This window comes from Arthrobacter globiformis (assembly GCF_030815865.1).
Lineage (GTDB): Bacteria > Actinomycetota > Actinomycetes > Actinomycetales > Micrococcaceae > Arthrobacter > Arthrobacter globiformis_B.
The window spans coordinates 1-55759 of the sequence record NZ_JAUSXI010000001.1; the positions used below are offsets into that span (position 1 = coordinate 1).

At 67.3% G+C, this 55759-nt stretch carries 53 protein-coding genes and 3 pseudogenes (1 of these 56 cut by a window edge); 31 read left to right on the plus strand and 25 right to left on the minus strand.

What is annotated here, in order from left to right; translation table 11 throughout:
- Positions 1 to 466: 466 nt before the first annotated feature.
- The 3 genes from rpsN to rpmB are packed head-to-tail and all read right to left on the minus strand — an operon-like array spanning position 467 to position 1180.
- Positions 467 to 772: a 30S ribosomal protein S14 gene (rpsN, locus tag QFZ33_RS00005; protein ID WP_003798555.1), complete on the minus strand. Its 306-nt coding sequence runs from the start codon at positions 770 to 772 to the stop codon at positions 467 to 469.
- 4 nt (positions 773 to 776) lie between these two features.
- Positions 777 to 944 (minus strand): 50S ribosomal protein L33, encoded by a 168-nt coding sequence (gene rpmG / locus QFZ33_RS00010; protein WP_003798558.1) that lies wholly within the window; start codon positions 942 to 944, stop codon positions 777 to 779.
- The gene (rpmB, locus tag QFZ33_RS00015) at positions 944 to 1180 is read right to left on the minus strand and encodes a 50S ribosomal protein L28 (RefSeq protein WP_050687447.1); all 237 of its coding nucleotides are present in this window, start codon (positions 1178 to 1180) and stop codon (positions 944 to 946) included. The genes rpmG and rpmB overlap by 1 nt, the downstream gene beginning before the upstream one ends.
- Before the next feature lie 477 nt (positions 1181 to 1657).
- Between rpmB and QFZ33_RS00020 the strand changes: the two genes are divergently transcribed.
- The 3 genes from QFZ33_RS00020 to QFZ33_RS00030 are packed head-to-tail and all read left to right on the plus strand — an operon-like array spanning position 1658 to position 4504.
- The gene (locus QFZ33_RS00020; protein ID WP_307023697.1) at positions 1658 to 3124 is read left to right on the plus strand and encodes a ferredoxin reductase family protein; all 1467 of its coding nucleotides are present in this window, start codon (positions 1658 to 1660) and stop codon (positions 3122 to 3124) included.
- Positions 3121 to 3675 carry an FMN-binding protein gene (locus QFZ33_RS00025; protein WP_307023699.1) on the plus strand — a complete coding sequence of 185 codons (555 nt, stop codon included), beginning with the start codon at positions 3121 to 3123 and terminating at the stop codon, positions 3673 to 3675. The genes QFZ33_RS00020 and QFZ33_RS00025 overlap by 4 nt, the downstream gene beginning before the upstream one ends.
- Entirely contained in the window at positions 3659 to 4504 is an 846-nt protein-coding gene (locus QFZ33_RS00030) for an FAD:protein FMN transferase (RefSeq protein WP_307023701.1), read from the plus strand. Before QFZ33_RS00025 ends, QFZ33_RS00030 begins: the two co-directional genes overlap by 17 nt.
- 49 nt (positions 4505 to 4553) lie before the next feature.
- Here the strand turns inward: QFZ33_RS00030 and QFZ33_RS00035 are convergent, their stop codons facing one another.
- The gene (locus tag QFZ33_RS00035; RefSeq protein ID WP_307023703.1) at positions 4554 to 5315 is read right to left on the minus strand and encodes an SGNH/GDSL hydrolase family protein; all 762 of its coding nucleotides are present in this window, start codon (positions 5313 to 5315) and stop codon (positions 4554 to 4556) included.
- 88 nt (positions 5316 to 5403) lie between these two features.
- A complete protein-coding gene (locus QFZ33_RS00040) occupies positions 5404 to 5886 on the minus strand; it encodes a MarR family winged helix-turn-helix transcriptional regulator (RefSeq protein WP_214851356.1) in 483 nt (160 codons plus the stop codon).
- Positions 5887 to 5984: 98 nt separating this feature from the next.
- Between QFZ33_RS00040 and QFZ33_RS00045 the strand changes: the two genes are divergently transcribed.
- Entirely contained in the window at positions 5985 to 6269 is a 285-nt protein-coding gene (locus tag QFZ33_RS00045; protein ID WP_307023706.1) for a YciI family protein, read from the plus strand.
- Here QFZ33_RS00045 and QFZ33_RS00050 read toward each other — a convergent pair.
- The 6 genes from QFZ33_RS00050 to QFZ33_RS00075 form a co-directional block, all read right to left on the minus strand.
- A complete protein-coding gene (locus QFZ33_RS00050; RefSeq protein WP_307023709.1) occupies positions 6266 to 7111 on the minus strand; it encodes an SGNH/GDSL hydrolase family protein in 846 nt (281 codons plus the stop codon). The genes QFZ33_RS00045 and QFZ33_RS00050 overlap by 4 nt on opposite strands.
- A 226-nt stretch (positions 7112 to 7337) precedes the next feature.
- Entirely contained in the window at positions 7338 to 8342 is a 1005-nt protein-coding gene (locus QFZ33_RS00055; protein WP_307031586.1) for a siderophore-interacting protein, read from the minus strand.
- Positions 8343 to 8407: 65 nt separating this feature from the next.
- Positions 8408 to 9235, minus strand: a complete 828-nt coding sequence (locus tag QFZ33_RS00060) for an ABC transporter ATP-binding protein (protein WP_307023711.1) — start codon at positions 9233 to 9235, stop codon at positions 8408 to 8410.
- On the minus strand, positions 9235 to 10260 hold the full coding sequence (locus QFZ33_RS00065) for a FecCD family ABC transporter permease (protein ID WP_373427322.1): 1026 nt from the start codon (positions 10258 to 10260) through the stop codon (positions 9235 to 9237). Before QFZ33_RS00065 ends, QFZ33_RS00060 begins: the two co-directional genes overlap by 1 nt.
- 104 nt (positions 10261 to 10364) lie before the next feature.
- Positions 10365 to 11474: a FecCD family ABC transporter permease gene (locus QFZ33_RS00070; protein ID WP_307023713.1), complete on the minus strand. Its 1110-nt coding sequence runs from the start codon at positions 11472 to 11474 to the stop codon at positions 10365 to 10367.
- A gap of 24 nt (positions 11475 to 11498) precedes the next feature.
- Positions 11499 to 12572 (minus strand): iron-siderophore ABC transporter substrate-binding protein, encoded by a 1074-nt coding sequence (locus QFZ33_RS00075; protein ID WP_307031590.1) that lies wholly within the window; start codon positions 12570 to 12572, stop codon positions 11499 to 11501.
- Positions 12573 to 12826: 254 nt separating this feature from the next.
- Between QFZ33_RS00075 and QFZ33_RS00080 the strand changes: the two genes are divergently transcribed.
- Genes QFZ33_RS00080 through QFZ33_RS00090 form a run of 3 tightly spaced genes read left to right on the plus strand, consistent with a single transcriptional unit; the run spans position 12827 to position 15346 of the window.
- Positions 12827 to 13576, plus strand: a complete 750-nt coding sequence (locus tag QFZ33_RS00080) for an MFS transporter (RefSeq protein ID WP_307023715.1) — start codon at positions 12827 to 12829, stop codon at positions 13574 to 13576.
- Positions 13521 to 14789: an MFS transporter gene (locus tag QFZ33_RS00085; protein WP_307023717.1), complete on the plus strand. Its 1269-nt coding sequence runs from the start codon at positions 13521 to 13523 to the stop codon at positions 14787 to 14789. The genes QFZ33_RS00080 and QFZ33_RS00085 overlap by 56 nt, the downstream gene beginning before the upstream one ends.
- The gene (locus tag QFZ33_RS00090) at positions 14786 to 15346 is read left to right on the plus strand and encodes a TetR/AcrR family transcriptional regulator (RefSeq protein WP_307023719.1); all 561 of its coding nucleotides are present in this window, start codon (positions 14786 to 14788) and stop codon (positions 15344 to 15346) included. The genes QFZ33_RS00085 and QFZ33_RS00090 overlap by 4 nt, the downstream gene beginning before the upstream one ends.
- Before the next feature lie 75 nt (positions 15347 to 15421).
- Here the strand turns inward: QFZ33_RS00090 and QFZ33_RS00095 are convergent, their stop codons facing one another.
- The 4 genes and pseudogenes from QFZ33_RS00095 to QFZ33_RS00110 form a co-directional block, all read right to left on the minus strand.
- Positions 15422 to 16171, minus strand: a complete 750-nt coding sequence (locus QFZ33_RS00095; protein ID WP_307023721.1) for a hypothetical protein — start codon at positions 16169 to 16171, stop codon at positions 15422 to 15424.
- 179 nt (positions 16172 to 16350) lie between these two features.
- Positions 16351 to 19803, minus strand: a complete 3453-nt coding sequence (locus tag QFZ33_RS00100; protein WP_307023723.1) for an ATP-binding protein — start codon at positions 19801 to 19803, stop codon at positions 16351 to 16353.
- Positions 19800 to 20688, minus strand: a pseudogene (locus tag QFZ33_RS00105) (DUF4194 domain-containing protein). Before QFZ33_RS00105 ends, QFZ33_RS00100 begins: the two are co-directional and overlap by 4 nt.
- Before the next feature lie 2 nt (positions 20689 to 20690).
- Positions 20691 to 22139, minus strand: a complete 1449-nt coding sequence (locus QFZ33_RS00110; protein ID WP_307023725.1) for a DUF3375 family protein — start codon at positions 22137 to 22139, stop codon at positions 20691 to 20693.
- 321 nt (positions 22140 to 22460) lie between these two features.
- Between QFZ33_RS00110 and QFZ33_RS00115 the strand changes: the two genes are divergently transcribed.
- The 3 genes from QFZ33_RS00115 to QFZ33_RS00125 all read left to right on the plus strand — a co-directional run bounded on the left by QFZ33_RS00115 (position 22461) and on the right by QFZ33_RS00125 (position 26106).
- The gene (locus QFZ33_RS00115; protein WP_307023727.1) at positions 22461 to 22763 is read left to right on the plus strand and encodes a hypothetical protein; all 303 of its coding nucleotides are present in this window, start codon (positions 22461 to 22463) and stop codon (positions 22761 to 22763) included.
- Between the two features lie 178 nt (positions 22764 to 22941).
- The gene (locus tag QFZ33_RS00120; RefSeq protein ID WP_307031592.1) at positions 22942 to 24915 is read left to right on the plus strand and encodes an acyl-CoA dehydrogenase family protein; all 1974 of its coding nucleotides are present in this window, start codon (positions 22942 to 22944) and stop codon (positions 24913 to 24915) included.
- 234 nt (positions 24916 to 25149) lie between these two features.
- Positions 25150 to 26106 (plus strand): TIGR04086 family membrane protein, encoded by a 957-nt coding sequence (locus QFZ33_RS00125; protein ID WP_307023729.1) that lies wholly within the window; start codon positions 25150 to 25152, stop codon positions 26104 to 26106.
- A gap of 44 nt (positions 26107 to 26150) precedes the next feature.
- On the opposite strand, the gene QFZ33_RS00130 is transcribed toward QFZ33_RS00125, so the two are convergent.
- Positions 26151 to 26555 carry a YchJ family protein gene (locus QFZ33_RS00130; RefSeq protein WP_307023730.1) on the minus strand — a complete coding sequence of 135 codons (405 nt, stop codon included), beginning with the start codon at positions 26553 to 26555 and terminating at the stop codon, positions 26151 to 26153.
- Positions 26556 to 26773: 218 nt separating this feature from the next.
- Here QFZ33_RS00130 and QFZ33_RS00135 point away from each other — a divergent pair, with 218 nt between their 5' ends.
- The 4 genes from QFZ33_RS00135 (at position 26774) to QFZ33_RS00150 (ending at position 30797) form a co-directional block, all read left to right on the plus strand.
- The gene (locus tag QFZ33_RS00135) at positions 26774 to 27547 is read left to right on the plus strand and encodes a hypothetical protein (protein ID WP_307023731.1); all 774 of its coding nucleotides are present in this window, start codon (positions 26774 to 26776) and stop codon (positions 27545 to 27547) included.
- A gap of 132 nt (positions 27548 to 27679) precedes the next feature.
- Positions 27680 to 28684, plus strand: a complete 1005-nt coding sequence (locus QFZ33_RS00140; RefSeq protein ID WP_307023733.1) for an aldo/keto reductase family protein — start codon at positions 27680 to 27682, stop codon at positions 28682 to 28684.
- An 8-nt stretch (positions 28685 to 28692) separates the two neighbouring features.
- Positions 28693 to 29544, plus strand: a complete 852-nt coding sequence (locus QFZ33_RS00145; RefSeq protein WP_307023735.1) for an SDR family oxidoreductase — start codon at positions 28693 to 28695, stop codon at positions 29542 to 29544.
- 128 nt (positions 29545 to 29672) lie between these two features.
- Positions 29673 to 30797: a sulfite oxidase gene (locus QFZ33_RS00150; protein ID WP_307023737.1), complete on the plus strand. Its 1125-nt coding sequence runs from the start codon at positions 29673 to 29675 to the stop codon at positions 30795 to 30797.
- Positions 30798 to 30853: 56 nt separating this feature from the next.
- Here QFZ33_RS00150 and QFZ33_RS00155 read toward each other — a convergent pair.
- The 4 genes and pseudogenes from QFZ33_RS00155 to QFZ33_RS00170 all read right to left on the minus strand — a co-directional run.
- Positions 30854 to 31236 (minus strand): annotated as a pseudogene (locus tag QFZ33_RS00155) (RpiB/LacA/LacB family sugar-phosphate isomerase); the annotation flags it as partial.
- A 35-nt stretch (positions 31237 to 31271) separates the two neighbouring features.
- Positions 31272 to 32517, minus strand: a pseudogene (locus tag QFZ33_RS00160) (dihydroxyacetone kinase subunit DhaK); the annotation flags it as partial.
- A 71-nt stretch (positions 32518 to 32588) separates the two neighbouring features.
- Entirely contained in the window at positions 32589 to 33362 is a 774-nt protein-coding gene (locus QFZ33_RS00165) for an SDR family NAD(P)-dependent oxidoreductase (RefSeq protein ID WP_307023739.1), read from the minus strand.
- Positions 33363 to 33394: 32 nt separating this feature from the next.
- On the minus strand, positions 33395 to 34219 hold the full coding sequence (locus QFZ33_RS00170; RefSeq protein ID WP_307023741.1) for a sugar phosphate isomerase/epimerase family protein: 825 nt from the start codon (positions 34217 to 34219) through the stop codon (positions 33395 to 33397).
- 190 nt (positions 34220 to 34409) lie between these two features.
- Here QFZ33_RS00170 and QFZ33_RS00175 point away from each other — a divergent pair, with 190 nt between their 5' ends.
- From QFZ33_RS00175 to QFZ33_RS00205, 7 genes are all read left to right on the plus strand, one after another.
- Positions 34410 to 35747, plus strand: a complete 1338-nt coding sequence (locus QFZ33_RS00175) for an MFS transporter (protein WP_307023742.1) — start codon at positions 34410 to 34412, stop codon at positions 35745 to 35747.
- Positions 35748 to 35812: 65 nt separating this feature from the next.
- Complete coding sequence (locus QFZ33_RS00180; RefSeq protein WP_307023743.1) at positions 35813 to 36679, plus strand: transketolase; 867 nt, start codon at positions 35813 to 35815, stop codon at positions 36677 to 36679.
- Positions 36676 to 37698: a transketolase family protein gene (locus tag QFZ33_RS00185; protein ID WP_307023745.1), complete on the plus strand. Its 1023-nt coding sequence runs from the start codon at positions 36676 to 36678 to the stop codon at positions 37696 to 37698. Before QFZ33_RS00180 ends, QFZ33_RS00185 begins: the two co-directional genes overlap by 4 nt.
- A 128-nt stretch (positions 37699 to 37826) precedes the next feature.
- The gene (locus QFZ33_RS00190; RefSeq protein ID WP_307023747.1) at positions 37827 to 38483 is read left to right on the plus strand and encodes a GntR family transcriptional regulator; all 657 of its coding nucleotides are present in this window, start codon (positions 37827 to 37829) and stop codon (positions 38481 to 38483) included.
- A 242-nt stretch (positions 38484 to 38725) separates the two neighbouring features.
- Positions 38726 to 39619 (plus strand): glycosyltransferase family 2 protein, encoded by an 894-nt coding sequence (locus tag QFZ33_RS00195; protein ID WP_307023749.1) that lies wholly within the window; start codon positions 38726 to 38728, stop codon positions 39617 to 39619.
- Between the two features lie 4 nt (positions 39620 to 39623).
- Positions 39624 to 39818: a DUF2795 domain-containing protein gene (locus QFZ33_RS00200; RefSeq protein ID WP_307023750.1), complete on the plus strand. Its 195-nt coding sequence runs from the start codon at positions 39624 to 39626 to the stop codon at positions 39816 to 39818.
- Positions 39819 to 39852: 34 nt separating this feature from the next.
- Positions 39853 to 40251 carry an RNA-binding S4 domain-containing protein gene (locus tag QFZ33_RS00205; RefSeq protein ID WP_307023752.1) on the plus strand — a complete coding sequence of 133 codons (399 nt, stop codon included), beginning with the start codon at positions 39853 to 39855 and terminating at the stop codon, positions 40249 to 40251.
- 23 nt (positions 40252 to 40274) lie between these two features.
- Here QFZ33_RS00205 and QFZ33_RS00210 read toward each other — a convergent pair whose 3' ends face one another.
- From QFZ33_RS00210 to QFZ33_RS00220, 3 genes are read right to left on the minus strand one after another with little or no spacing between them, the layout of a single operon-like run.
- Entirely contained in the window at positions 40275 to 40925 is a 651-nt protein-coding gene (locus tag QFZ33_RS00210; protein WP_214857806.1) for a dihydrofolate reductase family protein, read from the minus strand.
- A complete protein-coding gene (locus QFZ33_RS00215) occupies positions 40922 to 42718 on the minus strand; it encodes a DUF4389 domain-containing protein (RefSeq protein ID WP_307023754.1) in 1797 nt (598 codons plus the stop codon). Before QFZ33_RS00215 ends, QFZ33_RS00210 begins: the two co-directional genes overlap by 4 nt.
- Entirely contained in the window at positions 42715 to 43266 is a 552-nt protein-coding gene (locus tag QFZ33_RS00220; RefSeq protein ID WP_307023756.1) for a hypothetical protein, read from the minus strand. Before QFZ33_RS00220 ends, QFZ33_RS00215 begins: the two co-directional genes overlap by 4 nt.
- Before the next feature lie 242 nt (positions 43267 to 43508).
- Here QFZ33_RS00220 and QFZ33_RS00225 point away from each other — a divergent pair, with 242 nt between their 5' ends.
- The 3 genes from QFZ33_RS00225 (at position 43509) to QFZ33_RS00235 (ending at position 46721) form a co-directional block, all read left to right on the plus strand.
- Entirely contained in the window at positions 43509 to 45029 is a 1521-nt protein-coding gene (locus QFZ33_RS00225) for an amidohydrolase (RefSeq protein WP_307023758.1), read from the plus strand.
- A gap of 107 nt (positions 45030 to 45136) precedes the next feature.
- A complete protein-coding gene (locus QFZ33_RS00230) occupies positions 45137 to 45754 on the plus strand; it encodes a uracil-DNA glycosylase (RefSeq protein WP_307023760.1) in 618 nt (205 codons plus the stop codon).
- A gap of 28 nt (positions 45755 to 45782) precedes the next feature.
- The gene (locus QFZ33_RS00235) at positions 45783 to 46721 is read left to right on the plus strand and encodes a hypothetical protein (RefSeq protein WP_307023762.1); all 939 of its coding nucleotides are present in this window, start codon (positions 45783 to 45785) and stop codon (positions 46719 to 46721) included.
- Positions 46722 to 46782: 61 nt separating this feature from the next.
- Here QFZ33_RS00235 and QFZ33_RS00240 read toward each other — a convergent pair whose 3' ends face one another.
- Together QFZ33_RS00240 and QFZ33_RS00245 are read right to left on the minus strand one after the other, a co-directional pair.
- A complete protein-coding gene (locus tag QFZ33_RS00240; protein ID WP_307023763.1) occupies positions 46783 to 48078 on the minus strand; it encodes a type II toxin-antitoxin system HipA family toxin in 1296 nt (431 codons plus the stop codon).
- Positions 48075 to 48413 carry a type II toxin-antitoxin system Y4mF family antitoxin gene (locus QFZ33_RS00245; RefSeq protein WP_307023765.1) on the minus strand — a complete coding sequence of 113 codons (339 nt, stop codon included), beginning with the start codon at positions 48411 to 48413 and terminating at the stop codon, positions 48075 to 48077. Before QFZ33_RS00245 ends, QFZ33_RS00240 begins: the two co-directional genes overlap by 4 nt.
- A 205-nt stretch (positions 48414 to 48618) precedes the next feature.
- Between QFZ33_RS00245 and QFZ33_RS00250 the strand changes: the two genes are divergently transcribed.
- The 7 genes from QFZ33_RS00250 to QFZ33_RS00280 all read left to right on the plus strand — a co-directional run.
- Positions 48619 to 49335, plus strand: a complete 717-nt coding sequence (locus QFZ33_RS00250; protein ID WP_307023767.1) for a FadR/GntR family transcriptional regulator — start codon at positions 48619 to 48621, stop codon at positions 49333 to 49335.
- A gap of 64 nt (positions 49336 to 49399) precedes the next feature.
- Positions 49400 to 50461, plus strand: a complete 1062-nt coding sequence (locus QFZ33_RS00255) for an asparaginase (RefSeq protein WP_307023769.1) — start codon at positions 49400 to 49402, stop codon at positions 50459 to 50461.
- 9 nt (positions 50462 to 50470) lie between these two features.
- Entirely contained in the window at positions 50471 to 51904 is a 1434-nt protein-coding gene (locus tag QFZ33_RS00260) for an aspartate ammonia-lyase (RefSeq protein ID WP_307023771.1), read from the plus strand.
- 118 nt (positions 51905 to 52022) lie between these two features.
- Positions 52023 to 53564 carry an amino acid permease gene (locus QFZ33_RS00265; RefSeq protein WP_307023773.1) on the plus strand — a complete coding sequence of 514 codons (1542 nt, stop codon included), beginning with the start codon at positions 52023 to 52025 and terminating at the stop codon, positions 53562 to 53564.
- A 200-nt stretch (positions 53565 to 53764) separates the two neighbouring features.
- On the plus strand, positions 53765 to 54013 hold the full coding sequence (locus tag QFZ33_RS00270) for an SCO4226 family nickel-binding protein (protein ID WP_307023776.1): 249 nt from the start codon (positions 53765 to 53767) through the stop codon (positions 54011 to 54013).
- 234 nt (positions 54014 to 54247) lie between these two features.
- The gene (locus QFZ33_RS00275; protein WP_307023778.1) at positions 54248 to 55618 is read left to right on the plus strand and encodes an MBL fold metallo-hydrolase; all 1371 of its coding nucleotides are present in this window, start codon (positions 54248 to 54250) and stop codon (positions 55616 to 55618) included.
- Positions 55619 to 55683: 65 nt separating this feature from the next.
- Positions 55684 to 55759 carry the start of a universal stress protein gene (locus QFZ33_RS00280; RefSeq protein WP_307023780.1) on the plus strand. Its footprint extends 437 nt past the window's final position, so 76 of the gene's 513 nt are visible here — the first part of the coding sequence; the start codon lies at positions 55684 to 55686; its stop codon lies beyond the right edge, outside the window.

Sequence of the window (55759 nt, forward strand, 5' to 3'; positions counted from 1 at the left end):
CGTTCAGGATCGCTCCGGAGCAACTTTTCAAACTTACCCGGTTTCACTCCCCGATGCAAATCCGTGTTTCAGGATCCTCATCGGCAGGAAAACCAGCCCCACCACACTCCAGCGACCTAAAGAGTCACCAAATCATGGTCTAAATTTCGGGGATTTGGCCGCCCGCGGTGACCAGCTCTTCGCTGTCTCCCTCGCGGCGACTTAGAAAACAATACACCCGCTGCCGCACGACCGCAAACTGTCCTCCCAAGAGCATGGGATCCCCGTGTTTCCGCGGGGAAAGGGTGCGCGCGGGCACTCCGGGGAGCCTCCGCCGTCGCCATCGGTTATGTGTGCTGCCGCACAGCTACATGTCCCCCTGGCGCAACTAGTGGCCGGTGCTAACAAAAACCTTTTAACGCAAAGGAGGGCCGGCAACCATGTGGTTGCCGGCCCTCCTCAAGCAGCTGGAATCAGCGGTACTGAATTACCAGGAAGACTTGGTGATGCCCGGGAGCTCACCGCGGTGAGCCATGTCGCGGAAGCGGACACGGGAGATGCCGAACTTCTGGAAGGTACCGCGCGGACGGCCGTCGATGATGTCGCGGTTACGCAGACGGATCGGGGAGGCGTTGCGGGGCAGCTTCTGCAGGCCGAGGCGTGCAGCTTCGCGTGCTTCGTCAGTCGCGTTCGGGTCAACCAGGGTCTTCTTCAGCTCGAGGCGCTTTGCAGCGTAACGCTCAACGATGACCTTGCGCTGCTCGTTGCGAGCAATCTTGGACTTCTTAGCCATGTGTTTAGCGCTCCTCTCGGAATTCGACGTGCTGGCGGATCTTGGGGTCGTACTTCTTCAGGACCAGGCGGTCCGGATCGTTACGACGGTTCTTACGGGTTACGTAGGTGTAACCCGTGCCCGCGGTCGACTTGAGCTTGATGATCGGACGTACGTCCTTGTCCTTTGCCACTAGAGCTTCACTCCTCGTGCCAGGATGGCGGCGACGACAACGTCGATGCCGCGTACGTCGATGGTCTTGATGCCCTTTGCAGAGACCTGCAGGGTGACATTACGGCGCAGGGACGGAACCCAGTAGCGCTTCTTCTGGATGTTCGGGTCGAACCGGCGCTTGTTGCGGCGGTGCGAGTGCGAAATGCTGTGTCCAAAGCCCGGCTCGGCTCCGGTCACCTGGCAGTGTGCTGCCATGACGACTCTCCTCTGAAAATGAATGAAACGGCTGGCAGAGTTCTGCTTCACCGTGCGGCAGGCGGCGTCCGCATCCAGCCTCACGCGTCCGCACGTTTCAACACCGGCGAACCGGGTTTACTGCGGCGGAATGCGATGAGCCACGAACACTGGCAATGGAAACCACTGCGAAATGCCGGGATGCTGGGCGAAATACAGGAATGCACGCAACTTGAGCCCCTAACTACCGGCCTCCAGGACTGTGAATACTGCCAACAGCCACCGCAAACCGGAGCAATTGCACACGCTCCGCGCCACCTAGCGCCAACCAAGTCTACGAGACACGCGAATTAAAGACCAATCCGGCGGGGAACGATGTATAACGCGGCCCGACACCGTCGCCAGGGCTTCCCTCCAAGACATATCCGGAAACCAAGACATATCCGGAAAGAAGGCTCCTCACAGCAAAGTCAAAGGCTCGGGGCGGAATCTTGAGCCATGAACACACAGCTCTTGCCCTCCCCCGGGACCGGCAGCCCGATGCGCCCCGGCCACGGGCCTGCTCCGGTTCAGGAGGCCGGCCGCTTCGCCGGCCAGCACCGGCGCAGGCTCCTTCGCGCCGATGCCCTGACGGTGACGGCCTGGTCCTCGTTGGCCGCTTCGGTTGCGCTCTGGCTTGCCGACGGCGGCCTGACGGCGGCGTCCTCGCCGGCCGGCGTGGTCACGGCACTGGGCATTGTTACCGGCCTTGCCGGAATGGACCTGGTGCTGCTCATGCTCATGCTGGCCGCCAGGATTCCGTTCATCGACGGCGCGGTGGGACATGACCGGGCACTGGAGTTTCACCGGAAGCTCGGGAAACCCTCGCTGTACCTGCTGCTGGCCCACGGGCTCCTCATCGCGGTGGGATATGGCATGGCAGAAGGGCTCGACCCGGTCAGCGAAGCTGTGGCGCTCTGGGTGCTGGTGCCCGACATGTGGCTCGCCTTCATCTCTTTGGCCCTCTTCATCGCGGTTGTTGTCACGTCCCTGGTGGCGGTCCGCCGGCGGTTCCCCTACGAATTCTGGTACGCCGTGCACCTGCTCACCTATGCTGCCGTGCTCACCTCGCTGCCGCACCAGTTCAGCGTGGGCGGGCTGTTCGCCGTCGGCACCTGGCAGCGCTGGTACTGGTTCGGCATCTGCATCGCCACCGGGGCCGGCTTGCTGTACTACCGGGTTATCCAGCCTGTACGGGCAACCTTCAGGCATCAGCTCACGGTTGAGCGCGTCACCTCCGTAGCTCCCGGGGTGGTCAACATCGAAATGAGCGGCCTGCAGCTCGGCTCGCTGGCCGGCAACGGCGGGCGGTTCTTCATCTGGCGCTTCCTCGCCCCGGGGCTGTGGTGGCATCCGCATCCGTTCAGTCTGTCTGCGGAGCCGGTGCGGACAGGACCTGATGGGCACGGGAGATTGCGGATCACGGTTCGTGATCTGGGCCGGGGCTCCGCCCAACTGCTAAGGCTGCGGCGCGGAACGAAGGTGGCCATCGAAGGGCCCTACGGACTCTTCAGCTCGGCAGCTCGCAGCAAGGACCGCGTGGTCATGGTCGGCGCCGGCATCGGTATCACGCCGCTGCGGGCCCTCCTGGAGACCACCCCCTTCGCCCCCGGACAGGCCACGGTCCTGCTTCGCGGGCATAGCAACCAGGAGCTCTACCTGGGCGATGAAATCCTCGAACTATGCCGGCAGCGCGGCGCCACCCTGTTCCATTTGACGGGCGGAAGGGACGCCGGCTCACCAGACAGCTGGCTTCCGGCCGCCGAGCATCGGGCAGGCTACGCCCTGGCGGACTACGTACCGGAAATCGCCCATGCCGACGTCTACGTATGCGGGCCCTCGCGGTGGGCAGGCCACGTCCTGACCGCGGCCCGCGCCGCCGGCGTCCATGAAGATCAGCTCCATCACGAAAGGTTCGACTGGTGAGAATCAGAGCAGCAGTTTCAGCCGCCTTGGCTTCGGCCGGCATCCTCCTGGTCGGCTGGCAATCAGGTGTCCATGTGGCCGATACACGCAGCGCGGTCGCGGCCGCAGCAACGGGAAATCAGGCTTCGGGGACGGGCACCACGGGCAGCAGCGGCGCGGCGTCGTCGGAATCCGCAGCGCCGTCGGGAACGACCGGCAATTCCGGCACGACTGGCAGTTCCGGGACGACGGACGCATCCGGCGCGTCCGGAGCCGCGGGTGCAGCGGCCAAGGCCGGCGGCACGTACGACGGCGCTCTGGTCCAGACGCGCTTCGGCACCGTGCAGGTCCAGATCACCGTGAAGTCCGGGCAGATCACCGACGTCACAGCCCTGAAACTCACCGACGCCGAGGGCCGGTCCGTGCAGATCAGCAACTATGCCGCCCCGATTCTTCGCAGCGAGGTGCTTCAGGCACAGTCCGGCGATGTCCAGACCGTGGGCGGCGCCACCGTGACCAGCGACGCCTACCTCAACTCCCTCCAGGCAGCCCTCGATGCAGCGAACCTCTGAGACCACGCACCGGCTCCAGGCCCGGACCTTCACCTGCATGGGAACTGTCATCAGCCTGACCGTCCCCACGGACGCTCACAAAGCATCCCAGGCGGTGGCGGATGAGTTGGACGCGGCGACCGCCGTCGTCGAACGCCTGTTCACGGAACTGGACAGCATCTTCAGCCTCTACCGCCCAGATTCGGAAGCGAGCCGGCTGGTGCGCGGCGAACTCGCTCTGCCGGAGGCATCGGCAGAAATGCGGGCGCGATATGAGGAGGCGGCCGAGTGGAGGCTCCTCACCGAAGGGGCATTCACGCCGGAACGTCCGGACGGGGCGCTGGATCTCTCCGGAATCGTCAAGGGCCACGCCATCCGGGAAGCCGGCATGTCGCTGATGGCGCTCGGCTTGGCCAACTGGTGCTTGAACGCCGGCGGGGACGTGCTGGTCAGCGGCTCCCCCAATCCCGGCATCGATGTGCCGTGGCGGGCGGGGATCGTTGACCCGGCGGACAGGAGGACCCTGCTCGCCGGATTCCCGCTGGGCGGGGCGGCGCTGGGTTCGCCTCCGCTGGGTGAAAAGACGGCCGACGGCGGGACCCGGGCGGCGCTGGCCACCTCCGGTTCCGCTGAGCGCGGGGATCACATCTGGAGCGTCACGGCCGGGGCCGCGGAATTCCGGCAGGTCTCCGTCGCCGTGGCGGACGTGGTCACGGCCGATGTGCTGGCAACCGCAATCGTGGCGGGCGGGGTCCCCATGCTCAACCGCGCCACCGCCATGTGGGACATCGAGGCGCTGGCCGTCCGTGCAAATGGCGAGCTGCTGGCAACGGGCGGGTTCCGGCGGTAGTTTCGGATCGACCCGGGATCGCCCCGGGCGGAGGGCCTTCCCGGGATGCCTAAAACCGGGTGAGCTGGGCGTACCTGGGCTGGAGGTTGTCACCAGAGGACTTACCCGTGACCCTCCTGACCACCCACGGTGCGGCGAATTCCCGGACCCAACGGGCGTTAGCCCTCAACGCCTCCGCCTTGCTGAGCTCCGGGACGGGGGTCATCGGCGGGACCTCGATGGAGTGCTCGTGTTCGAGGACCGTCAGGACACGCTTGGCCATGTTCGCGTGCCCGGCGGCGGACATGTGCATCCGGTCCTTGGCCCACATGCCCCAGTCGTAGTACTCGTTGAAGCGCCAGTAGTCCACCAGCAGGGCGCCGTGGTCCCCGGCGATGCCGCGCACGAGTTCGTTGTAGATGGCCGTGCGCCCCCGCATGGTGCCGAAAACCTTCGAGCCCCGCGCGTCGAAGCCCGTGAACAGCACCACGGTGGCACCCGTGGCCGCGAGCTTCCCGACGGCGTTTTCGTAGTCCGCGAGCAGGTCGTCTATGTCGATCTTGGGCCGGAGAATGTCGTTGGCACCGGCGTACAGGGTCACCAGTGTGGGATTGAGCGCGATGGCGGCGTCCACCTGCTCGGCCAGGATCTGCCGTAGCTTGCGGCCGCGGATGGCAAGGTTGGCGTACCCGAAGCCGGGGTCAGCCGAGGCCAGCTGCTCCGCCACCCGGTCAGCCCAGCCACGGAGCCCGTTGGGCCGCGCCGGGTCGTCGTCGCCGACGCCCTCCGTGAAGGAATCTCCGAGGGCAACGTAGCGGGCCGTGAAATCCATGGGTGCAAGTCTGCCACCCGTTGCCGGGAGCAACCAAGACGGGTCCGTGGGGCGCAGCTGCTGCCGGGCGACTGCCTGGGTGCTGCTACTACTGCCGCTCGCGGAGGATCCAATGATTGCTGTCCAGTCGGGCCACGATCTTTTCGCCGATGCGTGCGAGGTCCGCTACATCACGCTCAGTCAGGGCGTCGAGGAACAGCGAGCGCACGGATTCGACGTGGCCCGGCGCCAGTTCCACGATGGTGGCGATGCCCTGTTCGGTGAGGTGCGCCGTGGTGACGCGTGCGTCGCCGGGATGCGGCCGGCGTTCCACCCAGCCGCGGTTCTGGAGTTTGGTAACCACATGGGAGAGCCGGGAGAGGGAAGCGCTGGTCCGCGCCGCCAGCTCGCTCATCGGCAGGAAGCGCCCCTCGGCCTCGGAGAGCATCGCCAGCACGTTGTAGTCGAACAGCGACACCTTGCCGGCAGCATGCAGCTGGGTATCGAGTGACGCGGGCAGCATAGTGTTGATGCTCAGCAGGGCAAGCCATGCCCGGCGTTCATTGGCGTTGAGCCAGTGCGGTTCGGTCATTACTCCATCCTAGGAGAACTAACGCTTGACGGTTCAAGGCCGGTTCCGGCGGCGGCGAGTCGCCGGGCGGCGAAGGCTCTGACGGTAGGCTGGCCGTCATGTACGTAGTTTCCCTGACCTACAAGGTTGCCCAAGAGATCGTGGACCAGCATCTGGAGGCCCACGTGGACTGGCTGAAGGATGCTTTTGACGAAGGCGTCTTCATCGCCGCCGGCCGCAAGGTTCCGCGCACGGGTGGCGTGCTGCTCTCCAGGGCCGACCGGCCGACCCTCGACGGGTCCTTGGCCAAGGACCCGTTCAACGTGCACGGCGTCGCCGACTTCGATGTCATGGAATTCGCCGCAAACCGCACTGCGCCGGGGTTCGAGAACCTGCTGGACTAGCCTGCGCGTCCGCCACCGTCCGGCTCCATCAGCTTTTTCAGGCCGCCTTTGCGCGGGACCTTCACCGCCTGGGGCCAGCGGGGGCCAAGGTTGTCGCCCAGTGTGACGCCGCGGAGCTTTCGGCCAAACAGCGGTAGCACCCAGTCATTCATCCAGCGCCGCTGCCGCCTCTCCCAGTCGCGGAGTGTCATCCTGGCCGGCGGCTCCCATTCCGTGAGGCTGATCTTGTGCGGAACACCCAGGTGATCCAGAACCTGGGCCGCGAGGTACTTGTGGCCGGCCTTGGACATGTGCAGCCGGTCGATGTCCCACATCCTGCGGTCGTGAAAGGCCTCGAAACACCAATAGTCCACGAGTACAGCCCCGTACTTGGCGGCGAGCTCTCGGACCCGCCGGTTATATAGGGTGTTGCGCTTCTTCAGCGGTTCCAGCACCGCGGACACCTTGACGTCGAACCCCGTGAACAGGACTAGGGTGGCGCCGGTGGCCGCCAGCCGGGCCACCAGTTCCTCGTACTGGGCCAGGAGCTGGTCCATGTCCGTGCCGAAGTCCAAAATGTCGTTGCCGCCGGCATAGAGGGTGATGAGCGTGGGATCCATGGCCAGTGCCTGCTCCAGCTGCTCATCCACGATGTGGCGCAGCCGCTTGCTCCTGATGGCAAGGTTGGCGTAATGCCAGCCGGGTTCTGCCTTGGCCAGTTTCTCCGCCACGCGGTCAGCCCAGCCCCGCACCCCGTTCGGCAGCCTGGAACTCCGGTCACCCACGCCCTCGGTGAACGAGTCCCCCAAGGCAACGAAGACCCGCCGCCTGCCCCGGTCCGGAAGCAAAGGAGAGACACCCACCCCGACAAGGTACACACCAGGAGCAACACCTAGGGAAACACCAGATGAACGTCACCGTTCGCGCCCCGACCTTGCAACTGAGGAAGCGTCCGGGTTCAAGCGACGAAACCTGACGAAGCGTCCGGGGTTCAAGCGACGAAACCTGACGAAGCGTCCGGGTTCAAGCGACGAAACTCGAGGAAGCGTCTGGGAGGGAGGGAGGGCGGACCAGGCCCGACACCCAGGGTCAGAGTTCGGCTTTGCCCTGCCGCCAGTACCCCATGAACGCCACTTGCTTCCGGTCGATGCCGACGTCGCGGACGAGGTAGCGCCGCATGTCCTTGATGACCGCGGATTCCCCGGCGATCCACGCGTAGAACGGCAGGGCGCCTGCGGGCTTGTCGGGGTTCTTCGTTGCGCTGACTGCGGCGGCATCGAGTCGTGCCGGGGTTTCCCACAGGATCTCCTGGTCAACGTTCACGTCGTCGGGCTCCGGGCCGGCGGCGTCGGCGGACTTGATGCCCACCCAGCCCGGCACGGGGACAGCCGCGCGCACCGCCTCCTGCAGGAGCTCGCCGTGCGGCCGGGACCTGCCGATCGAGGCGCCGCGTGCCAGCCAGGTGATTTCGACGTCGGCCGCCGTCTCCAGATCGAGGAAGTCGCCGGCGTCCGGTACTTCCAGGAAGGCATGCCCGGTCATGTAGCCGGGCAGGCTTTCGAGAATGGCGCTGATCGCGGGGACAGCCGTCTCGTCGCCGGCCAGGAGCACCCGTCCGGCCAGGCCGGGCCGCCATTCGATGCCCGAGTACGTTTCGGCGGTGACGCAGTGCGCCGCACGGTTGTTCGGCCCGATCAGGGTGATGGCGTCGCCCGGCTCGGCCGTCAGCGCCCAGTTCGCCGCGGGACCGCCGTCGCCGGCGGCGTCGAAATGCATCACGAAGTCGACGTCGATCTCCGGGTAGACGGCGTCCAGCCGGGCCTGCCGGACCGTGTAGGTGCGCATGGCGCCGCGGGTGGCCGGATCCATGGCCAGCCACTCCTGGTACCAGCCGCTCTCCTCCATCCGGAACTTCGGCAGCGGAAGCCGGCTGTTGTCCGGCGCCAGCGAAGGAATCATGAGTTTGATACGCAGGTCCAGGCTGTCGCCGTGGACACCGAAGTCGCGCAGCGAATAGCCGCCGAACGTCACGCGCCGGAAATTCGGGCTCATCTCCTGCACGGCCGAGACGGTGACATCAAACGCCAGGGTCATCGGCTCGGTGGCGAAGCCGGGGCGGTCCGTGATGGACGTGCGGGCGGAACTGTTCTGTGCTGCGCTCACGAGGCCATCTCCAGGGTCGTGGTCTGAACTTTTGGGTCGGCGTGGTGCCTGCCGAGGGGGATGATCAGCGGGGTGCCGGACACCGGATCCGGCACCACCCGGGATTCCAGTCCGAAGACACTCCTGACCAGCTCCTCGGTAATCACGCTGGACGATGCGCCCTCGGCCACGATCCGCCCGGCCTTCAGGGCGATGACATGGTCGGCGTACCGCGCGGCGAGGTTGAGGTCATGCAGGACGATCGCCACCGTGGTGCCGCGCTGGCGGTTGAGGTCGGTGACCAGGTCCAGCACCTCAACCTGGTGGGCGAGGTCCAGGTAGGTGGTGGGCTCGTCGAGCAGCAGCACGTCCGTTTCCTGGGCGAGCGCCATGGCGATCCACACCCGCTGGCGCTGACCGCCGGAGAGTTCGTCGACGTTCCGCCCGGCGAGCCCCAGCGTCTCGGTGGCCTCCAGCGCACGCTGCACCGCGGCGTCGTCCTTCTCCGACCAGCTGCGGAAAATGCCCTGGTGCGGGTACCGCCCACGGCCCACCAGGTCACGGACGGTAATGCCGTCCGGCGCCGTCGGGTGCTGGGGCAGCAGTCCGAGGATACGGGCCAGCTCGCGCGCCGGGCGGGAGTGGATGTCCTTGCCGTCGAGGGTGACCGTGCCGCCGGCAGGCTTGAGGAGCCGGGACAGCCCTCGCAGCAGCGTGGATTTTCCGCAGGCGTTGGCGCCCACGATCATGGTCACCCTGCCCTCAGGGATTTCTGCGGTGAGGTTTTCCACGACCCGCCGCTGATCGTACTGCAGCGTGAGGTCCCGGGCTTGAAGAACGGCCATCAGGCATCCTTTCGGTTGGACGTGACCAGGAGCCACAGCAGGAATGGGGCGCCGAGGGCGCCGGTGACGACGCCGACCGGCAGGACGGTGCCGTCCAGCAGCAACGGGGCGACATTGGCGGCGAAGTAGTCCGCCGCCAGGACGATCAGGGCGCCCATCAGGGCCGCCGCCGGGAGACTGGAGCGGCCGGTGAAACGGCGGGCAATGGGGCCGGCAAGAAAGGCGACGAACGAAACGGGCCCGGCGGCCGCCGTCGCAACTGCGGCGAGCGCGACGGCGGTGAGCACCAGACCCAGCCGGGTCGCGGCCACGCGGATGCCGAGTCCCGCGGCGGCGTCGTCCCCCAGTTCGAGGATGCGCAGAGGGCCGTCCAGCAGGGAGGCGACCGGAACCAGGACCATCAGCGTCAGGGCCAGCACGCCCGCACGGTCCCAGCTGGCGGAGTTGAGCGAGCCGTTGATCCAGATCAGCGCTTCCGCAGCGGTGCGGACGTCGGCCCGGGTCATGAGGAAGCTGACCATGGCGTGCAGCGCGGCGGCGATGCCCACGCCGGCGAGGATGAGGCGGTTACCGGCGCCGTTCCCGCGGCTGCCGCCGCCGAGACCCAGGGAGCCGCTGCGGGAGATGCCGTAGATCAGCGCCGCCACGGCCATTGCACCGCCGAGGGCAGCACCGGACACCGCGGCACCGGAGGCCCCGAACACCACGATGGCCAGGACGGCGGCCGCGCTGGCGCCGTAGCTGATGCCGATCACGTCCGGGCTGGCCAGCGGGTTGCGGAGCATGGTCTGGAACAGCGCGCCCGAGAGTCCGAAGGCCAGGCCGATCAGCATGCCGATGACCGCCCGCGGCAGCTTGGCCTCCATCACGATGAAGCTGGCGCCGGGGATTTTCTCGCCGCCGGTGAAGTGGGCAGCGAGGATTTTGAAGAAGTCGGGGATGGTCACGGTGTAGCTGCCCAGCAGGATGCTTGCGGCCAACAGAAGCACGACGCCGGCGGCCAGTACCGTTGTCCTGTTCAGCAGGCTCCCGTTCAGCAGGCTCCGCCCCCGGTTGGAAGCGCGAACGGGGGTGGGGGGCCCAAGTGTCCGTTCGCGCTTCCCGGTGGCCGCGGTGGTCGGGTTCGGAGTCACAGGCCCGCCCCCTTGCCGCACCGGACCAGCCAGACGAAGACCGGTGCGCCGATCAAGGCGGTCATGATGCCGGCCGGGACCTCGCCGGGTAGCAGGATCACCCGGCCCACGACGTCGGACACGAGTAGCAGCGCGGGTGCGAGCACGGCGGAGAACGGCAAGATCCAGCGGTAGTCGGGGCCGGTCAGGGAGCGGACGGCGTTCGGGACAACGAGGCCCACGAACCCGATGGGGCCGGCCAGCGCCGTCGCCGCACCGCACAGCAGGACGATGCCCAGCGCGGTGACGGCGCGGGCCAGTCCGACGTTCTGGCCCAGGCCGCGGGCGACGTCGTCGCCCAGCGCCAGGCTGTTAAGGACCCGTCCCGTCAGAAGCACGATCAGTGCCCCAGCGATGAGGAACGGCACCCCGGGCAGCACCATGGACCAGTCGCGCCCGGCAATGCCGCCCACCTGCCAGAAGCGGAAACGGTCCAGGGTGTCCTGGCTGGAGACCAGGATGACGTTCATCAGTGAGAACAGCCCCGCGCTCAGGGCGGCGCCCGCCAGGGCGAGCTTGACCGGTGTCGCGCCGTCCCGGCCCATGGAGGCAATGAGGTAAACGACGACGGCGGCAGCAGCAGCCCCGATGAACGCGAACCAGATGTAACCGGTCAGCGAGGAGATGCCGAAGATATAGATCCCGGTGACCACGGCCAGGGCGGCACCGGCGTTGACGCCGATGATGCCCGGGTCTGCCAGCGGGTTGCGCGCCACGCCCTGCATGGCCGCGCCCGCCAGGCCGAGCGCCGCACCGGCGAGCAGGCCCAGGACCGTCCGCGGGATCCGGGCATGCACCACCGCGTGGTCGCCGTCCGCCGGGTTGAACTGGGTCAGGGCCTGCCATACGGTTTCGAAGGCCAGGCCGCGGGCGCCCACGGCCAGTGACGCGCCGCAGACAACACCGAGCACGACGACGGCGGCCAGCAGCCAGGCGGGGCGCGGCCCGGGGACCTTGCGCGCAGGCTGGGCGCGAACGGGCAGTTGCGGCCCCTCAACCGCGGCCACAGGGGCTCCAAGTGTCCGTTCGCGCTGGGTGGCGGGGGCCGTCGTCGTGCTCGATGTCATGGGAGGCTGTCTACCGAACCCGGGCTAGGCAGCGTCGGCGGCTTTGGCCAGCTGCGGCAGGAACGTGTCCAGCGACCACGGCAGGCTCAGCGGCGAGGAGGCCGAGATGGACAGGGTGAGCGTGTTGTCCGAGTCCGCGACCATGGCGCCGTTCTTGATGGCCGGGATCTGGCCCAGCAGTGGGTCAGCCTTGATGGAATCGGTGGTCTTGGCGTCCGGGACCCAGGTCACGAAGATGTCGGACTCGAGCTCGTTGGCCTTCTCCGCGGACCACGGGATGAAGAATTCCTTGGATCCCTTCGAGTTCTCCTCCACCACGGGGGCGAGCTTCATGCCGATCTCGCTGAGGAAGCGCGGCCGGTTGTCGTTGGCGGTGTACACGTTCACGCCGTCGCTCTTGGCCGGCTCGAGGTTTCCGTAGATGAAGCTCTTGCCGGCGAGCTGCGGGTAGTCGGAAACCTTGTCCTTGACGGTGGCCTCGGTGTCAGCGATCAACTTCGTGGCTTCGGCTTCCTTGCCCAGCGCCTTGCCGATGATGCTCGTGGAGTCCTGCCAGGATGTGCCGTAGGCCAGCTCGGGGTGGGCAACCACTGGCGCGATTTCGCTGAGCTTCTTGTAGTCCTCTTCCGTCAGGCCGGAGTAGGCACCCAGGATGACGTCCGGATTGAGCTTGGCGATCTCAGTGAAGTTGATGCCGTCAGCCTCGGAGAACTGGACCGGGGCATTGTCCGAACCGAACCCCGCGCCGAGCTTCTCCAGCGCGGCGTCCTTCCACGGCGTGGACCCCTTGTCGTTGCCGCCCCATTCGTTCTTGGGCACACCCACCGGAACTACGCCCAGCGCGATTGCAACGTCGTCGTTGACCCAGGAGACCGTGACGACGCGTTTGGGCTGTTCCTTAATGGTGGTCTCGCCAAAGACGTGCTTGATGGTGACGGGGAACTGCGCGCTGGCGGATGAAGTGGCGCTGGCTTCCGAAGCGGTGGAGGCAGGCCCTGTGGAGCATGCGGTCAGGGAGAGTGCCGCGGCGGCGAGGACGGCGGTGGCCTTGCCGGCGGTCTTGAGCAGTGAGCGGCGCGTGGTGCCAGCGGCAGCAATGCCGTATAAAGCGGCCTGCCGGCGGGGGAAGAAGGGGGAAGTCACGGAACTCCTTAGGTGAATGAAGCAAACCCAAGTAAGGCTAGCCTACCCTTCCGAAGATTACGAAAGGTTTGCGTCACGTAATTGTCCCGAGTGGCCAGGATAACGTTCTGCGCCTTGCCAGCCAAGGGTGAACAATGGTTCACTCAAAGGAGTAAACGCCCGTTCACCCCTTATTCGGGCAACCCCTCCCCCACAAAGGCCTGCCGCACATGACAGCACCCCCTGCCCCGAAACCAACCCGCAGCGCGTCCGCCATCACTACAGTCCTGGCGCTCAGCGGCACGCTGGTGGCACTCATGCAGACCCTGGTGGTGCCGCTGCTGCCCGACTTTCCGCGGATCCTTTCTGTCACGCCCGACGATGCATCCTGGCTGGTGACTGCCACGCTCCTCGCCAGCGCGGTCGCCACTCCTATCGTGTCCCGCAGTGCCGATATGTACGGCAAGCGGAAGATGATGGTCATCTGCCTGGCCATCATGGTGGCCGGTTCGGTCATGGCCGCCCTGGGCGGGACCTTCCTGTGGCTGATCATCGGGCGGGCGCTTCAGGGGTTCTCCGCGTCGCTGATCCCGGTGGGCATCAGCATCATGCGCGATGAACTGCCCAAGGAAAAGATGGGCTCCGCGGTGGCCCTCATGAGTGCCACCCTGGGCATCGGCAGCGCCATGGGCCTGCCGCTCGCCGGCCTCCTCTATGAAAGCCTCGGCTGGACGTCCATCTTCTGGGTCTCCGCGGCCGCCGGCATGCTGCTGCTGCTGGCGGTTGTGCTCGTGGTTCCGGAGTCCAAGGTGCGCACTCCCGGCCGCTTCGACTACGCGGGCGCGTTGGTGCTCTCCGCCGCACTGGGATCGCTGCTGTTGGCGATTTCCAAGGGGGGCGCCTGGGGGCTGGGGCTCGGAACCCGTGCTGCTGCTGTTCCTCGCGGCGGCGCTGCTGCTGGCCGCCTGGATTCCCTATGAGCTCAGGGTTGGCCAGCCCATGGTGGATCTTCGCACCACGGCGCGGCGGCCTGTCCTGATGACCAACCTCGCGTCACTGCTGATCGGTTTCGCGATGTTCGCCAACATGCTCCTCACCACCCAGCAGCTTCAGCTCCCCGGCGCCACCGGTTACGGCTTTGAACTGAACGTCATCACGGCCGGCCTCTGCATGGTGCCATCCGGACTGGCCATGGTGGTGTTCGCCCCGGTGTCCGGCGGCATCATCCGACGCTTCGGCGGCAGGTCCGCCCTGATGACCGGCGCCGGAGTGATGATCGTCGGGTACGTGGGCCGGGTCTTCTTCTACGACTCCATCACCTGGGTGATCATCGGCTCCACGGTGGTGAGCGTCGGCACGGCTATCGCGTATGCCGCCATGCCAACGCTGATCATGGGTGTCGTACCGATCACGGAGACCGCCTCCGCCAACGGACTCAACAGCCTGGTCCGCTCCATTGGCACGTCGACATCCAGCGCCGCCGTCGCCGCAGTACTGACCTCGGTCACCATTCCGCTCGGCGCCGCCCGGCTGCCCTCGTTCGACGCGTTCCGGGATGTGTTCTGGATGGCCGCGCTGGCCTCCGCCGCCTCCGTCCTCGCCGCCATCTTCATTCCCCGCACCATCACGCACCGCCCGTCCGCTCCGGCGGCACCAGAACTGGTGGTGCAGGGGCGCGTCCTGGCACCCGACCACCGCCCGCTCACTCCCGCCGTCGTCACCGTCCTCCAGACGGGGGGCGAGCCGGTGGACTGGAGCCGCGTGGACACCGACGGCAACTATTCGGTGGCACTGCCCGGCGCCGGGAAGTACCTCGTGGTGGCCAACGCGGCGGGCTGGGCGCCGATGGCGGAGGTCTTCGATTTCGACGGGCGCACGCTGAAGCAGAACTTCCTCTTGCAGGAGCGGCTGGAAATCAGGGGCCGGGCCGCCATCGGCAGCGAGCCCGTAACCGGCGCCGTGGTGACGCTGCTGCACGCCACCGGGGAGCATGTGGACACCGCACGGACGGACGACGACGGCGTGTACACACTTCCGCTGCCCGCCGCCGGACGCTACATAGTGGCTATGCTTCATCCCGTGACTCATCAAGCCGTGGCGCGGAAGCTCGCCGTCGACAACCGGTCCGTGACCATGGACCTAGCAGCTGAGCCCGTCCCGCAAGGGAACGGGGCAGAGCCGGTGCGCGCATGAGCAGCCCCAGCCAGGAGTCCATCCTCACCGCGGCGGGCCGGCTGTTCGGCGAACGGGGCTACCGGGCCGTGACGGTCCGGGACATCGCCGCGGAGGCCGGGGTTTCGGCGGCCCTAGTGATGAAGCTGTTCATCTCCAAGGCCAAGCTGTTCGCGGCGGTGCAGCCGGACGAGTCGCTGCTCACCGAACTGTCTGTCCCGGCGTCCGAGCTCGGCGGCGCCCTGGTCTTCCGCGTGCTGATGCGGCGGGAACGCGGCATGCACGAGCCGTGGGCCAGCATTCCGATCAATGTTCACGATGCCCCGGATCCAGACGCGGCGCGGAGCGAACTGCGCGAACGCTACCTCGGCAGCATCGCACAGCTGATCGGGGATGCGACGCCGGACCGCCGTTATGCCTCGACTGTCACCGCCCTGATGACCGGCTTCGGCGAAACCGTGCGCACCCTGGGACTCTTCGACGGCTGGGACTTTGACGAGCTGGTGGCCTACTTCGGCGGGATCGTCCAGGCCCAGATCGACGCCTGCACTGCCGCACACACGAAAGCCGCTGGTTGAGCCTGGCGAACCCTCGGTTTCGGCAGGCTCAACCAGCGGACGCATCAACCAGCGACAGGCTCAGCCAGCGGCATGTCATCTGTATGAGATGCTCAGCAGCAGCGCCTTGAGGGCCTGCCCCTCGGAGCCAGCCAGCCAGGACTTGGCCGCGGCGTCATTGGCGAAGGGCTTCTCGATGAACTTCACGTCGGCCAGGATGACGCCGTCCCCGGCGCGGATGATGCCGTCGAGCGCGGATCCCTGCCCTGACTTGGGAGCCCCCGCCGCCAGGTGCATCCGGTAGGTGGCGCTGCTGTCCGTCCGGTCCGCGTAGAACGCGTAGTGGGCAGCCGGCGCGGGCTGCGCCGCGAGTCCCGGAACCGGTGCGGACTCGTAGACGGTGCGGGTCACCGGGTGGGAGACGCCGTCGGCGACCCGTCCGGAGTACACGGTGGCCTGCTCGGTGCCGCTCGCGTCGACAACTGTGGCGGTGGCCGAATCCGACGGCGACCCGGCGCCGGTAAAGAGCTCAACCTTCCAGTCGGCCGGGTACTTGAAGGACACGTGGCCGTTCGGGAATGTGTACGTCTTCAGCTCGGCGGGTGCGGGAGCGGACGACGGCGTGGCCCCCGGCGTCGCCGCACCGCCGGCACCTGCACCGGCACCGCCAGAGGCGGAGGCTGAAGGGCGCGGTGAAGCAGGTGCCGTTGCGGAAGCGGCCAGGGAGGATGGGGACGGAGCCGCCGACACCATGGCCCCGCAGCCGGCCAGGGCGAGAGCGGCGGCAGCAGCAAGGACAGGGACGAGGGGGGCGCGGAACGCAGGGCGCATGATGGTGCCTTTCATGATGACGCCGTCAAGCTCGCAGGGGCTGCTCTGCCCGCCGCATGGGAGTGTCCATGACCCTGTGGAGCGATTGGCGAAGACTGGTGGAGTCACCACAGTGGCACGCCAAAACTGGCCGCCACTAGGGCCAGCACAATAAATCCATCGATTTGTTATCAACCGTGCGAAAGCGTTATGGACTAGCGCAGCACGATATCGACGGGATTGGCCTCGGAGCGCCACTGCCCTTCTGTGCCCGGTTTCGGGGTGATAACGGGGGCGGTGAGCACGCCGGAGCGGTTGGTGCGCCTGTCCCGCAGAATCTCCGTGACCGAGCCCAGGTGCCGGGACAGGTCGATGACGTTCTCCGGTGCCGCAAGGAGAAGCTGGAAGCCAAACTCATGGAGCGCCTTGATGCCGGCGCCGGCGAATTCCTCGGAGGCCAGCACGAAGGCCTCGTCCATCATCACCGTGCCGTACGTGGTGAAGCCCTGCTCGGCGATGCCCAGCTGGTAGCTCAGCGCCGCCGCCATGATGAACGCGGTGAACCGCTGGCGCTCACCGCCTGACATGGAACCGGTGTCGGCGTGCATGAACACGTCCGTGCGCTTGCCACCCTTCTTCCCGGGGGCGTCCACCTCGCGGTGCTCCTTGCACTGGATGAACAGGTGTCCGCGCACGTCCAGCACCTCGGCACGCCAACGCCGGTCCTCCGGAGTCTGCGACCCCAGCCGCTTCACCAGCGACTCCAGCGACTTGTAGCGGGCGGTTAGCTCGGCGTCGTCATTCTGGCCCGCGTGGGCGGTGTCCGCTTTGCCGTGCCGGGCGTGCCGCGTCTTCAGTGCGTTCTGGATGGCATCCTTGAACTGCTTGGCCGTGGCCGGCAGGGTCTGCTTGATGTCGAGTTCCAGGTAGCTGCCCTCGTGGAAATTCACCTCGGACAGGATCCCGTTCAGTGGCAGGATCCTGCTGGTGATGGAACGGCGCTCCTCATCCAGCAGGTGGAGCAGGGTGCTGAACGACTCATGCGTGCGCTGGTTGAAGAACTGCCGGAACTCGGCCTCCTGTGCTGGCAGTCCGTCATTGATGATCGCGTGGTACCGGGCCTCGAACTCGCCGACGGCGCCGATGGACGTGCCATGGTCGGCCGAAATCGCGGTGCCCCAGTCGCGGACGAAACCTTCGAAGATCCGAGTGAGCCGCTCCGACGTGGCCTGGGCGCGGGATTCCGCATCGTGCAGGTTGCCGAGCAGCTGCGTCCGCACCCGGCCGGCGAGGTTGTCCAGCTCGTGCATTTCCGTGACGTCGCCGAATTCGGCGAAGTACGGCGCCAGCGCTGCCGTGGTGGAGTCCGACGGCGGGGCCTGGTTCAGGCGGGTACGAGCGCCTTCCAGCAGTGAATCGGAGGCGGTGAGCTGCTGGTCCAGCGCCTTGTATTCGCTCTGCAGCACCGCGGCGGCCTCGGTGCTGGACTGGTGCTTCTGTCGCGCCGCCTCGATGTTGGCGCGGAGCGGTTCGAGGTCAGCCTGGGCGGCGAGGGCGTCCCTGAGCCGCTGTTCAATCCTGGCAAGCTCGTCCGCAGCAACCGCTGCCGAGACCTGCTCCCACGGGCGGTTGTCCTCGGCCACCCGGCGCAGGGCCTCGAGCTGGCGCGACATGCCCTGGTGTGATTCCTCGCGGCTTTGGGCCAGCTGCGCCGCCTTGGCCAGTTCCTGGCGCAGGTCCTCCGCCTGCCCGGCCACCAGCTCCAGCTTGGAGGCGTTGTCGAACCCGAGGACGTAGTCCTGCCGGCTGGTGAACCGGTCGTCCTTTTCCACGGTGTGCCGGTTGCGCTTGACCACGCCGCCGAGGCTCAGGCCCTTGTCCCGGGCCGCCAGTTCGTCGGGGTTCTCCACGCACGGGTATGCGAAGTCGAGGGCGATCCGCTCACGGATCCACACGCCGGCTTCCGCGTTTGTCCCGGTGGTGAGGATGTCCAGCTTGGTCAGCAGGTCGCCGTCGGCCACGTCCTCCACCGCGAGGGCCGCCCCGGCGAGCGGCTTGGACACGTCCACCGCGCGCAAAGCGCCGCGGACCTTGTGGTCATTCAGGTAGCGGGTGACCGCGGCGAAGTGCTGGCCCGGGACCAACAGCGTGGTGGCCAGGTTCCGCAAGGCGCGTTCGGCCGCGGGTCGCCACTGCTCCTGGCCCTCGGCCAGGTCGATCAGCTCGCCGCCGAACGGCATCTGCTCCTCGGGGACGCCGGTGGCGGCCGCAATCGCAGCCCGATTTTCAATGCTCGACGGCGGCAGCAGGGACTTGCGCGTTTTCAGCGACACAAGCTCCTGCTCGGCCGCGGCAAGCTCCCGCTTCTTAGTGGCGTGGGCATCGAAGGCCTCGAAGCGAAGCTCCTGCAGGGCCGCGGAGTCATCCTTCAGCTCGGCCGAGCGGGTGGCCGCCTGCTCGTGGGCCTGCTCCCAGCCTTCAGCCGTCCATTCCAGGGCCAGGCCGGCGTCGGTCAGTGCCTGCCGCGCCGCCTCCTCCACCTGCTGCCGGAGCTTCAGCCCCACCCGGGCGTTCTCCAGGGACTGCTCGATCGAGGAGATGGCGTTGCCGCCCTGGTTGTTGTACTCCGCCTCCAGCTGCCGGAGCTCCTTGGCCAGGCCGTCCCGCACGCCGCGTTCCGCTGCGAGCTCCTTGGCCTTCGCCTGGGCGAGCGCCTTGAAGCGGGCCAGGGTCTTCTCGTGCACGGTGACAGCAAGCTGCTGCCGGTAGGCCTCGAACTCCTCGCCTGCGAGTTCACGGAGCCGGTTCGCGTCCAGCAGCGACTGCGCGTACTCCCTGTTCAGTCCCGGGACGGGGGCCAGCTGGTCGCGCTGCTGCCGGACGTCCTCCAGCCGCTGCCGGATGGACATGAGGTTGCTGAATTCCTCGACGACGTCGTCCGCCGCCGCCAGGGTGGCCGGCGCGTCCAGCACCTGGTCGCGGAAGAATGTGTTCACGCTGCCGCCGAGGCCCTTTCCGGCCTGGATGACGCGGAGCAGGGGCAGCGCCTGGTCCGAGTTGATGCCCAGGAGCCGGCGGAACCGCTCGGCGAAGGCCTTGTGCACGTCAAAGACCTGGGCGTCCGGGAAGATGTTTTCCAGCGCAGCCCTGGTGAACCGTTTTTCGGCGATGTCCTCGATGGCGGCGAGGTCCAGCGGCCTGTTGTCGATCAGGTAGTACCGGCCGACGCTCGACTCCGTGCCGTTCTTGGGCAGGTCAAACAGGGCCGACACCGTCACCTTGGTGCCCGCGGCGTTGTCGAACGTCAGGGCAACGGCGGACCAGGTCGCACCGGGACGCTGGAACGCACTGGCCGAGCCCTCGCCCACGGCCTTGTCCCCCACCTTGCCGCGCATGTACGTGAACGTGGTCCGCTTGTCCTCCACCGCGCCCGAGCGCTGGGCTGCTGCCTCGTTGGAACGCGGCCGGGCGTCGAACACCCGAAGCATGGCGTCGAACAGCGTCGACTTGCCGACGCCGGAGTTGCCGGTGAGCAGGGTGCCGCTGCGGTCCACGTGCATCGTGTGGGCCCCGTGGAACGTGCCCCAGTTGACCACCTGCACCAGCACCAGGCGCATTTGGCCCGGGTTAACGACGTCGCCCAGCGGCAGCATGCTCGCAATGCTCACTTGGCCGGCTCCTCTTCGCTGGTCGAGACATCGGTTTCGACAGGCTCAACCAGCGGGCTTTCGTCGTCGTCCTGGTCACCGTCCCCGTTGGGTTTCTCGCCGTCGAGTTCCAGCATTGCTTCGGTGCCTGTGGGGTCCGCTGTGGCGGCTATTAGCGCCTCGATTTGGGCGGGGATGTCGCCGATGTTGTCGAAGGGGGAGGGCCAGGGGCAGGGCGTTGGAGATTGCGTAGACGTCGTCCAGGCCGGTGGTGAGCAGGAGCTGGCGGGCGAGGAGCTTGGTGATGGCCCGGCTCACTATGTCCGAGTCGCGCAGGGCGTCCTGCTGGCCCGCCGGCTGGTAGTGGGCCACGAGCTCGGCGATTTCTTCCCGCGTGATGGTGGGGTCCGTCTGGGCGGTGACGTGGCGGTCCAGCAGGAGCCGCAGGCGCAGCAGCACGATCGTTTCCACCCGGCTCAGGGCACGCTGCTGGCGCAGGATGCTGGAGCGGGCGCTGGCGCCGATCGCCTCCGGATCAACGGGACGCAGCACCGCGATCTTGCGCTCGTGGTCCAGCTGCAGCATGAGGAACAGCTCGGAGAGCCGGCTGCGCAGGATCAGCTGGTTGTCCAGCAGCGTTGTCCAGAGCTTCTCGTCCCGGCCGCCGTCGACGTACGGGCCCTTCAGCAGCTTCACCAGGGCCTGGCGCACCTTCATGGGAAGCACGCCGGTGTCACCGGGGAAGAGAGCGGCGCCGTCCACAAACGTGTCGCGGGGGGTGACGCCTCCGTTGATTGAGCCTGTCGAAATCTGGGGGGTTTCGGTTTCCACAGGCTCAACCAGCGGGGTTTCGGTGGGCTCGGCCACCGGGGTCGCGGCGTCCGCCGTCGTAATCTCTTCAGTCATCGCTAATCCTTCTTGAGCGTTACCACCGGCAGGTACGCCTTGCGGGTGGTGCCGTCTATCTGTTCGAAGTCGAGGGCCTCCCACGCCAGCTGGTCAAAGCCGGCGCCGGTGTGGAGTGCGTGCGAGAGGAGCGCCCGGATGGAGTTGATGTGTTGTTCCTCCGGCGGAAGCTGCTCCCACGCCTCAGCGAGGGTCGAGGCGCCGGCTGCCGCGGCGCGGATCGCCTCCGGCCTGGCCTTGGCGGTCCGGGGCGAGCGGACCCGGTCCGAGTCGCTGAACGCGATGGGGTCGGCGAGCTTGGGCGGGGCAGCAAACTCGTCCGGGTCGAAAAGCTTGACCATGGCGAGGGATTCGAACCCTGCGTTGAACAGCACGGGACCGCGGACCAGGCCTGGCCGTTCGCGTTCGTAGGGCATGGACCGGATGGCCTGTTCCGCCTCGCGCAGCACCTTGCGGAGCCGCACTGACTGACGAAAATCGTCGCTCTGGACGTAAGTGTTCAGGCTTTCGCTGAGCTTGCCGTAGATGCGCTGGATCTGGCTGTGCTGCTGCCGAAGCTCCGCCACCAGGTTTTTCAGGGTTTCCCGGTCCTCCGGCGAAAGGTCGTCCGCGAACTGGCGGCTGAGCACTTCGCCGATCGCGGAGCGGAAGCGCAGCTGCTGCTGCGGGTCCTCGAGGAAGGCGGTGAAGGAGCGGAAAGTCCTGCCCTCCGGGCTTTGGCGCAGCCGCTTGTCCGCCTCAAGAACCTGGGCCATCGTGGCACCCTTGGTCAGGGATTCCTCGATGATCTGGTTGCGGAGCCCGCCCACGAGCTCCTCGATCCGGTCACGCATCTTCTTGTAGTCCGCGGGCAGGCTGGCAGCAAGGTCCAGGATGTTGCCGGCCGCTTCGACGGCCTGGTCGTCGTCGAGGAGACCGTCGAAGTCACCGGAACTGATGTCCTCGATCAGCTGCTGCCGCTCCCCGATCTCCTCCTCCAGCGCTTCCAGCCGGGCGCTCTGGTCCGGGTTGGTCTCGTTGGCGAGCTTCTCCACGTCGCCCAGCAGCGTGCCCAGCCTGGATCCGTTGAGCGTGGACCTTTCGCTGGAGAGGCTGTCCAGGAACGCCAGCACGCGGGCGGCCGGCTCGGTGACCTCGTACACGATCTGCCCCGACTGGTTCCGGCGGGTCAGGAACTGCTTGCGGGTCCACTCATCGCCGAAGGACTTCCCGTTGGCATGGCCGCCCAGCCCAGGGTCACGGCGGCGCAACTGCTCAAGGAAGGAGTCAACGTCGGCATGGAATTCTTCCAGCGGAAGCTGCGGCCGGGTACGGGTGAAGGATGCCTGCAGGACCGCGATCACCCACGGGGCGGAACGGGTGAGGGCCCATGCCGGCCCCTTGGTGAGGAGCTCAAGGTCCCTGAGCCTGGCGCTGATAGCGTCAGCGGAGGACGTGGCGGACCGGAGCACACACTCTCCTTTAGCAGCTTGGGGGATGGTCTGGGCAGCGGAAACCCGAAAACTGCCAACTACAAGGTTAACGCAGAGCCCCGGGCCCGCCTGCGCCACAGTCCCATGCGAACGGGGACGCGGCCAGGGTGCACGTCAGGCAACGTTACGGGTGTGACGCATGAGGTTTTCGCAATCACTCCGTGACCTACGGCGGAGTATTGTCTCGATCCCGTATCAACGCGGCCACAGCATGGCCGAGACGCTGGAGGAAGCTTCGTCCTTGGCCCTAGTCTCGAGGTACTGATCTGATCCATCCGCAGCAAAGGCGCAGGGGGAAGCATGCAGTTCGACTTGAGTGCAGTGGAGACAGGCACCTTGGTGTTCACCGGAACGCTGATGGTTGCCTTGGCACTTGTCCTGTTCGTGGCCGTGGCGGCATTCGCCGCGCTGGTCCTGGTGGGTGTGGGGAGGCTGGCCTGGGTGGTCATAGCCGGGGCCCTGCTCCGGACCGTCCACGGGATCAATCATGCCTGGGACAGCCTGGTGCACCACGCCTCTGCAGTCGAGTTTCCCGCCGAGTTTCAGGGGCAGCCGTCCCCTAGCACCGGAACCTACCCGCGGGTAGCATTGAGGGACAGCTGAAGGGTTCTCCACCCGCGGCGGACCCAGGGCTTTGAGCCGGTCATCCGGTCAGAGGAGATGCCCCGTGAGCTCCGCCACTGACAGCCAGGCAACTGAAAGCCAGGCCCCCGACAACAGGGCTGGTCACAGCACAGCTACCGCCACCACGGTTGTGCACGGCAGTGACGCCGTCCCGCCCATGGACAGTCCCGCGTCTGAAACACCCGTCGCTCCGGAGAAGATCGGTGCGGGCGCGTCCGCAGAGGATGCCCGCGCCATTGCCGAGGCAGCACGCGAAACCGAATGGGCCAGGCCCAGCTTCGCCAAGGGCCTGTACCTCGGCAGCTTTGACCTGGCCCTCATCCATCCTTGGCCCGCCGCCAAACCCGATGACGTGGAACGCGGCGAGGCCTTCATGACACGACTGACGGAATTCTGCCGCACCATGTCCGGACGGATCATCGAGCGCGACGCGAAAATTCCCGACGAGTACCTCCGCGGCCTGGCAGAACTGGGCGTGTTCGGCATGAAAGTTCCGCAGGAGTACGGCGGCCTGGGCCTGTCCCTGGTCTACTACGGCCGGGCGCTGGGGCTGCTGGGATCGGTGCACCCGAGCCTGGGCGCCCTACTCTCGGCCCACCAGTCCATCGGCGTGCCGGAACCGGTGAAGGTATTCGGCACCTCCGAGCAGAAACGCAAGTACCTGCCACGCTGCGCGGAGGGGGCGATTACCGCGTTCCTGCTGACCGAGCCCGACGTCGGCAGCGACCCCGCGCGGATGGGCAGCACCGCTGTCCCCAGTGCCGACGGCGGGTCTTACGTCCTGGACGGCGTCAAACTTTGGACCACCAACGGCGTGATCGCCGAGCTGGTGGTGGTGATGGCAGTGGTGCCGCAGCATACCGACGCGGACGGCGTCGTACACAAGGGCGGCATCACCGCCTTCGTGGTGGAAATGAGCTCCCCGGGAATCACGGTGGAGAACCGGAACTCCTTCATGGGGCTGCGCGGCATCGAGAATGGAGTGACCCGGTTCCACCAGGTCCGGGTGCCGGCCGCCAATAGGCTCGGCCGTGAAGGCCAGGGGCTGAAGATTGCGCTCACCACGCTGAACACCGGCAGGCTCTCGCTGCCCGCGCTTTGCGTGGCGACGGGCCGCTGGAGCCTCAAGATCGCCCGGGAGTGGTCCAACGCCCGCACGCAGTGGGGCCGCCCGGTGGGCAAGCATGAGGCAGTCAGCAAGAAAATCGCGTTCATAGCAGCCACGGCGTTCGCCCTTGACGCCGTGTTCGAGCTGTCCGCGGAAATGGCCGACGCCGGGCAGAAGGACGTCCGCATTGAGGCGGCGCTGGCCAAGCTGTGGTCCACCGAGATCAGCTACCGGATCGCGGACGAACTTGTGCAGATCCGCGGCGGCCGCGGCTTCGAGACGGCCGAGTCGCTCGAGGCCCGCGGCGAGCGGGCCGTCCCCGCCGAGCAGCAGCTGCGCGACCTGCGGATCAACCGCATCTTCGAGGGCTCGTCCGAGATCATGCGTTTGCTGATAGCCCGCGAGGCCGTGGACGCGCACCTCGCCGCAGCCGGGGACCTGGCCTCCGCGGAGGCGAGCCTTTCGGACAAGGCGCGAGCCGCCGTCGGAGCCTCCGGTTTTTACGCAAAATGGCTGCCCAAACTGGTGGCGGGCGCCGGCATGGATCCGCGGTCCTACAGTGACTTCGGGCGGCTGGCCAAGCACCTCCGTTTCGTGGAACGGTCCTCGCGGCGGCTGGCCCGGCAGACCTTCTACGGCATGGGCCGCTGGCAGGCCAGACTGGAACACAAGCAGGCGTTCCTTGGCCGGATCGTCGATGTTGGAGCCGAGCTGTTCGCCATGGCGGCCTGCTGCTCGCGCGCCGAGATGCTGCTCCGGACCGCACCTGAACGCGGCGCCACCGCGTTCGAACTGGCCGACGCCTTCTGCGAGCAGGCACGCGTCCGGGTGGACGAATATTTCGACCAGCTGTGGCGCAACACCGACGACGGCGACCGCGACCTCGCGCGCAAGGTGCTCGCCGGCGATTACACGTGGCTGGAGGCCGGCGTGCTGGACCAGTCCGAAGGGACCGGCCCGTGGATCGCCGATGCCTCCGCCCGCGAGTCGACCAAGGAGAACCTCCACCGCGCCTATCGCTGACCGCGCGAGTCGGCGGACAGCAGACACACCTGACACCACACGCCCGAAGCAGCTCTGATCGCCCACACCGCCTCTGACAAGGGGACACGCGCCAAAACCAAGATACTAAGCATCCTTGCTAATGCCCATTGAACGGAGTTAGCTAGAAACTGAGGCCAGTGCCTTGGCCTCAGGCAGCGCGTTGCCCGGCTTAGGCCCCTGAGTCCGGGTCCGTTCAACGAAAGCGAGTCGCTGATGAGCAGCCCAATCGGCTCCGGGGACAGGCGCCCCCGGCGCAATTCCCCTGGATCAGGCACGTCCGAACCCAACAGGCCCGAACGCAGCAGACCTGAACACAGCGCGGCAGAGCCCTACCCTGCCAACTACAGCACCGCGGAGCGCAGTTCGGCAGACGCCCCCACGGAGGCCACTCCGGTCTACGATGCCACCCAGACCCGGCGTTCGGCCGCCCGCCCTGGTGCCACCAGCACCGGCTCCACGACGGACACGCACACGCGGGCCCTCAACACCACCGACGCGGACACGCCGTACGCCGAGCGCGACTACACGCCCGCCAATGAACCGGACGACCGCCCGGACACGACACGCTCCAACGACCCGGCCTTTGCCACCCGGGAAATGGCCGCGGCCCGCGAAAAGGAGGCGTTCGGCGGCATCAAGGTTGGCTCGGCGTTCTTTGGCTGGCTGGCCGCCACGGGCATGGCCGTGCTGCTGACCGCCCTGGTCGCCGCGGCCGGCACCGCCGTGGGACTTGCCACGAACGCCGACGTGAACGCCGCCGTGGGCCGGGCAGCCTCGAACCAGACAGTGGGAATCGTGGGCATCATCGTCCTGCTGGTCATCCTCTTCGCTTCCTACTACAGCGGCGGCTACGTCGCCGGCAGGATGGCCCGGTTCAATGGCGCGAAGCAGGGGTTCGCGGTGTGGATCTGGGCCCTGATCGCGGCCGTGCTGGTGGCCGTGCTCGGCATGATCGCCGGCGAGCAGTTCAATATCCTGGCACAGCTGAACAGCTTCCCGCGGATTCCAGTCAATGAAGGCCAGGTGACCACCACCGGCATCATTGCCGCCGTCGTGGTCGCCCTGGTGGCGCTGGTGGGCGCCGTCGTGGGCGGCATGGCCGGCATGCATTTCCACCGCAAGGTGGATCGCGCCGGTTTCACGCCCACGGCGGATTACGAGGAGCACTGAATCAGGAGGACCACTGACCCGCGGCCGGGCGGGCGCAGCTTCCGCTACCGGTACAGCGCGACGGCGTCTAAGTAGTACCAGCGCCGGTCCACCCTGAGGAAGCGGCTGGTTTCGTGGTGGACGCCGCGCTCGCCGTCCTGACGGAAGTGCGCCTTGAACTCCACGGCGCCTTCGGTGTCGAGCGGACCGCCCCGCTCGACGGACAGGATGTCCAGCCGCCGCCATTCCAGGCCCGGATCGAAGTCCAGCTCCGCAGGCCGGGTGCTGGGATGCCATGTTTTCAGGAGGTAATCGGCATGCAGCAGGACGAAGGCGGAGTAACGCGAACGCATCAACTGCTCGGCGGTGGCTGCGTCTGCCGAACCAGTGTGGAACCGGCCGCAGCAGTCCGTGTACTGCTCGCCGGAAAGGCACGGGCAGTTACCGGAAAAGGGTTCTGGCTCGGTCATGGCATCCCTGGGAACGTGGCGGTCGCTTGCTGGATCAGCCTATCGGCGCATGCGGAGGGCCTCGTCCTATAACAGCTTTGAAACAACAGTTGCCGGTAGTTGCCATGCGGGCATGTCGGCAGTAAATAGTCCGTATGGTGGTTAGGGGCTGTTTTCCGGCGTAATCACCGGCTCGATCACTGGGGGACGAGCCGGGCGCCGATGGTAAGGAGGGTGAAGTGGAAGATCCGACAACGATTGCACTGAACCTCACGTTTCTAGGCACCCTGGGGGTTGCCTTCCTCATGTTCATCGGCCTGTGCATCAGTGTCATGCTCACGCTGGTGATTGCGGGACTAGGACGCCTTGTAGCGCTGATCGTGATGGCGCTGTTCGGCCGCCTCCCCAAAAACGAAACCATCGAGATCGTGCGGCTCGCCGCGGACGGCAGCCCGCTGCCCGCCGAGGCGGAAACGGTGCCGGCAAAAGCCAAGGCGAAAAAAACCCCCAAGGCCCCCCGCCCGGTCCGCGAGCCGCGCGCACCGATCGACTGGAAGAAGCTCCGGACCCGCACCGGCCTCCAGGAAGCCCTCCGCAGCGCCGTCGTCCATCACCCCCTGGTGACCGCCGCCCGGCCGGTGCCGCCGGTCCTCTCGAAAGGCTGGGCCGACGCCGTGGCTGCCGCCGACGCCCGCGCGGTGGCGCGCGCCCGGGCCGCCGCGCCGGAAATAAAGGTCACGGTGCGGGACCTGCCGCCGCCCGACGTGGCTGCTGCCAGCGTGACGCAGGTGGCGCCGCTCGTGGAATCAGCCCTGCGCCACGATGCCGTGCCGGCCGAACCGTCCAGCACGGGCGCCTCCAGCAAGGGGACATCAGTCCGGTCCGCTTTGGCGCTGTCGGCCCAGCCGCCGCAGCCTGCGCGGAAACCGGCGGTTGCCGGACATGTCACCGTCCTGGACACCGGTTCCATGACGTCGCTCGCGCAGCACCCGGACGCCCGCACCCGCGCCTGACCGCGCTGGTTCTCCGTGCCGTCAGGTGCTGGGCGCTCTCCGATGGGCGAACGGGTCCAGACCGGGGGGCCCGCGAGATAAAGCTGTCGGCATCCCTTACCCTGAGCAACCATCTCCGCTAGCGTGAAGCCCATGGAATTCAGATACCTCGGAAACAGCGGCTTCAAGATTTCGGAAATCACGTTCGGCAACTGGCTCACGCATGGCTGCCAGGTGGAGAACGACGTCGCCATCCAGTGCGTGCGGGCGGCGCTTGACGCCGGCATCAGCACGTTCGACACGGCGGACGTCTACGCCAACACCGCCGCGGAAACCGTTCTGGGCGAAGCGCTCAAGGGTGAACGCCGGCAGTCCATTGAGATCTTCACGAAGGTGTTCGGTCCCACCGGCCCCAAGGGAAAGAACGACCTCGGCCTGTCCCGCAAGCACATCATGGAATCCATCGACGGGTCCCTCAGCCGGCTGCAGACGGACTATGTGGACCTCTACCAGGCGCACCGCTACGACTACGAAACTCCTCTGGAAGAAACCATGCAGGCGTTCGCGGACATCGTCCGGCAGGGAAAGGCCCTGTACATCGGGGTCAGCGAGTGGACCGCCGAGCAGCTCCGCAACGGCCACGCCCTTGCCAAGGAACTGGGCTTCCAGCTGATCTCCAACCAGCCGCAGTACTCCATGCTGTGGCGGGTCATCGAGGAGGAAGTGGTTCCGGCGTCGGAGGAACTGGGCGTCTCCCAGATCGTCTGGTCACCCATGGCGCAGGGCGTGTTGAGCGGCAAGTACCTGCCCGGCCAGCCGCTGCCGGAGGGCAGCCGCGCCACCGATGACAAGGGCGGTGCCAGGATGATCCAGCGCTGGATGCGGGACGACGTCCTGGCCGCCGTGCAGGAGCTCCGGCCGCTCGCGGAGGAAACCGGGCTGACCATGCCCCAGCTGGCGGTGGCCTGGGTGTTGCAGAACCCGAACGTTGCCTCGGCCATCGTCGGGGCCTCGCGGCCCGAACAGGTCGCCGACAGCGCCGCTGCCGCCGGTGTGCGCCTTGAACCGGACGTCCTGAAGAAGATTGACGCCGCCGTCGGCTCCCTCGCCGAGCGGGACCCGGCCCAGACAAAGTCCCCTGCAACCCGGGAGGCCTAGGAGCGCCCATGACTGATCTTCCGGACCTTGCCGTCACCGGCGCCACCGGGGTCCTGGGCGGCATGGTGGCCCGCCAGCTGTCCGACGCCGGGTTCTCCCAGCGCCTGCTGGTGCGCGACCCGCGGCGGGCGCCGGGCCTGTTGGACGCCCCGGCAGTGGCGGTCAGCTACGGGGACCCCCTACTGTCGCGCCCGGCCCTGGAGGGGGTCAAGGTCCTGTTCATGGTGTCTGCGGCGGAGGCGGAGGACCGGTTGCAGCAGCATTACGCGTTCGTGGACGCCGCCGCGGAGGCCGGCGTGCGGCACATTGTGTACACGTCCTTTTTCGGGGCGGCGCTGGACTGCACCTTCACGCTGGGCCAGGACCACTACGCCACCGAGGAGCGGATCCGGGCGTCCGGCATGGGCTTTACCTTCCTGCGGGACAACTTCTACCTGGATTTCCTGCCCAAGCTGACCGGGGAGGACGGCGTCATCCGGGGTCCGGCGGGCGACGGCGTGATGGCCGCCGTCGCGCGGGAGGACATTGCCCGGTCCGCGGTGGCGGTACTTCGTGACCCGGCGGTCCACGCCGGGGCAACCTACGACCTGACCGGCCCGGAGGACATCTCGTTGGCGCACGCCGCCGAGGTGCTTACGCGTTCCACGGGCAGGACCGTCACGTACCACCACGAAACCGTGGAGGAGGCGTTCGCCTCCCGCGACTCCTACGGCGCCCCGGCGTGGCAGGTCGAGGCGTGGGTCAGCACGTACACGGCTATCGCCGCAGGAGAGCTGGCCGGGGTGACGTCGGACGTGCACGGCCTCACGGGCCAGGACCCTATGCCACTCGAGGAACTGGTGAAGCTGCCGCAGCTGTAGGGAAAGACGGTGCCGGGCTGTTGACGGTCATATGAGCGCGGCGTAAACCTGTGAGGAGGAGCACGCCTATTCGCAGCTGCACCCCGCAGCACCAGAGAAACCGCAGCACCGAGCAGAATCGCAAGGCCATGTCCAAGCTGATCTACCGACGCCGACCGTCCGCCCGCCCCGCAGCACATTCCGGTGTAACAGCACACTCCGGTGAACCCACGCATGGCCCGCTCACCAGGGAAGAGCTGCAGCTCGCCGTGCGAAACCACTCCATGCCGCTCGAGGCCCTGCGCCAGGACGTGACTCCGCCCGGGTTGCATTACGTGCTGACGCATTTCGACATTCCGGACGTCACCGGATCCTGGCACCTGCGGATCGGCGGGGCCGTCGAGCGGGCGATGGAACTGAGCCTCGCAGCGCTGAAGCGGGATCCGGCCATCAGCGTCCAGGTGACCATGGAATGCGCCGGCAACGGGCGTTCGCTGCTGAGGCCGCGGCCGCTCAGCCAGCCCTGGACGCTGGAGGGCGTGGGAACGGCCGTGTGGACTGGTGTTCCGCTCGCCTACCTGCTGGCCCAGTCCGGCGTCGAGCCCGAAGCCGTCGAGGTGGTGTTCACCGGGCTGGATGCCGGAATCCAGGGCGGCGTCCGGCAGCAGTACGCCCGGAGCCTGCCGATTGCGGAGGCCTCGCGGGCCGACGTCGTCCTTGCCTACAAGATGAACGGCACCGAGCTGCCGCCCCAGCACGGCTATCCGCTGCGGCTCGTCGTCCCGGGCTGGTACGGCATGGCAAGCGTCAAGTGGCTGCAGTCGATCCAGGTGGTCACGACGCCGTTCACCGGGTTCCAGCAGTCGGTCGCCTACCGTTACCAGCACAACGCGGACGACGCCGGCACGCCGGTTTCGCGGATCAGGGTGCGGTCCCTGATGGTTCCTCCGGGCATTCCTGACTTTTTCACCCGACGCAGGTACCTGCCCCGCGGGCCCGTCATGCTCCAGGGGCGGGCGTGGTCCGGTGAGGGCGCAGTAACGAAGGTGGAGGTCGGCATCGACGGCAAGTGGGTTCCGGCGCAGCTGGACAAGCCTGCCGGCGCCTTTGCCTGGCGCGGCTGGAGCCTGCCATGGGTGGCCGACCCCGGCCACCACGAACTGGCGTGCCGGGCAAGCGACGCGACCGGCTCCACCCAGCCGCTGGAGCAGCACTGGAATTACCAGGGCCTGGGCAACAACACGGTGCAGCGGGTGCGGGTCATCGTCGAATAGCTGTCACTGCAGAATGCACCAGGGTGAATGAACCGGGGAGTTGCGGCCGCTCAGCACCCTTCCACCCGCTGGCCCATGGTGAGGACCTGGCAGTTGTTGGAAAGCACGGACCGTTCCACCGAGAACGAGTCGTGGGCGGTGGCGGCACGACGCCCGCCACCTTGTTGGCGGCGATCGCCACGCCGATCCCCGTCCCGCAGAACAGGATGGCCCGGTCCGCCTGTCCGTCCCGGATCATCTCCCCCGCGGTGATGCCGACATGCGGGTACGGCTTGCCGAATTCGTCTGGCTCGTCGCTGCGGTTGACCCCGATGTCGATCACGTCGGCCACCCGGGGGTCGGAGCGGAGATCCTCCAAGACAGGGTTCTTGTAATCGACGCCGGCTTCGTCGGCGCCCACGATGATCCGCAGCGCGGGACCATCTGCAGCGGCGGTCATACCGCGCCTCCCGCTGCGGCGGGGAGCTGCGCACCTGCTGCCGCTGCGGCGGGCGCGGCTGCCAGGTGCGCGCCCAGCACGAGGGCCCGCAGGCCTGCACCCCAGAGGACCCCCGACGTTCCGCCTGCCCGGTCCGCCCACGCATCCCCGGCGGCGGCGAGAACGTCGCCTGCACCGGCGCCCCGGGCGAAAGCGTCAGCGGCGGCTGCCACAGCTGCATCAGCGCCCCTGACCATGCCGCGGCCGTGGTCGCCGTCGCCCGCCACGGCATCCATGTCACCCAGCCGCGGCTCTTCTGCATGCAGGAGATCGCGTGCCGCCTCCAGTGCCGCAACACACGCGGTCGCGTACTCGCGGGAGGAAGCGGTGGCCGTGAACGCAACCGTGGGGCGGTCATCGTCGGCCGCCTCGGCGGTGAGGAAGCTGCCGGATTGTGCCGCGGTGGTTCCACGCCGGTACGCAGGCGTTTCCGCGGGCGCCGTCCAGAGCGGCTCCAATTCATCATCCAGGCAGGTGAGCGTGAGTGACACCCCGGCCATGTCCAGGCTGGTGACCAGCTCCCCCACTTCAGGCAGCACCAGGGTGTAACCGGCGGCCCTGAGCAGCGGCGCAACCGTTCCCCACAGCACGAAAAGTTCCTCGTGCTTGGTGGAGCCCAGTCCATTGAGGATCACGGCGATGCGCTGCCCTGCCGCGTCCGGCGTCTCGGCCAGAACGCGGGTCACCAGTTCGCGGCCCAGGTCCGCAGCCGGGGGAAGGTCCGTGTCGAAGAGGCCGGGCTCGCCGTGGATCCCAAGGCCCAGCCCCATCTGTCCCTCACCCAGCGAGAACAGCGGCGCGTCCGCGCCTGGGAAGGTGCAGCCGGCAAAGGCGCTGCCAATGGTCCTGGTGGCACCGTTGGCCTTGCGGCCCAGGCGGACAACCTCGGCCAGGTCCGCGCCCGCTTCGGCGGCTGCCCCCATGATCTTGAAAACCGTGAAGTCCCCGGCGATGCCGCGGCGCTTGGACGCTTCCGACGGCGGCGCACTGGCGACGTCGTCCGTCACCAGCACGTTCTCAACGGCGATGCCTTCGGCGGCCAGCCGCTCGCTGGCCATACCCGGCGAAGGCCGGGTAGTGGCCCGAACCGCCGCCTGCCAGGACCGCCACCTTGGGCGCGGCGGGGCGGTGGCGGCGCACCGCGCCGCGGGGAACCTGGCGCACCAGTCCGGAGTGAAGATCGCAGAAGCCGGCGAGGGCTTCCTCGGCGAAGTCCGCTGGATTGTTGAAGATTCTGGTCATGGCTGGCTCTCTATGCTGCGGCGTGGTGTGCGGCGGGGCTGGGCGGGGTTTTGCGGCGCTGCGAAGCGCTCTTAGTGCATGTGGCTTCCGCCGTTGATGTCGATGGTGGTGCCGGTCAGGTAGGCGGACTCATCGGAGGACAGGAAGGTGATGACGGCGGCGATTTCCTCGGTGGTGGCGTTGCGGCCCAGCGGGATGCCGGCGTTGATGGCGGCTTCCTGTTCCTCGGTGCTGCCGACGCGGATGTTGGTGTCCACTGCGCCCGGGGTGATGGCATTGACCGTGACGCCGGAGTCCCCGAGCTCACGGGCGAGAGCCTTGGTGAAGCCGAGGATGGCGGCCTTGGCAGCGGAGTAGGGAACCTTGCCGAAGACGCCGCCGCCGCGCTGCGCGGAAACCGAGGACATGTTGACGATCCGGCCCCAGCCGTTGTCGATCATGTCCGGCAGGAAGGCCTTCGTGACGAGGTAGGTGCCGGTGGAGTTCACGGCCATGACCTTGTTCCAGAGGTCAAGCGTGGTTTCCAGGAAAGGCACCGGCGAGGTGATGCCGGCGATGTTGGCCAGCGCGCCGACCGCGGGAAGGGCACCGCTCTTGACCTCGGCTGAAACTGCCTTGTACGCGGCGTTGACGGAGTCCTCGTTGGCGACGTCAATCTCGTAGCCGAACGCCGGGACGTTGAATTCGTTGCCGATTTCGGTGGCGACCTTCGCGGACTTCTCGCCGTCGAGGTCCAGGATCACCACGCCCCAGCCCTGGCTGGCGTAGCGGCGGGCGGTGGTGATGCCGATGCCCCGCTCCGAAGTGGCTCCGGTGAGGACGGCGGTGCGCTGAATGTCAGACATGATTCTCCTACGTGATTCTTGTGGTGGGTTGATCAGATGAGGTCGGTGATGAAGCTGGCTGCTTTGGCGGCGGCCGCCGCGCGTTCATCGTGGGTGATGTCCCGTGTTTCGAGTTCCAGGCTGAAATGCCCGGTGTAGCCCTGGGCCGCGAGGGCCCGCAGCCCGGCGGCGAAATCCGCCTGGCCGTTGCCGATGCTGAGGTTGATGTTGCCCGGCACGGCGTCGCGCAGGTGCACGTGGGCTATCCGGCCCTCGTGGCGTGCCAGGTACTCCATCGGTTCCTCGCCGGCGGCGTGGATGTGGCTAAAATCCATGACAATCCCGACGCCGGAACCCGCCAGCCGCTGCGCCAGCAGTTCGGCGCGTTCCAGGTTCCAGCAGAACCGCAGGAAGTGCAGCGACTCCGTCCAGAGTTCGACGCCGAACTCGGCCGCGCGCTCCCCCGCCCGGATCAGCTGGGCGGCGACAGTGTCCAGATCCTCCTCGAGGCTGCGGACCGGCTCGTTGCTCAGTGCACCGCAAGGAAGGACCAGCGCTTTGGCTCCGGTTTTCGCGGTAAGGGTGAGCAGGGCATCACGGTGACGGTCCCGCTCAGCCTGCCGGCCGGCGTCGAGCACTGCATTCAAATCCCCGATATCCCCGTTGACGGAACGCACCCGCAGGCCGGATGCGGCCACGTCACTGGCCACGGCGGAGACGGCGTCAGCGTCGAGCTCATACGGGACGTGATCGCAGACGCCGGGGAGGGCGCCAAGGTCGATCTCAGCGAAACCGAGCCCGGCGATGGTTCGCAGGGCTGTGGGCAGATCGTGGTGCCGGAAGCTGATGGATGAGCATCCGAGTCGGGAGTGGAACATCGTCGTTGATCCTCTGGTCATGCCCGGCAGGCGGTAGTGATAAACACCACATTAGATGGGTTGACTGTTAACAGTCAACTCCTGACGGTGACTGTTGACAGTCAGCATGACGTCCATCACACTGGGACGTATCTTGTTAACAGTCGACAGCGCTGAAGCCACTTCAGCCGCTCTTCGAAAGGGAACCACCATGAGCAACGAAGCTCTGAACATGCGGGGGCCGGTCCACGGCACCAAGGACGCCCGTCGGGTCGCCATCGGCTCGGGCGTCGGCGCCGTGATCGAGACGTACGACTTCATCGGCTTCGGCACTGCGGCCGCACTGTACTTCGGAACTGCGTTCTTCCCCACCGGTGACCCGGTGACGGGAACGCTGGCCGCCTTCGCCACCCTCGGCGTCGGCTTCGCCGCCCGGCCCCTGGGCGGCATCATCGGCGGCCATCTGGGCGACAAGGTAGGACGCAAGCCCGTCCTGGTCGCCTCCCTGATCCTGATGGGCATCGCCACCTTCTTCATTGGCCTGCTGCCCACGTACAGCCAGGTGGGCCTGCTGGCCCCGGCGCTGCTGGTGTTCGTCCGCATCGTGCAGGGCCTGGCCTTCGGCGCCGAATGGGGCGGTGCCATCCTGATGAGCTACGAGCACGCGCCGTGGAAGTCCAAGGGCAAGTACACGGGCATCGTCCAGGCCGGCTTCCCGGTGGGCCTGCTGCTGGCAAACCTGGTGTTCCTGGTCAGCGTGAACCTCGGCGGCGAGCTTGCCTGGCGCATCCCCTTCCTCGCCAGCATCGTGCTGGTGGTTGTCGGCCTGATCATCCGCTCCAAGGTCCCCGAGTCCCCCGTCTTCGACGAGGTCAAGGGCCACGGCGACATCGTCAAGTCCCCCATCGTGGAGGTCATCAAGACCGACTGGCGCAACATCGTGAAGGGCATCGGCCTCCGCATCGCAGAAACCGCCGGCTACGCCGTGTCCATCACCTACATGATTTCCTACCTCAACAGCCAGCACCTGGCCGACAAGACCCAGACCCTCGTGGCCCTCTGCATCGCGTCCGCGATCGGCATCTTTGCCACCCAGGCCTGGGCGCGCCTGACGGACAGGATCGGCCGCCGCCCGCTCTACGTCTGGTCCACCGCCTTCGCCGTCCTGTTCGCGGTCCCCATGTTCCTGCTGGTCAACACCGGCATGGTCATCTTCATCATCGCCACGCTCGTGATCTCCTACGCGGTCTGCCAGAACTCGCTCGCCGGCGCCCAGGGCGCCTGGTTCCCGGAACTGTTCCAGGCCAAGACCCGGGCCTCCGGCGCCTCGCTGGCCTACCAGATCTCCGCCATGGTCTCCGGCTTCACGCCGTTCATCACCACCCTGCTGTTCGTCAGCTTCGGCTGGATGGGCCCGGCCCTGCTGTTCGGCCTGTACGCCCTGATCGGCCTCTGGGCAGCCTTCGCCACCCGGGAAACTTGGGGTAAGCGGGAGCGCCAGCTGGCTGATGAAATCACCAAAAGCACCCCCCAGTCGGTGAATGCCTGATGACCGCCGTCAACGACACCGTCCCGCAGGAACTGCAAACGCAGGCACTCCACCAGGAAGAACGAATGACTCAGGAAACCGCCGCAGAACGGCTCGAACGTGTCAGTGCCGCCGCCTACCGGATCCGGCACCACGCCCTGAACATGGGTGAGGTCCAGGGCCAGGGCTACGTGGGCCAGGCGCTCGGCGCAGCGGACATGCTCGCCGTCGTGTACGCCGACCAGCTCCGCTACCGCGCCGAGGATCCGCACTGGGAGCAGCGCGACCGGTTCCTGCTCTCCACCGGGCACTACGCGATTGGACACTACGCGGCCCTGGCCGAGGCGGGCATCGTCCCGGTCGAGGAGCTCGAAACCTACGGCTCCGATGACTCCCGGCTCCCCATGTCCGGAATGTCCACCTACACCCCCGGCATGGAAATCTCCGGCGGCTCCCTGGGCCACGGACTGACCATCGCCGTCGGCATGGCCCTGGGCCTGCGCTACCAGGGCTCAGGCGCCAGGATCTACAACTTCCTCTCTGACGGGGAACTGGACGAAGGCTCCACCTGGGAAGCCGCAATGGGCGCCCACCACCACCAGCTGGGCAACCTGACCGCCATGGTGGACATCAACGCCCTGCAGGCCGACGGCAAGACCGACACCGTGCTCCGCACCGAACCGATCACCGAAAAATGGGAAGCTGCCGGCTGGTACACCCAGCGCGTCGACGGCAACGACATGGCCGCGCTGCTCACCGCGTTCGACAACGCCGCAGCCCAGGCCACCACCAGCGGACGCCCCTCGGTGATCCTCTGCGACACGAAGGTGGGCCGCGGCGTGCCGCTGCTGGAGGAACGGGAAAAGGCGCACTTCATGCGCATTGAAGAACACGAATGGCAGACCTGCCGCGAGCAGCTGACCGCAGGATACGAAGGAAAGGCCGCCCGATGAGCACCACCGCAGCAGTGAAGGCCACCGCCGGGACCGCCACCGCGCCCAAGCTCAAGACGTCGGCCATGATCGCGTCCTTCGCCGACCCTGGCCAGAAAACCACCTCCGCGCCGTTCGGGCATGCACTGGTCAAGGCCGCGCAGGAAAACGACAGGATCGTCGGCCTCACCGCGGACCTGGGCAAGTACACGGACATGCACATCTTCGCCCAGGCCTTCCCGGAGCGGTTCTTCCAGATGGGCATGGCCGAGCAGCTCCTCTTCGGCGCAGCAGCCGGCCTCGCCGAAACCGGCCTGGTGCCGTTCGCCTCCACCTACTCCGTGTTCGCTGCCCGCCGCGCCTACGATTTCCTCTGCCTGGACGCGGCCGAACCCAACCTGAACGTCAACATCGTGGGCGGCCTCCCCGGACTCACCACCGGTTACGGCCCCAGCCACCAGGCCACCGAGGACATGGCGATCTTCCGCGGCATGCCCAACCTGACCATCGTGGACCCATGCGATTCCATCGACATCGAACAGGCCGTCCCGCAGCTCGCGGCCAGCGAAGGACCTACCTACCTGCGCCTGCTCCGCGGCAACGTGCCCACGGTCCTGGACGAGTACGGCTACACCTTCGAACTCGGCAAGGCCAAGGTCCTGCGCGGAGGCAACGACGTCGTCTTCGTCTCCAGCGGCCTCATGACCATGCGCGCCCTCCAGGCAGCCAAGGCGCTGGCGGCACACAACGTGGACGTCGCCGTCGTCCACACCCCCACCATCAAGCCGTTCGACGCCGAAACCGTCCTCGCCGAGATCAACACCGACCGGCTGGCCGTGACCCTGGAAAACCACAGCGTGGTGGGCGGACTGTTCGAAACAGTCGCCTCAGCCGTAGTCACCGCAGGACTCGGCAAGCGCGTGGTGCCGGTGGCACTGCCGGACCAATTCCTCGACGCCGGCGCCCTGCCCACGCTGCACGAACGCTACGGCCTGACCGTCCAGCGCATCGTGGCGAAGGTGCTCGCCGAGCTCGACTAGAGCCGGGTTCCGCTGAAGCGCAGCCACGGCAGGAGCGAAGGGACAACAGCTGCCCCCGCGCTCCTGCCGTGGCATCATTGTTAACACGGCGACTGTAAACAGTCGACCTCTGACCTTGGGAGAATACGATGGCCGCGACAGCAGCCCTGCTGGGACTGGAAAAGAAAAGCCTCCGCGAGCAGGCAGTGGCGGCGTTGCGCACCGCCATCACCAGCGGCGCCCTCGAGCCCGGCCGCCACATGGTGGAAACCGAGCTGTCCGAGATGCTGCAGATCAGCCGCGGAACACTCCGGGAGGCCCTGCGGCAACTCCAGCAGGAAGGCCTCGTGTCCGCGGGCGCCCGCGGCAGGCTCTCCGTCCGCCACCTGGACGCCAAGGAAATCCGCGACATCTACTCCGTCCGGGCCGCCTTGGAATCCCTGGCCGCCCGCACACTCTGCGAACTGCCGGACCGCCAGCACGTCATCGGGTCGCTCCGCGCAGCCATCCAGGCCATGGAAGCGTCTACCCACGGCACGCTGGAGGAGCGGGTTGAATCCGACCTCGACTTCCACCGCACCATGTGCCGCCTCACCGGCAACGAGACCCTTCTCCACTCCTGGGAATCCCTGGAAGGGTCCATCCGGATGTCCATCATGTTCGCCGGACTCGAAAAAGGCGTGCGGAACATGAGCGTGGACCGGCACAACGACATCGTCGCCGCGATCGAAACGGGCGACGCCACCCTGGCCCGCAACACCATCCGCGAACACATGGACTCCGCCGCCGCCGTCCTCGTCGCGTAGCGGCCTTTACCCCCGCCGCGCTGCCCGCTGAGGGGAGGTCTCGACTTTACCCCCGCGGAAAACGAGATCCCGTCTTTCGCTGCCCTACGACCGGCCAAAAGGGTCCCGAGGAACAGCGTCGGCGTGTCCGGTCCGACACGCCCGAAGCGCGTTTAGCCGGCAAAGGCCCTGGGTATCTGAACCAGTGCACCGTAGGACTACTGGTCTCGAGCGGCCTTTTTGGCCTCGGAAAGGCGGTGATCATGGATCGCCACACATCTGCCACCTGGGCCTCGGGCCAGACAGCCCGGGATGCTGCCCTCGACGTCCTTATCCCCACCTGCAACAGGCCGGCAGAAGTGGCTGTCACGCTGGCCGGCCTCGCAGCGCAGAGCGGGCCGGCCTTCCGGCTGGTGGTCAGTGACCAGTCGGACGGACCGCCGGCCTGGGAGCATCCGCCGGCGGCCAGCCTGCTCCGGGTCCTCCGCGCGCAGGGCACGGCAGTTGAGCTGCACCGCCACCTGCCGCGCCGCGGTCTTGCCGAACACCGCCAGTTTGCACTGGAGCAGGCGCGGGCGGACAAAGTGTTGTTCCTCGATGACGATGTCTGGCTGGAGCCGGGCGCGCTGGCCAGGATGAGTGATGCCCTCGATGCCCTGGGCTGCGGCTTTGTGGGCATGGCCCCTCAGGGCCTCTCCCATTTGGATGACCGCCGTCCCGAGCAGACCCGCACCTTCGCACCGTGGCAGGGGCCCGTGACCCCGGAGCGCATCCGTCCCGGTGAGGAGGGCTTCCAGCGCTGGCCACTGCACAGCGCAGCAAATCTGACACACCTAAGCGCCGAGCTGGGGCTGGGGCGAGAGCAGTGGATTCCGTACAAGGTGGCCTGGCTGGGCGGGTGCACCATGTTCCGCCGCCAGGCCTTGGAGGAAACCGGGGGATTCCGGTTTTGGACCCAGCTGCCCCCCGAGCACTGCGGTGAGGACGTCGTGGCCCAGTGGCGGGTAATGGAGCGGTTCGGTGGCGCGGGCATCCTTCCGTCGGGCGCCGTCCATTTAGAGTCGCCCACCACTGTTACAGACCGCCGGGTGGAGGCCTTCGACGTCGTACTGGCGGACAACCCGAGCGATGCAGAGCAGCAACTAGCCGAAAGGTAATGACATGGCCGAAACACCCAACCCCATCCAGATCCAAAAGTTCCTCAGCGGGATCGACTATCCCGCCAACCGGGAGGCGCTCATCTCCCGGGCCAAAGAGTCGGGTGCCGACAGCAATGTTCTGGATGCCCTCCAGAGCATTCCCGACAAGGAATATGACAGCCCGACGGCGGTAAGTTCCGCCGTCTCGGACGTCTAGGTCCGCTACTGCCCGGCTATACTCGGCTGCAGTCATGAGCAGCCTTCCCCCAACCAAGCTTCCCTCCGCTCCCAGCACGGTCCGCGTCGACGCCTGGTTGTGGGCGATCCGCGCCTACAAGACCAGGTCCGCCGCCACCGCCGCGTGCCGCGCCGGGCATGTGCGCATCAACGGAAACCCGGCCAAGGCCTCGCAGTCGCTCGTGCCCGGCGACACCGTGCGCGTCCGCCAGCCCGGTTATGAGCGCATCCTCGAGGTGCGCAGGCTTATCGCCAAGCGGGTGGGTGCAGAGGCAGCGTCGCACTGTTTCACGGACCATACACCTCCCCGGCCCGTGGCGCCGGCGCTCGGGCTGCCGCAGCGGGACCGCGGGACCGGCCGTCCCACTAAGAAGGACCGCCGCGAAATGGAGCGCCTGCGCGGACCCGGCTGACAGCGGCTTCGGCTGACAGCGCCTCAGTCCTTCACCTGCTCCCGGCCTTCCCGCACCTCGAACTCCCCTACCTCCAGGTCAGCGGCACCGAAGGCGGCAGGCAGGAGGGTCAGGTGGACGGCACCTGACGACGTCGCCTTGCTCCCGGCCAAGGTAAACGCCGACGGCGTGACGCCGGGTTCGAAGAGCCGCTTGCCCTGGCCGAGGACCACGGGGAAGATGATCAGCCGGTACTCGTCCACCAGGCCGGCGTCGTGCAGGGCGCGGACCAGCCGGTAGCTGCCGTGGACCTGGAGCTCCCGGCCCGGGCCCGATTTGAGGTCGTCAACGGCTTCGAGGAAGTTCGCGGGAAGGATGGAGGTGTTGTTCCACGTCGCCTCGGTAAGCGTTGAGGACACCACGTACTTGGGCAGGCTGTTGAGCGCCCTGGCAACGGCGTCGTCCGGGTCCGTGACCTGCTCCCAGTAAGGCTGGAACATCTGGTAAGTGGTGCGGCCGAGCAGGATCGCATCGGCTTCGGCGAACCACCCGTTCACGATCCTGCCCATGTCCTCGTCGAAGAGCGGCACCAACCAGCCGCCGAATTCGAAGCCGCCGCTGGTGTCCTCGTCCCTGCCGCCCGGGCCCTGCATGACGCCGTCGAGGCTCACGAAGGTGTGAACGGTGAGTTTCATGACGGCCCTCTTAGTGGAGTGGTTTGTGGACTTGCGACCGGGGCTTCGCCGGGGTCGACGGGGCCCATGTCGAGCCGGAACGGAGGATATTCGTCCCGCATCAGCGCCACGTATGCCGCGACGCGGTAAACCCAGCGGTTGAGGCCGATCAGCAGGTCGAACAGGGCCCGGAGGTACCTGCCGGTGAACAGCAGAATGACGCCGGCAATGAAGGCCAGCAGCGTGAGCAGCGAGACCGCGCTGCCTGCCGTGTAGCCCCCGGCCCCGGCGAAGTCATCATCGGAGGAGGCCACCCAGGTACGTGAGGATCCCGCGAGCACGCCCAGAATCAGGAGGTGCGGGATGGCCAGCAGCCAGGACTTCACCAGCACCAAACCGCGCGAGAGGTGGTCCGGATAGTCGACGTCAAAGTCGGCCGGGTAGTCGGTGCGGGCCAGGGTGAAGGGCGGGTAGCGGTCCGTCCCGATCGCCGTGAAGGCGTAGAAGGACACCCGCCAGCTCCAGCGCAGCACGCCCACGTTGAAGTTGAACAGCGAATGCGGGTAGCGGGCAGTGAACAGGATCGCGAACCACGCCACGATGCTGGTGACAATCAGGGCGAACCAAAGGAAGAACAGGACGATCAGGTGCGGGATGGCCAGGAACCATTTGACCAGCCACATCCACCGGGACAGGGCCGGGTCGACATGACCGGTCAGGCGCGCCGGGTACCTCGGGTTCTCAAATTGGTCGACGACGGCGGGTGGTGGCGGTGCGACCGCCCCGCCACCGGGGGCGGGATAGCCCGGAGCCGGGTAGCCGGCGGCCGGGTAAGCAGCTGCCGGGTACGCACCCGGCTGCATGCCGGGAGGACCTGCGCTGCCGGGAACACCGGCGCTGCCTGGTGGCACAGCCGCGCTCCCGGGTGGTACTCCTGCATTACTTTGCGGGACACCCCGGCCTTCCCCCGGCACGGCAGAACTGGCGAACGGCCCGGTGGCGGCGGCAGCGGCGGGAGGTCCCGCCGTCGGGGTTTCCACTGGTGGGGCATGCCCCGCGAGTGGATGACCAGGGGGATAGTGACCAGGTTGGTACTGGCCTGGTGGATAGTGGGTCGGGGGAAGATGCGGCGGCGGGCCGTGCCGTCCGAGCCCCATTGCACCCGCAACGATCAGTGGCACTCCGATGACCAGCAACACGATCCCGGCAATGAGCAGCCACAGGAACAGCGGCCACAGCAGGTCGGAGCGGACGCCGCCCTGCAGATCCACGGAAACCGGGGCGGTAGCGTCGGCGTTCATGACCACCACGGTCCAGCTGCCGGGAAGGATGTTCCATTTGAGTTCTTGCGTGCCGGTGCCTTCGGCGGATGTGGCCCAGAAATTCTGGGCACCGGGGCGGGCAGGCGTCCGCGTGCCGGGCACTTCGGTGTAGTCGACCCTGAAGGGCCGCAGATTCAATTCCCGGATTTCGGAGCGCTTGACGCCCTCGAGATAGCGCGCCGCGTCCTGCTGCGGTGCGATGCCAATGAAAATCCCCTTGCCGGGAGTGGCTGCCGCTCCGCGGAGCAGGATGCTGCCTGCCGTTTCCGAAGGAATGACGTCCGGCAGCCTGCCTCTGACCATGACGTCCAGCCCTGCCGTGGTGATGGCGGAGGACGCGGCGTCGAACCGGTGCGATTGGGTGGTGAAGTAGCCTTCGTCGCGCTGCTGGAAGTTGAGCCAGCCCACCCCGGCTGCGCCCGCCAACAGCCCCAGTCCCAGGAGCGCGGCGATTGTACCGAGGACGAGCATCACCATGCGGCCAGGTTTCATGCCGGTTCCTTATCTCTGGCCCTGCGGCGGGCCGCCACCCGTGGTTCGGCATGGCTGGGTTGGGCGGTGCCCGGTTCCATGGCAGTTGCTTGGGCGTCGTTTGATCCGGCGGTGCGTGATCGGGCGGTGGATGGTTCGGCGTTGCGTTCCTGGGTTCTGCTGGCCTTGTCGCTGTGCTTGCCGTCCGGGTGCTTGTGATCGCCGCGCCCGTGAGTGAATGAGGGGTGCGCGTGGATGCCCGGCCGGGGGTCCAGAATGCTAAGCCGGCAAGGCTTCTCGGACGTGCCTTCACCGCTGAGTTGGGTGAGCTGGGCGGGATCATGGAGCGCGGTGATGGTGTCCATGGCGGCACGTGCCATCGACAGGTCCAGAATGATTTCCTTGCCCGGCAGCAGAGTCCTGGCACGCCGCGCAACAACATAAAGCGCCCGGATGTTGGCGGGCGTCAGGGTTCCGCGGACCTCGATGCAGGCGCGCTCCATGTTCGCGTCGATGTGGACCACGACCTTGAGACGGTGATGACTTGCGGTGATGTCCACGGCGCTCACGTCCCCTTGGCGGGCAGTCGCTGCCCAAGTCGACTCGGCCGGAACGCATCAAGGGACCGGATATTAAAGTTCATGTGGCGTACGCCTCCCCGACTTCATTGTCGGAACCGTGTCACGTCCAGAATGCACCCTGTTGTCAGCGCTGGGAAGAGGAGTTCCGGTGGAGCCCTGGCGGTGCGGGGCAACGAAAGAGGGGCGCGGCGCGGATTGGTGCTGACCGGATACCTGCCTAGCCTGTTCCTATGCCCTCCAGCCAGGACCGCCCAGCAGCCCAAGACCCGATGCTCACGGACATGGTGCTCGCATCCGTGAGGCTGCCGGGCGACACAGAGTGCTCCAACCTCCATATTCGCAACGGCAGGGTGTCCGCAATCACCGCAGCCGGAGAACGCCCCGAAGGTTCCACGGCAGCGGATGCCCAGGTGCTGGATCTCGGGGGACGCTTCGTCATCCCCGGGCTGTGGGACGAGCACGTCCACATGACGCAGTGGGCGCTGGCTGCCAACCGGATCGATCTGTCCGGCGCCGCTTCGGCGACTGCCGCCGTCGAGCTTGTCCGGAAGCGGAGTGCCGCGGCAGGCGGGGCCAGCACGGTGGTGGGCGCCGGCTTCCGCGACGCCACTTGGGGCGACGTCCCGAGCGCCCGAATGCTCGATGACGCCACCCGGGGAGTCCCCACCGCCCTGATCAGCCATGACCTGCATTGCGTCTGGCTGAATTCGGCGGCCGCGCGTCGGTACGGAGTTCAGCTCCCGCCAGACGGCCTGCTCCGGGAGGAGCCCGCGTTCGCCCTCACGCGCGAACTCGGAAAACTGCCCGACGACGTCGTGGACAGCTGGGTCGGCACGGCAGGCCAGGAAGCCGCCGCCCGTGGTGTTGTGGGCGTGGTGGACCTGGAAATGACGTGGAACCGCGACGTCTGGCTGCGCCGGATAGCCGGCGGATTCCGCTCGCTGCGCGTGGACGCGGGCGTGTATCCGGAGGATCTGGGGCGGGCGGCCGCTGCCGGGATGCGGACGGGACAAATGGTCCACGGCGGTGCTGGCCTTCTGCGGGTGGGTCCGCTGAAGGTACTCATCGACGGCTCCCTCAACACGCGTACCGCCTTTTGTGTTGACCCGTACCCGCACGGCGGGCACGGCATCCTGACCGTGAGCGAACCCGAACTGGTTGCCCTGCTCGCCAGGGCCCGGGGGACGGGCTTCGTTCCGGCGGTCCATGCCATTGGCGACGGCGCCAACAAGGTTGCGCTGGATGCCTTCGCCGAAGTTGGGATCGGCGGCCGGATCGAGCACGCCCAGTTTGTACGGCAGGAGGACTTCGCCCGGTTCGGTGAGCTTGGCCTGACGGCCAGCGTCCAGCCCGCCCACGCGCCCGACGACCGCGACGCCGCTGAGGCCAACTGGGCCGGCCGCACTGACCGGGCCTTCCCGCTGCGCTCGCTGCTGGACGGCGGGGCGCGGCTGGCGCTCGGGTCCGATGCGCCGGTGGCACCCCTTGATCCGTGGCTGGCGATGTCCGCCGCGACATCGCGCGCGCGTGAAGACGGCCGCGGCCCCTGGCACCCGGAGCAGGCCCTGACCCGCGAGGAGGCACTGCTCGCCTCGACGCGGGGGTACTGCCGGATCCGGACCGGTGATGTGGCGGATATCGCCGTGCTGGACGCTGATCCCCTTGCCGTGCCCGATGCCGTGTTCGCAACAATGCCCGTGGCTGCCACGCTCATGGCGGGCGGGTTCACGTTCCGGGGCGCAGGGGTTTAGGCGTCCTGTTGGATCGGCGAAAACTCCCCCAAGCACCCTTACGGTCAAAAGCGTAGAGTGGCCTAAGACGCCTGATTCTTGGACGCCATGCAGCTAAGGGAGAAATCGTGACGATTGACTGGGACGAAAAGAAAGCCCTGCTACAGGAACCGAACATCGCAGCAGTGACGCAACTGTGCGATGAACTTATGGAGAAGAAGCCGGGATCCATCGTCCCCTACATCGACCCCGTCCATGACGAGGACGAATGCCGCATAGTCACTCTCCAGGTAAGCCCGGGCAAGGGAACCGAATCCGGTTTCGTTTCCCATTTCAACGACGACGAGGCGGCCCGGCGCGCCACGCAGATCTACGAGCTCGCCGAACTGGACCCGCGCTACGTCATGCCGTGGAATGCCTACCCGTGGGTGCGTGACCCGGACATGCCCTCCGCCCTTAGCATCCAGGAGAAGACCGACGGACTTCGGCCCTTCCGGCAGTTCATGAAGATCAACCGACGCGTCTCGGCCGTCATCGCCCATGGAACCGACGCCGCCACCTTCCTGACGCTCTTCGAGAAGACCTACCATTACTCGCTCAAGAACAGCGGCATCAAAATCTACAAGGCCAGCGCGCTCGGCGGCCGGGCCTTTGCTGTTTCCGAGGCCAAGCAGGAAGAGCTCCTGACCAAAAGCGTGGACGTCTACAAAGACGCCATGCAGCGCGCGGGCATCCAGCACCTTTAGCTGCCTGCTCCCAAATCGGTAAAAACACGTGCTCGACTGGCTGCTCGATTCCGACCCGTCGATCCGCTGGCAGGTCCTGCGCGACCTGGCGGATGCCCCTGCCGAAAAGGTCCGCGCCGAACGTGCCCGCGTGGCCGCCGAGGGCTGGGGTGCGCGCATGCTCGCCCTGCAGGGCGGCGACGGCCAGTGGGACGGCGGCACGTTTTTCCCGGTCCCGTATGACGGCTCCGAGCCGGGCCAGCCGTGGACCGCCACCACGTACAGCCTGCTTTTCCTGCGCGACCTCGGGCTCGAGCCCGGAAGCGCAGCAGCCTGCCGGGCAGTGGCAAAAGTCCGGGAGAACAGCCGCTGGGAGGAGGGCGGCCAGCCGTTCTTCGACGGCGAGGTGGAGCCCTGCATCAACGGCAAGGCGGTCGCCCTCGGAGCGTACTTCGGCGAGAACGTCGACGGCATCGTCCATCGGCTCCTCGGCGAGCAGCTCGCCGACGGTGGCTGGAACTGCGAGGCGGAGCGGGGATCTGTGCGGTCCTCGTTCGCAACCACCATAAACGTGCTGGAGGGGCTGCTGGAACACGAGCGGGCTACGGGCGGAACTCCGGAATCCGTGGAGGCGCGGAAGCGGGGCGAGGAGTATCTGCTGGAACGTGCGCTGCTCCGGCGCAAGAGCACGGGCGAGCTGGTGGACCCGGACTGGCTGCAGTTTTCCTACCCGACCCGCTGGTTCTACGATGCGCTCCGCGGCCTTGACTACTTCCGCGACGTCGGCGGATCCCCGGACAGCCGCCTCGCCGAGGCCATCAACCTGCTCCGCTCAAAACGGCAGCCCGACGGAATCTGGCTACTCGAGAACACCCACCCGGGACGCATCCACTTCGCCATGGAGGACGGCGACGGACGCCCCAGCCGCTGGAACACGCTTCGGGCCCTGCGCGTCCTCAGCTGGTACGACGGCGGTCCGGAACTTTAGATGGCCCTGCCCCATTTGGCTTCCGGAGCTTTAGGCTGCCCGTCGCATTAGCTTCCGGGGCTCACCCCTCCAGCAGCCTCCGCCGGTGCTTAAGCTCCTTGACCCACGCCCTGGTGACCATGTCCGGAAAAGGTGAGGCGCCGCCGTCGTCCGTTGAAACGGCAGCCCTTGCCGTGAACGCCGTTGAAGCGAAGGCCGTCCCGGCCTCGAGATCAGCCAGCAGAGGGCCCGCGGCCTTCAACGCCAGATCCAGCGCCTGCACCGCCGTGCGTTCGGGCAACCCGAGGCCTGCGGCCCAGGCCAGGAAGTGCTTGCGCGAGATGCCGCTACGCTTGCCGCCGAGCGTCAGGGCGAGCGTCTTGTCCCCGTAGACCACTGTGGAGGGAATGTCGTAGACGGGCGCGATGGACCATTCCCCGTGCGGCTGCTGCACCATGGACACGTTTTTCGCATGCAGGTCGCCGTTGCCGCTCAGCAGCGCGAAGGCGGCCTGGATGGCGAGGTTCCGCAGCGCCGGGAGCGGCGCCGCGCAGTACTCGGATAGCGCATGGCATACCGTTCCGAAGCCCACGTTGTACTTGTCCGCCGGGTACAGCTTCAGGACCTGCGCGCCGTCCTCGACGGCGAGTCGCTGCACCGCGTCCGGGGCACCTGCCGCACCGGCCGCCGTCCCGCCTGCTGCTGTCCCTCCTGCCAGGGGCACCCGGTCGAACCGCTCCACCAGCAGCCCCGCCCGGCCGGCGACGTCACGCATCAGCTGCACCCGGCTCAGCGGAATCCGCAGCTTCGCCGCGTAGCGGAACATGATGAACTCGTTCTCCACCACGTGCGGGAACTCCGGGGCGTTGAGCTTGAGGATGAACCGGCGTCCGGCGCTGGCCACGGGCATGGAGATCATCCCGGCGGACAGCTTGTCCTGCACACCGGCGAGTGCCACCGGATCGATCAGGCCCGAGTCGCCCAGCAGCTCGTCAAAGTCCACGGGCGTGCGCGGGTCCACCTCGACGGCGTGCTCCTCCGGGTCCAGTGGCTCCCCGTGGCCCACGATCTGCACGTCGCCCACCGGATTGCCACCGGCGGCGATCAGCAGCGAGAGGTCATCGTCCGCGCTGGTCTTGATGGACCGCCGCAGCGCGTTCAGCCGCCGGCCCTCAGGGAGCAGACCGGTGAAGTACGGCGGTGCGGCCCCTGCTCCGGAGAGCACAGGTTCCGCTGTAAGCGGCAAGGAACTCGCGACGGCGGGGCGGCCGCTCTGCAGGTACGGCGGAAGGTAGCTGAATCTGGTGCCGCCGTCGTGCCGTTCCAGCCGGGCGGCCAGGACGCCACGCTTGTAGATGTCGGCGATCCGGTGCCTCACGGCTGATTCTCCCGTTCGCCGGGCTCGTTGCCTTCCGGCGGGCCGGAAGGCAACGGGACGTCCGACGGCGGTTGTGCCACCGGCAGCTCCGACGGCTGGGTCACCAGCGCGAGGGCGGCGGCGCTGGTCCGGGTGGCGAGCTGCAGCTCAAGTCCGAGCGTGTCCAGCAACGCCAGCAGGGTGTCCAGCCGGAGGCTCTGCTTGCCCTGCTCGACGAAGCGGACGAAGCGTTCGGAGACCCCGGCCATGTCGGCGAGGTCCTGCTGGCTCAGGCGGAGGTCGGCGCGCCGGGCACGGACGGCCGCGGCGAGCTGTGTGGTGAAGGGGTTGGCCACCGCGCCTCCTCAACAAATAGGAACGATCGTGCCGGTTTTCTCGTAGATCCCACGCTACGCCCGACCACTCCAAGCGCGCAAGGCTTGGATCGGAACGATCGTACCGACCAGACCATCCGCTCTCCCCGGGCACGGGACCTTCGCGTCCGGACCGGTTCAAGTTTCCGGTTGACACCCGCCTGTGACCCGTGCCATATTTTTAATCGTGAACCTGTCAGACAGCCGGACAGCCGGACAGCAAAGCGGAATGAGCGCCGTTCCGCTGGCGCGCCTCAGTGCAGCCGAAGCTGTCTTCAACGCTATCCGCAGCGACATCCAGAGCGGCGCGCTGGCCGTTGGCGCCAAGCTCAGCTCCGAAGCATCATTGGCCTCGCAGTACGGCGTCAGCCGCTCGGTGATCCGGGAGGCCCTGCGTTCCTGCACCGCCCTGGGCTTGACCGTAACCAAGACAGGCCGCGGCACGTTCGTCGTCGCCGACCATGTGGCCAACGACCTCGTCCTGGGCCAGTTCTCCGCCCGGGACCTCACCGAGGCACGCCCGCACATCGAAGTCCCCGCAGCCGGCCTCGCCGCCGAGCGCCGCACCACCGAGGACCTGGAAATCCTGCGCGGCATGATGGCGTCCATGGCTGCGGAGACCGATCCAGAAGCGTGGGTCGCCCTTGACTCCAGCTTCCATGCAGCCATCGCCCGCGCCAGCGGCAACAAGGTGTTCGAGAGTGTGGTGGCGGACATCCGCGACGCCCTCGCCCACCAGTCCGAAACCCTCAACATGGTGGCAGACCGCCAGCACGCCTCCGACGTCGAGCACCGCCTCATCCTGGGCGCCATCGAAGCCGGGTCCGCGGCAGACGCCAGCGCCGCCATGGCTGAGCACCTGCGCGCCGTCGGTGAAGCCCTCGATTTCATCCTCAACCAGTAACGGCAGCCTTCCCGGCACCAGCCACACCCGACTCAACACATCAACACCCAACGCAGAGGACACCATGCCTTCCCCCGCCATGCCGGCAAGCCACTCCCTTTCCGCGCCTCCCGCACCAAGAGCGATCCTGCCGCGGCACGAGCCCCTCGCTTTCCAGACCCGCGACGGGCTGGTCGAAAGCGTCCACTACGGCTCCCTGATCGCCACCGCGCCCGACGGCCGCACCCTGCTCTCCGCCGGCGAACCCCACGCCGCGTTCTACCCCCGGTCCTCGCTCAAGCCCCTGCAGTCCGTGGCCATGGTCCGGGCGGGACTGGACCTGCCTGCCGACCTGCTGGCCCTCACCGCCGCCAGCCACTCCGGCGCAGCCCGGCACCTCGACGGCGCCAGCCGCATCCTGGAACTCCACGGGCTCACGCCCGCAGCACTCGAAAACAGCACCGACCTCCCCTACGGCATCCACGAGCGCGAGGAGTGGCTGCGCGATGGCGGCCATCCCACGCAACTGGCCCAGAACTGCTCCGGCAAGCATGCCGCCATGGCCGCTACCTGCGTCATCAACGGCTGGCCGGTGCAGGGCTATCTCGACCCCTCCCATCCGTTGCAGAGGCTCGTCGCCGAGACCGTCACCGACCTGACGGGCGAGGAACCCGCCGGTATCAGCACCGACGGCTGCGGCACCCCGCTGTTCGCCCTCACTCTTGCCGGCATGGCCCGCGCCTTCGGCCGCGTCGCCTCGGCCGAACTGGCTGATGGTGCGTCCGCCCCCGAAAGCCCGGAAGCCGCCGTCGCGCATTCCATGCGCCGCCATCCGGAAATGGTGGCTGGCGAGGGCCGCGACGTCACGGACCTCATGCGCCTCCTGCCCGGCGCCCTGGCGAAGGACGGCTTCGAGGGCGTCCAGCTGGTTGGGCTGCCGGACGGACGCGCCGTTGCCGTCAAGATTTCCGACGGCGGTGACCGGGCCCGGATGCCCGTCACCGTCCGCGCGCTGGAAGCGCTCGACGTCGACACCTCCGCCCTTGCGGGCATCGCCACCGGTGCGGTCCTCGGCGGAGGCCGCCAAGTGGGCCTGCTGCAGGCCGCAGACTTTTCCTCCCTGTCCCCGACCGACGACGTTCTCTAAGGACTGCAAATGACCGAAACCCAAACCCTGCCGGATGCCCCTTCCCAGGGCGGCGTGCGCTCCGAGCACGATCTGCTCGGCGACCGCGACATCCCCGCCGGTGCCTACTGGGGCGTCCACACGCTCCGCGCCGTGGAAAACTTCCCCATCACCGGGCAGCCGCTCTCCAGCAACATGCACCTGGTCCGCGGCCTCGCCGCCGTGAAACTGGCGGCAGCCCGCACCAACCTTGAGCTCGGGCTGTTGGACGCCGAACGTGCCGCGGCCATCGAACAGGCTTGCACCGATGTGATGAACGGCGAGCTCAGCGAGCAGTTCGTCGTCGACGTGATCCAGGGCGGCGCGGGAACGTCCTCGAACATGAACGCCAACGAGGTCATCGCCAACCGGGCACTGGAAATCCTTGGCCATCCCAAGGGCCACTACGCGCGGCTGCACCCCAACGACCACGTGAACCTCAGCCAGTCCACCAACGACGTCTACCCGACCGCCGTGAAGCTCGGCACCATCTTCGCTGCCCGCGAGCTGCTCTCCGCGCTGGCGGAGCTGGAGGAAGCGTTCGCGGAAAAGGCCATGGAGTTCCGCACGGTGGTAAAGATGGGCCGCACCCAGCTGCAGGACGCCGTTCCCATGACCCTGGGGCAGGAATTCGGCACCTACGCCGTGACCATCGGCGAGGACCGGCAGCGGCTGGCCGAGGCCGACCTGCTCATCCACGAGATCAACCTCGGCGCCACCGCGATCGGCACCGGCCTGAACGCCCCCGCCGGCTACGCCGAGGCAGCCTGCCGCCACCTGGCCGAAATCACCGGACTGCCGCTGGTCACCGCCGTCGACCTCATCGAGGCCACCCAGGACGTGGGCGCGTTCGTCCACCTCTCTGGCGTGCTCAAGCGCGTGGCCGTCAAGCTGTCCAAGATCTGCAACGACCTCCGCCTGCTCTCCTCCGGACCGCGCGCCGGCTTCGGTGAGATCAACCTCCCCGCCGTCCAGTCCGGATCCTCCATCATGCCCGGCAAGATCAACCCGGTGATCCCGGAAGTGGTCAGCCAGGTGGCCTACGAGGTCATCGGCAACGACGTCACCATCACGATGGCCGCCGAAGCCGGGCAGCTCCAGCTCAACGCCTTCGAACCCATCATCGTGCACAGCCTGCACAAGAGCATCTCGCACCTCGAAGCAGCCTGCCGCACACTCACCGCACGCTGCGTGCGCGGCATCACCGCCAACACCGAACACCTCCGCCTCACCGTGGAACAGTCCATCGGCCTGGTGACCGCCCTTAACCCGCACCTCGGGTACGCCACTGCCACCGCCATCGCGCAGGAAGCCCTCGCCACCGGCAAGGGCGTGGCCGAACTGGTCCTTGAACACGGCCTGCTCACCGAAACCCAGCTGCGGGAGCTCCTCAGCCCCGAACGCCTGGCCAACCTCAGCAAGTAGTCCCCAACCGCCCCCTAGCACCGCCGGTTGAGCCTGCCGAAACCAGGTCTCGACAAGCTCGACCGGCGAGCACCGCCACCACTGCTGTTCCCCCGAACCGGAAACCAAAGGATCCCCCATGTCCAACTCCCCACAGGGCGCCGCCTCGAACGCGGCGGTCACTGACCATACGGTCCCGGCCCAGGCACACGCCACCGAAAACCTTCTCCATGCCGAGGACAAGGGCTACCACAAGAGCCTGAAGCCGCGGCAGATCCAGATGATCGCCATCGGCGGTGCGATCGGCACCGGCCTGTTCCTCGGCGCCGGAGGCCGGCTCAACGCCGCCGGGCCCTCCCTGGTCATCGCCTACGCCGTCTGCGGCTTCTTCGCCTTCCTGATCCTGCGCGCCCTCGGCGAACTGGTCCTGCACCGGCCCTCCTCAGGCTCGTTCGTCTCCTACGCCCGCGAATTCTACGGCGAAAAGGCAGCCTTCGTCTCCGGCTGGTTCTACTGGATCAACTGGGCCACCACCACCATCGTCGACATCACCGCCGCCGCCCTCTACATGAACTTCTTCGGCAACTACATCCCCTGGATGGCCGACGTTCCCCAGTGGGCCTGGGCACTGACCGCCCTCGTCGTCGTCCTCTGCCTGAACCTCGTCTCCGTCAAGGTCTTCGGCGAAATGGAATTCTGGTTCGCGATCATCAAGGTCGCCGCCCTCGTCGCCTTCCTGCTCATCGGCACCTACTTCGTCATCTTCGGCACCCCCGTCCCCGGCCAGGAAACCGGCTTCAGCCTCATCACCGACAACGGCGGCATCTTCCCCAACGGCCTGCTGCCCATGATCATCCTCATGCAGGGCGTCCTGTTCGCCTACGCCTCCATCGAACTCGTCGGCACCGCCGCCGGCGAAACCGAAAACCCCGAAAAGATCATGCCCAAGGCCATCAACTCCGTGGTCTTCCGCATCGCCGTGTTCTACGTCGGCTCCGTCATCCTGCTGGCCCTGCTCCTGCCCTTCACCTCCTACCAAAAGGGCGTCAGCCCCTTCGTGACGTTCTTCGGCTCCATCGGCATCCAGGGCGTGGACGTCATCATGAACCTCGTGGTCCTCACCGCGGCCCTGTCCTCCCTCAACGCAGGCCTCTACTCCACCGGCCGGATCCTGCGCTCCATGTCCGTGGCCGGCTCCGCCCCCAAATTCGCCCAGCGCATGAACAAAGCCGGCGTCCCCTACGGCGGCATCGCCATCACCGCCGGCGTCTCCCTGCTCGGCGTCCCGCTGAACTACCTCGTCCCCTCGCAGGCCTTCGAAATCGTCCTGAACATCGCCTCCGTGGGCATCATCGTCACCTGGGCCACCATCGTCCTGTGCCAGATCCAGCTCAAGCGCTGGGCAGACAAGGGCTGGCTCAAACGCCCCTCGTTCCGGATGTTCGGCGCACCCTACACCGGCTACCTCTCGCTGCTCTTCCTCGTCGGCGTCCTCGTCATGGTCTTCATCGACTCACCCCTCACACTGCTCGTCACCCTCATCGCCATCGCCCTCATGGTCACCGGCTGGTACGCCTGCCGCAAACGCATCCACGAAATCGCCGAAGCCCGCGAAGGCTTCACCGGCATGTCCCCCGTCATCGCCAACCGCCCCGGCCCGGGCGGCGCGGACCGGATCTAACCCGCAACTCACCCCTGCAGCTCTGCGCGGGCTGAGCGCGAACGGACACTTGAGGCCCCAGTCTGAGGGCCCCAAGTGTCCGTTCGCGCTTAAGCAAATGCAGCCTTTCCCGGAGCCTATTGACGCCCGATTGGGGCAGGTCTAATCTCAGCCGCATCCGCGGCTTCGCCGAAATCACAGAAGATCAAGGGAGTGTCATCATGCCGGAATTCATGGACGTCCACCGCAACATGACGGGGATTACCGAGGAGGATCTGAAAGCAGCCCACGACGCCGACCTTGCCATCCAGAGCGAGGAAAACGTCGAGTTCAAGTCAGCGTGGGCAGACCCGGACGCCGGGGTTGTCTACTGCCTCTCGGAGGCGCCCTCGGCCGACGCTGTGCAGCGCATTCACGAGCGGGCGGGGCACCGCGCAGATGAGGTACACCCCGTTCCGCTGAGGGTCTGAGCCCCAGCCGCGCGCCCCCCGCCACGCATTTTTGCACCGCTTTCCCGTGCCGGCTGAACCTTCGGCCGGGGCAACGCGGGCGCGCGCACTCGGGGCCCGGTGAAAGTGGTGCAGAAATGCCAAGCGCCCTGCGCCGGGCAGGCTCCTTCCGCCGACAATCGGCCTACCATGGAGGCATCCGGGGCGAGGTCCGCGATGAGCGGTGCCTCCACGGTGCGTCGAAGGGCCGGACCAATGGACGTCGTTGTCATCGAAACCTCGCAGCTTGGGGACCGCAGCTACCTGGTCCATGACGGCCGCGTGGCGCTGGTGGTCGATGCCCAGCGGGACACGGACCGCATCGAGGAGGCCGCAAGGAACGCCGGGGTGCGGATCACCCACGTGGCTGAAACCCACGTCCACAACGACTACCTCACCGGCGGCCTGATCCTCGCCCGCGCCCACGGTGCCAAGTACCTGGTGAACGCCGCGGACCAGGTGGCCTACGAGCGCGAGCCGGTTGAGGACGGCCAAACCCTGCAGATAGGCCGGCTCACGCTCCGCGCAGTGGCCACTCCCGGGCACACCCACACGCACCTGTCCTACATCATCACGGACGGTCCGGGCCGGGCCGTGTTTTCCGGCGGCAGCCTGCTCTTCGGCTCCGTGGGCCGCACCGACCTCCTCGGTCCCGGAGACACCGCCGGGCTGACACGGGACCAGTACGCGTCCGTCCACCGGCTTGCGGACGAAGCCGGACCCGATGCTGCGCTCTACCCCACCCACGGGTTTGGCTCGTTCTGCTCGATCGGGCCCGCCGCGCGTGCAGAGACGTCAACCATTGCGGAGCAGCGAGAAGCCAACCATGCACTGACGGATCCGGATTCCGAGCACTTCGCGGCCGAGCTCACGGCCGACCTCTCCGCGTACCCTTCCTATTACGCCCACATGGCCCCCATCAACATGACTGGCCCCGAGCCTGCGGACCTGAGCCTGCCGGAGTCACTTGGCGCCGCTGAGCTGACGGAGCGGCTGGCGAACGGCGAATGGGTGGTTGACCTGCGCCGCCGCGTTCTGTTCGCCAGCAACCACCTCCGGGGCACCGTCAGTTTCGAATACGGCTCGGGGCGAAGCTTCAGTTCCTACCTCGGCTGGGTTCTCCCATGGGGCGAAAAGCTGACGCTTGTCGGCAGCCGCGAGGATCTGCAAGACGCCATCCGGGACCTTTCCCGAATCGGCATCGACCGCCCTGATGTCGCGGTGGGAACCGAACCTGGCGAACTGGCGCCGGGAGCTCCCGTCGCCTCTTATCCCCGGGCCGGCTGGCCCGCCGTCGTTCATGAAAAGCCCGACGGCGACCCCGTACTGGACGTGCGGCGCAGCGACGAGTTTGCCGCCTCCCACGTGGCAGGCGCCATTAACGTTCCGCTGCACGAACTGCTGGACCGCCTCGACGAATTGCCTGCGGGGTGTTTGTGGGTGCACTGCGCCACCGGCTACCGCGCCGGCGTCGCGGCCAGCCTGCTGCAGCGGGCAGGGCGGGACGTGGTGCAGATCGATAGCCCGTTCCGGGACGCCCCGGCCGCAGGCGTCGCCTTGCAGATGGAGCCGCTGCAGCGGCGGTGACGGTCCTATCCGTAACCGGTGTTCGAGTCGAAACTGCGAAGTCTAGGTTGCAAAGGAGAACAACGATGGATGCTGAAGGCAAAGTAGTTGTGGGCGTGGACGGCTCGGATTCCTCGGTGGAGGCCCTCCGTCTGGCGGCGC

What these genes read in the sequence shown, in the direction of transcription:
- QFZ33_RS00140 (WP_307023733.1), top strand. Translation starts at nt 27,680, where the DNA reads ATGGAATTCAGATACCTCGGAAACAGCGGCTTCAAGATTTCGGAAATC.
- QFZ33_RS00195 (WP_307023749.1), top strand. Translation starts at nt 38,726, where the DNA reads ATGGATCGCCACACATCTGCCACCTGGGCCTCGGGCCAGACAGCCCGG.
- QFZ33_RS00045 (WP_307023706.1), top strand. Translation starts at nt 5,985, where the DNA reads ATGTACGTAGTTTCCCTGACCTACAAGGTTGCCCAAGAGATCGTGGAC.
- QFZ33_RS00165 (WP_307023739.1), bottom strand. Translation starts at nt 33,362, where the DNA reads ATGTCTGACATTCAGCGCACCGCCGTCCTCACCGGAGCCACTTCGGAG.
- QFZ33_RS00070 (WP_307023713.1), bottom strand. Translation starts at nt 11,474, where the DNA reads ATGACATCGAGCACGACGACGGCCCCCGCCACCCAGCGCGAACGGACA.
- QFZ33_RS00145 (WP_307023735.1), top strand. Translation starts at nt 28,693, where the DNA reads ATGACTGATCTTCCGGACCTTGCCGTCACCGGCGCCACCGGGGTCCTG.
- QFZ33_RS00125 (WP_307023729.1), top strand. Translation starts at nt 25,150, where the DNA reads ATGAGCAGCCCAATCGGCTCCGGGGACAGGCGCCCCCGGCGCAATTCC.
- QFZ33_RS00210 (WP_214857806.1), bottom strand. Translation starts at nt 40,925, where the DNA reads ATGAAACTCACCGTTCACACCTTCGTGAGCCTCGACGGCGTCATGCAG.
- QFZ33_RS00205 (WP_307023752.1), top strand. Translation starts at nt 39,853, where the DNA reads ATGAGCAGCCTTCCCCCAACCAAGCTTCCCTCCGCTCCCAGCACGGTC.
- QFZ33_RS00120 (WP_307031592.1), top strand. Translation starts at nt 22,942, where the DNA reads ATGGACAGTCCCGCGTCTGAAACACCCGTCGCTCCGGAGAAGATCGGT.
- QFZ33_RS00095 (WP_307023721.1), bottom strand. Translation starts at nt 16,171, where the DNA reads ATGAAAGGCACCATCATGCGCCCTGCGTTCCGCGCCCCCCTCGTCCCT.
- QFZ33_RS00115 (WP_307023727.1), top strand. Translation starts at nt 22,461, where the DNA reads ATGCAGTTCGACTTGAGTGCAGTGGAGACAGGCACCTTGGTGTTCACC.
- QFZ33_RS00190 (WP_307023747.1), top strand. Translation starts at nt 37,827, where the DNA reads ATGGCCGCGACAGCAGCCCTGCTGGGACTGGAAAAGAAAAGCCTCCGC.
- QFZ33_RS00180 (WP_307023743.1), top strand. Translation starts at nt 35,813, where the DNA reads ATGACTCAGGAAACCGCCGCAGAACGGCTCGAACGTGTCAGTGCCGCC.
- QFZ33_RS00020 (WP_307023697.1), top strand. Translation starts at nt 1,658, where the DNA reads ATGAACACACAGCTCTTGCCCTCCCCCGGGACCGGCAGCCCGATGCGC.
- QFZ33_RS00265 (WP_307023773.1), top strand. Translation starts at nt 52,023, where the DNA reads ATGTCCAACTCCCCACAGGGCGCCGCCTCGAACGCGGCGGTCACTGAC.
- QFZ33_RS00060 (WP_307023711.1), bottom strand. Translation starts at nt 9,235, where the DNA reads ATGGCCGTTCTTCAAGCCCGGGACCTCACGCTGCAGTACGATCAGCGG.
- rpsN (WP_003798555.1), bottom strand. Translation starts at nt 772, where the DNA reads ATGGCTAAGAAGTCCAAGATTGCTCGCAACGAGCAGCGCAAGGTCATC.
- QFZ33_RS00270 (WP_307023776.1), top strand. Translation starts at nt 53,765, where the DNA reads ATGCCGGAATTCATGGACGTCCACCGCAACATGACGGGGATTACCGAG.
- QFZ33_RS00040 (WP_214851356.1), bottom strand. Translation starts at nt 5,886, where the DNA reads ATGACCGAACCGCACTGGCTCAACGCCAATGAACGCCGGGCATGGCTT.
- rpmB (WP_050687447.1), bottom strand. Translation starts at nt 1,180, where the DNA reads ATGGCAGCACACTGCCAGGTGACCGGAGCCGAGCCGGGCTTTGGACAC.
- QFZ33_RS00225 (WP_307023758.1), top strand. Translation starts at nt 43,509, where the DNA reads ATGCCCTCCAGCCAGGACCGCCCAGCAGCCCAAGACCCGATGCTCACG.
- QFZ33_RS00030 (WP_307023701.1), top strand. Translation starts at nt 3,659, where the DNA reads ATGCAGCGAACCTCTGAGACCACGCACCGGCTCCAGGCCCGGACCTTC.
- QFZ33_RS00130 (WP_307023730.1), bottom strand. Translation starts at nt 26,555, where the DNA reads ATGACCGAGCCAGAACCCTTTTCCGGTAACTGCCCGTGCCTTTCCGGC.
- QFZ33_RS00080 (WP_307023715.1), top strand. Translation starts at nt 12,827, where the DNA reads ATGACAGCACCCCCTGCCCCGAAACCAACCCGCAGCGCGTCCGCCATC.
- QFZ33_RS00035 (WP_307023703.1), bottom strand. Translation starts at nt 5,315, where the DNA reads ATGGATTTCACGGCCCGCTACGTTGCCCTCGGAGATTCCTTCACGGAG.
- QFZ33_RS00275 (WP_307023778.1), top strand. Translation starts at nt 54,248, where the DNA reads ATGGACGTCGTTGTCATCGAAACCTCGCAGCTTGGGGACCGCAGCTAC.
- QFZ33_RS00170 (WP_307023741.1), bottom strand. Translation starts at nt 34,219, where the DNA reads ATGTTCCACTCCCGACTCGGATGCTCATCCATCAGCTTCCGGCACCAC.
- QFZ33_RS00185 (WP_307023745.1), top strand. Translation starts at nt 36,676, where the DNA reads ATGAGCACCACCGCAGCAGTGAAGGCCACCGCCGGGACCGCCACCGCG.
- QFZ33_RS00200 (WP_307023750.1), top strand. Translation starts at nt 39,624, where the DNA reads ATGGCCGAAACACCCAACCCCATCCAGATCCAAAAGTTCCTCAGCGGG.
- QFZ33_RS00260 (WP_307023771.1), top strand. Translation starts at nt 50,471, where the DNA reads ATGACCGAAACCCAAACCCTGCCGGATGCCCCTTCCCAGGGCGGCGTG.
- QFZ33_RS00175 (WP_307023742.1), top strand. Translation starts at nt 34,410, where the DNA reads ATGAGCAACGAAGCTCTGAACATGCGGGGGCCGGTCCACGGCACCAAG.
- QFZ33_RS00255 (WP_307023769.1), top strand. Translation starts at nt 49,400, where the DNA reads ATGCCTTCCCCCGCCATGCCGGCAAGCCACTCCCTTTCCGCGCCTCCC.
- QFZ33_RS00150 (WP_307023737.1), top strand. Translation starts at nt 29,673, where the DNA reads ATGTCCAAGCTGATCTACCGACGCCGACCGTCCGCCCGCCCCGCAGCA.
- QFZ33_RS00055 (WP_307031586.1), bottom strand. Translation starts at nt 8,342, where the DNA reads ATGACCCTGGCGTTTGATGTCACCGTCTCGGCCGTGCAGGAGATGAGC.
- QFZ33_RS00215 (WP_307023754.1), bottom strand. Translation starts at nt 42,718, where the DNA reads ATGAAACCTGGCCGCATGGTGATGCTCGTCCTCGGTACAATCGCCGCG.
- QFZ33_RS00090 (WP_307023719.1), top strand. Translation starts at nt 14,786, where the DNA reads ATGAGCAGCCCCAGCCAGGAGTCCATCCTCACCGCGGCGGGCCGGCTG.